This is a genomic window from Algoriphagus sp. (assembly GCF_046296635.1).
GTDB lineage: Bacteria > Bacteroidota > Bacteroidia > Cytophagales > Cyclobacteriaceae > Algoriphagus.
The window spans coordinates 1-56354 of the sequence record NZ_JBKBKZ010000010.1 but is presented as its reverse complement, the minus strand read 5'-3'; the positions used below and the strand labels follow the sequence as shown (position 1 = coordinate 56354).

Here is a 56354-nt window from a genome sequence, read left to right as displayed (position 1 = left end):
CTCTTCGGAATAGGAGTCAGCGATTTTGCCATAGCAGGTGCTTTAATCATTTTTGCTTTAGGGGCGGAGATGATTTTGGGAATTGAACTTTTCAAGCCCGATCCAGAGGCTACTTCCAGCGCCTCTATCGTTCCAATTGCATTTCCGTTGATTGCGGGTGCTGGAACGCTGACCACCATACTAACTTTGAAAGCGGAATTCGAACAGGTCAATATTGCCATCGGAATTTTGCTCAATCTGATTTTTGTTTATGCCGTACTAAAAAGCACCACTTGGCTGGAAAGTAAGCTCGGAAGATCGGGTCTGGACGTTTTAAGAAGGATTTTTGGAATCATTTTGCTTTCAATCGCTGTAAAAATTTTCAAGACAAATGCGTTTCCAATAGAGGCAATCAACTGAACTGATAGATTTAATTAATGAGAAAGATTTTCATTTTAACCCTATTTTTAGCTAACCATACGACTCTTTTAGCTCAAGAATTTCTCTCCTCACTTTTAGATAGAACAGATTTTTGCAATTCAGAATTATCAGAAGAACAAACAGCTCAACTTAAAGATGAACTCTTTGGATTAGAGGATTATTTTATAAAAAAAGGCCTATTAGCAGATAAATCCGGGAGGAGTTATCATGCTGTTTATAAAAAAATAGCAGCTGAAAATAATTTGAATTTCAACCTCGACAGTACGTTTCAAATGTTGAATAGCCTTGATTTTAAGGTTTTATTAACCTGCTATTATAAGGTTCTTTGCAATGGACAGTTAAGTGATTTGAATTTAAATCATTACGTAGCCGGACTTCGAATTTCCGAATATAATGCGGAAGAAATAAGCCCAAGAATTGTTGCCCAAAGGATTCTTGATAATCTAACAATGGACGATTTCGAACTGGATTTTTTCAGAGTTTCGTCACTTGTCACTTTTTATCTTATCGCTAATTCAACCTCCATAATAGATCAGATATTTGATTCTAATGAAGAGACAGATTCCAATTTTGAATACATTAAAGTTCTGTTGGATGAAAAAAGCAGAATTTGCATCGAAAAGAAAATCGTGAGTGTGGATAAGGCTAAAGCAAAAATCAATCAGTTTCTATCTCAAGATCCTAATAATAGAGGAATAGAATTAACCAGCTCTAGGAGTGCGACATACAAATCCTATCTCGAGCTAATGGAGGAGATTAACGCCATCTATAAAGAATTGAATGAGGGATTTAGTCCTATTTCAAAAAAAATCATAATGAAGGTAATGGACTGATAAACGATTTAAAATTGATCCACCGTTAATTTTTCCCGATTTTTACCACATGATTATCATTTTCACAGATGGCGCTGCCAAAGGAAATCCAGGGCCGGGAGGTTATGGAGCAGTCCTGAAATTTGGGCAACACCGAAAGGAACTTTCTGAAGGGTTTCGCCTCACTACCAACAATCGAATGGAATTGCTTGCGGTAATACGAGCCCTTCAAGAATTGAAATCCACTGAATTTCCGGTTCAGATCTACTCAGACAGCAAATATGTTATAGATGCAATTGAAAAAGGTTGGCTCTGGAATTGGCAAAAAAAAGGTTTTAAGGACAAGAAGAACCCTGACCTTTGGCTTCGCTACATTCCCCTCCACTTGAAATACAAGCCAAAGTTTCATTGGGTAAAAGGCCATGCGGGAAATGTAGAAAATGAACGCTGTGATCAATTGGCTGTTGCAGCCGCCGAAGGTTATGGACTGAAAGCTGATACCGGCTACGAGGAGAGTTTAAAGTAAAATGTTTAGCTATTAATTCAATTTGAAACATTAAGAAATTAAGGCCATTAAGATTTTATTACAAAAAGGAGGATGAAGTTTCTGTCACTTAAACTTAATTTCCTTAATGAACTTAATGGTTATATAAAAAATCAGAATTAGATTTCCATTTATGTCACTCGAAGTTTCCCAATTAAGTAAGTTTTATGGAACCCAAAAAGCACTCGACGGAGTAAGCTTTGCGGCTACGCCTGGGCGGATTTTGGGATTTCTTGGGCCAAATGGAGCAGGTAAATCGACCACGATGAAAATCATCACGGGTTATCTTTCCGCTGATGCGGGAGAAGTAAAAGTGCTGGGAGAAAATGCGCTGGAAAACCCCAAGTTGGTTAGTCCCAAAATCGGGTACCTCCCGGAAAATAATCCTCTCTATTTAGATTTGTATGTTCAGGAATTCTTAGAGTTCTCCGCTGGTCTCTATGGAATGAAGGCCGACCACACCAAGGGCCGAGTAGCTGAATTGATTCAGAAAACAGGACTTACTTCTGAGCAACACAAGAAAATCGGCCAGCTTTCAAAAGGCTATCGACAGCGGGTTGGCTTGGCAAGAGCCTTGATTCACGATCCCCAAGTGTTAATTCTGGACGAACCGACCACTGGCCTGGACCCAAATCAACTCGTAGAAATCCGTCAATTGATTCAGGAAGTTGCAGCCAACAAAACAGTAATCCTATCTACTCATATCATGCAGGAAGTAGAAGCGATCTGTCAGGACGTGGTCATCATCAATAAAGGAAAAATCCTCGCTGTGAGTCCACTTTCGGAATTAAAAGTAGGTTCTGGACAAATCGAATTAGTCTTGGAAACTGAAGAAGAACTGGAACTGGCGTGGTTTGAGAAATTGGAAAAAACACGATTTGGGACAAAAGGAAAAAAGCAGTTAGTTGTGGATACAAGCGATCCCATAGAAAGCAGAAAAGTGTTGATGCAGATTATCACCGAGCGAAGTTTGAATTTGAATAGCTTAAATCAAACCAAGAAGAACCTTGAAACGCTCTTCCGAGAAATTACTAATTCCCAATGAAATCGACCATAACTCAAAAGTCACAAGCAGAGAAGATCAGCCGATATGCGAGATTCTCCCGAATCAAGCCTACCTACCGTTCAGGCAAGTACGGGACAGGCTATGTGGCCTTAGGAAAACAGTGGATAATCACATGAATAGTCTCTTTCTTAAAGAAATCAATGCATTCTTTGGTAGCTTGACTGGCTATCTGGTTTTGGCATTGTTTCTTATTGCGCTGGGATTGATCGTTTGGGTTTTTCCCGAGAGTTCGGTTTTGGAATATGGCTTTGCGGATTTGGAAGCGCTGTTTTCTTACACGCCGCTTGTATTTACTTTTTTGGTTCCCGCATTATCCATGCGCCTGATTTCGGAGGAAAGGAAGACGGGCACTTGGGAGCTTTTGCGCACCTCTCCACTTTCTTTAGTTCAGATCATCTTAGCAAAATACTTAGCCTTAGTCGCTTTAGTTTTCTTGGCTGTTTTGCCTACACTTTTGTATGCTTACAGTATTATACAGCTAGGCGACCCTGTCGGAAATCTTGACCTAGCAGGCTTTTTTGGGAGTTGGATAGGGCTGCTGATGATCGGAGCCACTTTTGCCGCGGTTGGACTATTCGCTAGTGCTTTGACTTCTCAGCAGGTGGTAGCGTTTGCGCTAGGCGTTTTTCTATGCTTCGTTTTGTACTTTGGATTTACTGCACTTTCAGAAATGCTTATTGGAGATTTAGCCTACTTCGCAGAGGAATTAAGTCTCAGCTATCATTATATCAGTTTGAGTCGTGGTGTCATTAATAGCGATGATATTTTCTTCCTAATTGGAATGATCTGGGTCTTTTTGGGGGCTTCTGTTTTGGTTTTGAGAAATAAATGAACAGCCGGGGACTCCATACCACCAAACCCTATATTATCCTGTTAGGAGGAATTTTCATATTATTCCTATTGGGGCAATTCCTTCGGTTTCGGATCGATTTAACTGAAGAAAAGCGCTTCTCCGTACATCCTGCCACAAAAGAATTACTGGAAAAACTGGATCGTCCCCTACATGTAGATATTCTCCTCACCGGAAAAAACCTTCCGGGCGGCTTTCGCAGACTTCAGAAGTCAATCGAAGAAACAGTCCGGACTTTCAATGCTTATTCCTCGGAAAATATTACAGTTTCCTACTTCGATCCACTGACGGTAACCGATTCCCTTCAGGAAGAATTCATCTACACTTTAGCTGAATATGGGATCAATCCAACCAATGTTTTTTCAAGTCAAAACTCGGGGCAGCAAACGCAATTGATTTTCCCTGGGATTTTGGTGGCTGATGATGAATACGAAACTGGCGCATTAATCCTCAAAGGAGAGCGAGGAATGTCCCCCGATCAGATTCTGAATACCTCTATAGAAAATCTGGAATTTGAACTCAGCAATGCCATCCGAAAACTGGTCAATCCTGAAAAAGATGCCATTGCCTTAATCATCGGTCATGGTGAGCTTTCCGAAGATGATGGATTTGGCATCGTCGAAGCCCTTGATGGACAATATGAGGTATTTAAAGTTCCTCTCGATCAGGCAAAATCTGTTAACGATCTGGCAAGTTTTGGGACTATTTTTATCATAGGACCAAAGGAATCCTACACGGATAGGGAGCTTTATTTATTGGATCAATACGTCATGCAGGGTGGAAATCTGGTTGTGGCAGCTGAAGGAGTGGATGTTGATTTGGCACAAGCTGGAGGCGAAGGCACATTTTCTTTTCCCCTGGAAAATGAACTGGATCGGCTCCTTTTCAGATATGGTGTTCGAATCAACAAAGATTTAATTCAAGATCTTAATTTAAGCTATATCCCTGTGCTCGGAGGGAATTTTGGAAATCAGGAACAATTGGTTCCCTTGCCTTGGCCATTCTATTTCAATGCAGGACGGGTCACAGCTCATCCGATCACGAAAGCTTTGGATCAAGTAAACTTTCGATTTGCCAGTAGTTTGGATACAGTCAAAGCTGATGGAGTTATCAAAACACCTTTGATTTTTGGATCACAAAATGCAAAAATACTTCCCGCACCATCGCGAGTTGCGTTTTCTGATATGGAGCAGGCTCCAAAAGTCGAAGAATTCACACTTCAAAATCTTCCTTTGGCATACCTACTTGAAGGAAAATTTACCTCGCTATTCAAAAACAGATTTATACCTGAAAGCTTCTCTAAAGCTGATTTTCAAGAAAGTGGAAATGGGAAAGTGGTCGTTTTTGGAGACGAATCAGTCTTCCAAAGTCAGCAAAGCCTCCAAGTAAATCAGCCCTTGGGATTAGGTGAGGATCCTTTTGCTCAAACTACGTATGCAAATAAGCAGTTGCTTCAGAATCTTGTCCAATTCCTTAGCGATCCCGAGGGAATTATTGCCTCCCGGACACGGACACTACAAATTAGACCTTTGAACAAGGTCAAGGTTTCACAACAAAAACCCTTTTGGCAAGGAGTAAATGTGGCCTTACCTGTTCTGATTTTAAGCTTGTTGGGTGGGATTATTCTTTTTATAAGAAAGCGGAAGTACTCCAGAAGCTAATCTGACTTTATTATAAAAAATTGCAGATAAATTTTCGGGATAAGATCATTTCGACCCATCGAATTAGCATTTTATTTATAAATTTACCCCGCTAGATTTAAAAATTATTTTCAGCCCCTCGATAAGAAATCGAGTATGAAGAAGACCCTCACCCTGTGAGTTTAATTCGACCGTGCGAGATTTCACATAGCTTTAAAGAAAAAATTATACCGATATGAAATTTATTGTTTCCTCTTCTGCACTTTTGAAGCAGCTTTCTTCCATCAACGGCGTCGTAACTACCAACCCGGTTGTCCCTATTCTTGAAAATTTTCTTTTTGAGATTAAAGATTCCGAATTGACCATAACTGCTTCCGACTTGCAGACTTCCATGATGACTCAACTTCACGTTGAGGCAAAAGAAGATGGAAATATTGCTGTGCCTGCACGTATCCTGATCGAAACGCTAAAAAACCTTCCGGAGCAACCTGTTACTTTCAGTATTGATCATGATACCTACGCAGTCGAAATCAGCTCAGACAATGGTCGCTACAGATTGGCAGGTGAGAACGCAACGGATTTTCCAAAAATTCCTACCGTAAACAATGCTACCACCGTGGATATGTCCACTGAAGTACTTTCCTCAGCAATTTCAAACACAATTTTCGCAACGAGTTCCGACGAACTTAGACCCGCAATGACGGGTGTATACATCAATTTGAGTGATACCAATACAACTTTTGTAGCAACAGACGGTCACAGATTGATCAGATACAGAAGAGTGGACATTGCTTCACCTAACAGTACTAGCCTGATCATTCCAAGAAAAGCGCTGAACTTACTGAAGACTACACTTCCAAGTGAGAATGTACCTGTCACAGTAGAATTCAACCAATCCAACGCATACTTCAAGTTTAACAATATCAAAATGATCTGCCGTCTGATTGACGAGAGATATCCTGATTACGAAAACGTGATTCCTGTTGACAATCCAAACCGAATGAACATCGATCGTTTGGAGCTTTTGGGTTCATTGCGAAGAATTGCAATTTATGCCAATAAGACTACGCATCAGGTTAGATTGAAATTGACGGGTAGCGAGCTGATGATCTCTGCAGAGGATTTGGATTTCTCCAATGAAGCAAACGAGCGGCTTTCATGCGATCACGACGGGGAGGACATCGAAATCGGGTTCAACGCAAAGTTCCTAGTGGAAATGCTCAATAACCTAAGCTGCAAAGAAGTTAGCTTGAGATTCAGCGCTCCAAACAGAGCTGGATTAATCCTTCCAGCCGAACAAGATGCCAATGAAGACATCCTTATGCTCGTAATGCCTGTGATGCTTAACAACTACGTATAAGTTTAACCACAACCATAAACTAAAGTCCGGGTCTTTGATTCGGACTTTTTTTATTGAGAAAAATTCGGGAAAGAATTATCGAGTGAGAGAATATCTTCTGCTTCTCCCGTAGCAATCAAATTAGCTCAGGAAAATCAGCGAAAGATCAGCGACTTTTTCAGCGTCCAGCAGCAGGAGCATTTTAGGTCATCGAAAAAGCCTGTCAAGATTCAATCCCAACAGGCTTTTCACTTTTAAAGTAAGAAGAATTTCTACTCCCGAATCTCGATCACTTTAAACTCGGTACGTCTGTTCACTTGATGCTCTTCTTCGGTTTTAGCGTCTTTGATGATCAGCTGACTTTCTCCGTATCCTTTGGCCACCAATCGATCGGCAGCAATACCTTTGGACACGATATAATTCACGGCAGACTGCGCTCGTCTTTGAGACAGATCTTGGTTGTATGCATCACTTGATCTGGAATCAGTGTGAGAACTCAATTCGATTCGGATGGAAGGGTTATCAGCTAATATTTTGACCAATTTATCCAATTCGACTGCTGCATCAGGTCTGATTTCAGCTTTATCCAAGTCATAATAGATATTATCCAGAACAATGGATTTCTCCAAAATCAGCTGATCCAATACAATGGTTGTATCAAGGGATACATTGGTCACATCTTGAATCAAAGTGGTAGGATCAGGAGTCTTTCCTTTGGTAGTGTATGGAATTGATTTGGAGAAATAACCGCCTTTGGATGCGATTATCGTGTAATCCGAATCTGGTACCATGGTGAATCTTACCCTTCCATTGGTATTGGAGAAATCTCCTCCCTGCTGCTTATTATCCGATCCGTAAAGCACCACACGAGTTTGGGGCAGGTCTGCCAATGAGCCATCTGCCTTTTCTTCCTTGGTAAAGACGTTTAGCAATACATTGACGATTTTTGGCTTGGGAGTTTTGTCCTCAAAGAAGTAAATATCGTCGTCTCCTACTCCACCTTCACGATTCGAAGAGATAAAGCCAGCTTTCGGATATTCAGTGAAGAAAATCCCGAAATCATCGTCTTTGCTATTGAAGTTTTGACCGAGGTTTCTAACCACCTGTTGACCTGATTCATCCTTTTCAGCTACAAACAAATCCAGTTTTCCATATCCAGGATGCCCATCTGAGGAGAAAAAGAATTTTCCATCAGGAGTCATTCTGGGGAACATTTCATTTCCAGGTGTATTGATTGTCGGGCCAAGATTTACCGGATTGCCAAAGTCAGTATTGGCAAGCCGAGTGGCTTTCCAAATGTCAATTCCACCGTATCCCCCTGGTCTGTTAGAGGCGAAATAAAGTTCAGAACCATCCGGACTAAAAGCCGGAGTTGAATTCCACCAAGTCTCTTCTTCATTTACCGGCATCCAAATGGGCTGAGTAAATCCTGCTCCTCGGAAGTAAGATGCAAACAGAGCTACCTCTGGAAGGTCCTTTGGTGAGGTGGAATTACCTCTTGCATAAATGATCGTATTTCCGTCGGGACTAATTGCGATAGAAGCTTGATTAAGACCTTCTTCATTTTTGAACTCTGGTAGTGCTTGAACTGCTCCAACATCCACTTTTATTCCATCAGCTCTTGCACGAAAAAGCTTTGTATAAGGCGTGCCCGTAGCTGCATATAATCCCGAAGCTTGTCTGCCTGAAGTGAAATAGAGGAATTTTTCACTCAAAACCGGCGAATAATCTGCCCCAGGAGTATTTAATTCGGTATAGTTGAACAGAACATGATTTGGCCAGTAGTCTTCAATTCCCTCTGCGAGTTTAATTGATTCGATTTCCCGCTGATTTCTTGCCAATAACTTTTCGTCAGATGTATAACTTTTAGCTTTTTCAAAGGCTTCTTTGGCTTCCTCATTCTTTTGCTGGGCCTTTAAACTCTGTCCCAGAAAAAAATAACTATTGAAAGTTGGCTCCTCTTCAACCAGTTGTCGATAATAAGGCTCAGACTTTTCAATTCGGTTCGAAAGGCGATAACTCTCAGCTATAACTCGATTCGCTTCAAGATTGGAAGAATCCTGAGCCAAAATCTGAGTGAATGTGCCGATAGCGTATTGGTATTGTCCTGATAGGAACTGATCGTTTCCTTTTTCCTGCAAGCTTTTACAACCTGCGAAAACTAGAAGTGCCAATACATAAATCCATAAAAAATGCTTGTTCATCGAAAGGTGATTGTCGGTCAATGCTGAATATTACTAATTAATTTGGAAAATACTTATTAAGCCAACTATTTCGGACAGGCTGCCAGAGATTTTGAAGGTCGGCTTTGATACGAATACTTGGGTTGATGACTTCAGTATGTAAGTCAATCTCGCCAGAAGACACTCTGGACTTCACCCCAAGAGCAGGAATGACTTTCATTTCTCCGGATGATTTCTTTAGGCTAATTTTCCCTTGATCTGTAAAATTGATATTTAATGCCTTTTCCAGCTCGCGCAAAGTTCGGACAGAACTATCGATCGAACAGCCACTTGCGCCGAGATTACTTTCATCCACTGCCAAAATCAAGATCTGACTTTCTACGATTTCGAAAGATGTTGGCATCAAGTTTCCATGAGTATTCCAGCCTTCGCAAAATGCCTTCATTCGTTCTTGAACGATTTTTTCATCAGTTTCGGATAATTTTTGGTCTGCCTGATACACCCAAACTCGGGAATATTCTGGCATTTGAGCAAAAGGAAGGTACATACGGCTTGTTAATTACACAAATAAAAACCCCTTCTGCATAACGGCAAAAAGGGTTTAATTGATTCAAATTTCCAAATTGATAGTTGAATTTAATTGAATGCTTAATCGGTGGCTCGTGCCTAGCCGTAGTCTAAGCGTCGGTCTCCCAACTTCAAACACAATTACGTACGATTGTACCATTAAGGATATTTAGATGCAAACTATATCCCCATGTCTTTGGCAATCATTTCTGCCAAATCATAGACTTTGACATCTGCTTCGCGATTTTGGTTTTTCACGCCATCAGTCATCATAGTCAAGCAGAATGGACAACCTACAGCTATCATACTCGCACCGGTAGCCAATGCTTCCTCCGTACGCTCGATATTAATGTCTTTTTTACCAGGCTCAGGTTCTTTAAACATCTGCGCACCACCAGCACCACAGCAAAGGCCTTTGGTTTTGCAGCGTTTCATTTCCACCAACTCAACATCCAATGCTTGGATGACCTCTCGAGGAGCTTCATAGACATTATTTGCTCGGCCAAGATAGCAAGAGTCGTGAAAGGTAATTTTTTTTCCTTTGAACTCTCCTCCACCCTTTAAAGCGACCTTTCCTTCATTGATCAATTCCTGAAGAAACTGAGAATGGTGAATTACCTCATAGTTTCCGCCCAAAGCGGGATATTCATTTTTGATGGTATTGAAGCAGTGTGGACAAGCTGTCACAACCTTTTTTACTTCGTAGGCATTCATCACCTGAATATTGGCTACAGCCTGCATTTGGAAAAGGAATTCATTTCCAGCTCGTCTTGCAGGATCTCCTGTACAGGCTTCTTCAGGTCCAAGGACAGCAAAACTGATACCGACTTTATTTAATATTTTCACAAAAGCCTGAGTCACGGTTTTATATCGATCATCAAAAGAACCGGCACAACCCACCCAAAATAGAACTTCTGGTGCCTGACCGTTTGCGGCCATTTCGGCCATAGTTGGGACTTTATATGTAGACATCTTGGGATTTTTGATTTACGAATTACGATTTATGAGGGCTGTATCAGTGTTGAGGTCATTTAACTTTTTGAACCCGACACTTTTTTAATTGCTCCTTCTAAACTTAATTTTAATTACGATTTATTAGCCAAATCACTGAATACTGACCTCTGAAAACTGATCACTGATTATTCTCTTCCTTCACTTTTTCTGACCAATTAAATCGATCTGAAGGGCTGAATTTCCATGGAGAAAAACTAGTTTCCATATTTTGGAACATGGCGTTCCACTGAGCTGGCGTTCCTGATTCTTCCATCGCCACATACCGTCGCAGTTGAAGAATAATGTTCAGCGGATCAATGTTTACAGGACATGCTTGCACACATGCATTACAGCTGGTGCAGGCGTTGATTTCCTCTTTGGTAATGTAGTCCCCTAGAAGAGACTTTCCATCAGCAAAACCGGCTCCTCCGGTGTCAATGCTTTTCCCCACTTCATCGGCCCGATCTCGCACGTCCATCATAATTTTTCGTGGCGAAAGTTTTTTCCCGGTAATATTTGCAGGACATTCAGCCGTACATCGTCCACATTCGGTGCATGAATAGGCATTCAGAACATTAATCCAACTGAGGTCATTGATATCCTTGGCACCAAATCGACCGATCTCTGAAGGAGGCTCCACAGGGTTTTCGACAGGAATTCCCAGCATCATATTCACTTCATTGGTCACTTCAGGCATATTGACCATTTCACCTTTTGGTTTGAGATTGGAATACCAGGTATTTGGGAAAGCAAGGAAAATGTGCAAATGCTTGGAGTAAGTCACATAAATAGCGAAAGCTAAAATGCCAATAATATGAAACCACCACGCAAAGCGCTCAGTAAGGACTAAAGCTCCATCAGACATCCCTTGAAAAATCGGCTGAATCATACTGCTGAAAAACAGCCCCCCTAAAATAGAATAATGCTCATCTCCACGGGAAGCCAAAATTTGATCTGTAGCATTCATAGTCAGTATAGCAAACATCAGGATAATCTCGATTACCAAGATCAAATTGGCGTCCAAGGCAGGCCATCCTTTGAGCTCAGGTTTGGTGAATCGCTCCACCTTCATCACATTCCTTCGGATCAAGAAAGCTACACAAGAAACCAATACGGCGACCGCTAGGAATTCAAACATGTTCATTGCAGCGGTGTACAAGCCCCCTAAAAACGGAGCAAATAGCCGATGTGTCCCTAAAAGTCCGTCAAGAACAAATTCCAAGACTTCCAGGTTAATCACGAGGAAACCTACATAAATTAATAGGTGAAGAAATGCTGGAATTGGCCGGGCAAACATTTTTTGCTGCCCAAAAGCCACAAGAGTCATGGTCTTCCATCTAGCTCCTGACTGGTCGTTTCGGGTCTCAGCTTTTCCCAAAAGAATGTTTCTTCTGAGGAATTTGATTCTTTTACTCAAAATATACCCCGCAGCGCCCAAAATAAGGACAAATACGAGTTGCGGTAAAATGCTCATAGTGATCAGATTAGCTTGTTTTTAGTTAATTTGGGTTTATTTTTTCTTGAAAGCATTTGTATCAACTAGTCAAATTTCTACCTTTGCATCACTTTACGAGTCGGTGATATAGCTCAGTTGGTAGAGCATCGGACTGAAAATCCGTGAGTCGGTGGTTCGAGTCCACTTATCACCACCCTCCCGATCCACATGGATCGGGATTTTTTTTGCCCTTTTCTCAAAACTTCCTCGATATAAAGTCTCCAAAATCATCCATGCAAAATATAAAATAGTCTGCATGCATACTATTTTAGTGAAGAATTTATACTTAATCTAAGCAATTTTTTGAGTTAGATCAGAAGTACCTCATCCAACAAACCACTTCGATTCCGATCAGTTTTAGGCCGTCGCAAATAAATTTCCGATTTTTCTGAAAAGGCCTGTAACATTTCCTCCTCATCTGCATCACCTTCATAAATGAATTCATTTTTCGAGACACACATCTGGCCCTTGAGAGGCAAGCTGTTCCGGATGGTTTTTCTCTGGACCAAAGATCGGGATCTTGCGGAGGATGCCTTGCAAAATGTCTTCGAAAAAACAGTGGAGCGTCAAACGGAACTTCAATCCCATCCAAACTTGACAGGATGGATGGTGAAAAGCTTGAAAAATGAAGTGCTAATGCATCATCGAAAAAATCATCGCTTAGGTGGTTTGGAAGAAATGCAAGAACCGGCCGCGGAGGAGTCGAATTCACTTGAATTTGAAGAATCGCATCGGCTGATTTTCGATTTGGTAAATAAGCTTCCTGAAAAGCAACGTGAAATATTCCATTTGAGAGAGGTGGAAGAATTGAGTTATGAGGAAATTTCCATTCAATTGGAAATCAGTCTGGATCAGGTAAAAGTCAACCTCCACAGGGCAAGAAAAACACTCCGTGAAAAATTAATTAACCAAGGAATCAACAGATGAAGTCAAGAATCGAAGAGTTGTTGGAAAAGTATTGGGAGGCTGAAACTTCCCATAGCGAAGAAAAGGAGCTTCGAAGATTAATTCTGGAAGTTGAGGGATATGAACAGGAAAAAGCACTTTTCGGGGCAATCAGTAAATTCAAAGCCGAAGAGCCGAAGAACTTGAGCGTTCCTAAAACAAAAGCCCGGAAGCTGAACATCACTTGGATCAGTTGGGCGGCTTCTGTAGCGATTCTTTTGGGAAGCTTTTGGGGCTGGAGAGCTCATGAACAGAATCAAGCCGAGCAAAAAGCATATGAAGATGTCATGCAAGCATTTGCAATAATCCAGGATAACCTATCAAAAGGACAGGACCAATTGAGACCGCTTAATGATCTAAAGTATCTAAACACAACAAACCAGCTTTTCCAGCTGGATCAAACTACGACACGATGAAATCGAGCCTGCCTGACGGCAGACAGGCATGACCCAAAGGGACACACAGAGGGATGTTTATAATCCATGCGAAGATTCCACCTGCCTGCCGGCAGGCAGGTGTGACCGATATAAATCAAATTATAAACACATGAAAAAAACATTCTTATTATTCTTATTCATTTCTGGAATCACCAGTTCAGTCTTTTCTCAGGATGACGGCATCCAGAAATTTTTCGGAAAATATATGGAAGACGATCGATTCTCCAGAGTATATATTTCTCCAAAAATGATGCAGATGGCCGGAGGCTTTCTAAAGAGCAGTACCGACAAAGATGTCGAAGCACAGGAATTAGGCACACTGATCTCCAAAGTAAAAGGAATCAGAATTCTGTCATCGGATGCCGTGGAGGGCATGTCTCTATACAAGGAAGCGATGGCCACACTCAATCGAAATAAGTACGAGGAATTAATGGACGTTCAAGAAAAGGGCACAAGTCTGAAATTCATGGTGCGGGAAGAGGGGGGCCTTGTCCGGGAATTAATGATGATTACCGGCGATACCAAGAGTTTCACTCTACTCTCCATGCTTGGAGCCTTCACCTATGAAGATCTGAATATGCTGGCAGACAAAACCAATATTCCAGGAATGGATAAATATGGCAAAGGAAGTAAAGGTCCAAAAGAACCGAAATAAAAAATATTTGAAAACTAAACCACCTATACGATGAAAAAACTCATTCTTACATTCAGCCTTTGCGCACTAGTCTTTACCGTAAATGCTCAAAGCAAAAGCGTTGCTGCACTTAAAGACAAGTACAAATCAAATGACGACTTCTTTCAACTTGAACTTGGAGGTAACTTCATGAACTTTGCCGAAGGCTTCAAGATAGACATCGACAAAAATGACATGGCGACTGTAGCTAAGTCAGTTGAAAAACTCAATTTCTTTTCTCTTCCAAAAGGATCCGAAAGTTACTCCGAATTCAAATCTTTACAGAAAGGACTTGATCGGGAACGATACGAATTACTAATGGAAACCTCAGGAGGTAAAAGTGGGGTCTTAATCTACTCTAAGGGAGCGAGTACTATCTCCGACTTGGTTATTTTGGTAGGGGATCAGAAAGAAGGTGATTTAATAGTTATTGAACTCAAAGGTAAATTCACCCAGGAAGCAATTGCTAAGGTAACTTCAAAAGGAATTTAAGTGTAAATTCAGACTTTCTATTCAATTTTTAGCAGAAAAGCCCGAGGTATTCGGGCTTTTTTGTTTGACTTAGATCAATTTAATAAATTTCCCTTTACTTCTACAATCGATTGCGAAAAGGGAAAATTCAATATTGATGTAGATACATTAATTATACTTTTTTACTTTTAGCAAAATATAATACTGTTCGCATTCAGTTCCTCCTAATAAAACAAGTTTCGCAATCGATAACGGAGATAATTTATATTATTTTCAATATTTCGTTATTTTTGTTACTGAATTCGAAATATTATTATTATTTCATTGAAACATTTGTAATTAATGGCCCGTTAGGTATCTTTGTAATGTAATTCGAATTGCATCGAAGACCCTGTAGCCCAAAATATCCCCCTGATGGAATCTGTCCATGCTGTGGTTACAAAAAATTCTCAACCCTATTTTAACCAGAGTCGACTGAATTCAGTCAAACGAAAATCAATTTAAATCTTAACCTATTAAACCAACTAGTAAAAATGAAAAAATTATTCACAATGCTTTTTGTTGCGGGGATCGCAACTGGAGCGTTCGCCTTTAACTATGAGAAGTCTGTAGAAATCAGACAAACTGAAGCTGCTAAAGTAACAATAGCTGTAAATAATGCTCCTCAGGGAACATTAATTGTAAAAATCACTGATGCTGATGATCGTTTGGTACTTCGTGACAGAATCACCAAAAATGTAGCTTTTACAAAAAGATATGATTTGAATGCACTTCCTGTAGGAAATTATTCAATTGAAGTATCTGATTCAAACGGAACACTTGGAACTGCTACATTTAACACCCAGGTGATTGTTAAACCACTTGTATATTCCAGAGTAACTGCACTGGGCGACAACAAATACAAACTTCTAGTTTCAAACTTGGAAGCAAAAGAAGTAACCGTGCAAATCTATGACGGAATGAAATTGATTCATACGGAATTGATCGACAATCCTCAAGGACTTCACAAAATCTACACAATTCAAAAGCCTGGAACTCCTGAAGGAATTAGCTTCAAAGTTTCTACTTCAAGCGGATTCGAAGCGTACGTTGCAAGCAAATAACTAAACCAACTTAAACCCGAAATATACATTAGCAATTCTATTGCGGCCCGTAATTGCTTCAAAATCAGTTATTACATTGCTGTTTTCGACTTCATTATAGCGGTGCTATGACTCAGTCTCCAAACAGCCAGATTTTATTGAAATTACAAGCCTCATAACGAAACCTAATGCATAATCCGGGTTAAATGCAAAACCCCTGCTGAGACGTCTCGGCAGGGGTTATTTTTTTTTAATTTAGAATATTTCTCTTTTAAGATTCCTCCTGAACACTCTCATTTGCAGTGAAAGGATTGTTCTTTCTCAGCATTCCCTCAGGCAATTCTCCCTCAGTACTTGCCACCACAGTGGTCACAACCACATCACCTGTGACATTGACCACAGTTCGGAACATATCAAGAATACGATCGGGAGCCATAATTAAGGCAATACCTGCGGCAGGAACTCCTATCGACTCCAAAACGACAATTAGCATAATCAAACCTGCACCCGGCACCCCAGCCGAACCAATCGCCGCTAATGTGGAAGTCAATACGATCATTAATTGCTGAGTGAAAGACAAATCCATACCCAAGGCTTGAGCGATAAATACTGCTGCAATACTTTGGTACAAACTGGTCCCGTTCATATTGATCGTAGCGCCAAGAGGTAGAACGAAGCTGGTGATATTCTCAGATACTCCTAATTCCTCTTCGGTAAGTTTCATGGTTACAGGAAGTGTAGCAGAACTGGAGCTCGTTGAGAAAGCTAAGAGTTGTGCCGGTCGGATTGCTTTAAAAAAATCCACATATTTCACTTTTGTGAAAGCCTTTAAGAGTAAAGGATAAACCACCAACATCATGAAGAATAAGCCTCCTAACACAAGTAAACTATATTTCAAGAGTGCTAATAGAAGTGTGACTGCGGACTCAGGGTTATCACCTGCGATCTCCACTATCAGCGAGGCCATCAATGCAAAGACGCCATAAGGCGCAATCAACATGACGTAGTTTACGATTGTGATGATTACTTCATTAAATCCGTCAAAAAATGCAATAACAGGTTGAGCCTTAGACTTGGGGATTTGGAGTAATGCGATTCCAGCGATAATTGCGAAAAAAACGACCTGAAGCATTGCTGCATTATCCGTGGTGGCCTGAAAGAGATTTTGAGGAACCATATCTACAATAGGCTGTAAAGGACTTTGGTCTTTCAATTCAGCTGCTGCTTCCATTTTTTTGCCTGTGTCTCCCTCATACATGTTCATCAAGTTATTGCGAGTTTCAACAGGCAGACCCTCGCCCGGCTCGAATACATTAACCAGCGTCAAACCGACACAGATCGCAATTATCGTAGTGATCAAGAATGTCAGGATCGTTTTCCCCCCTATTCTACTTAACTTGGAAATATCGCCAAGATTGGAAACACCGATAATCAAAGACGCCAAAACCAGCGGCATAGCGATCATTTTCAGACCATTGATGAAAACTGTTCCAACCGGCTTGATGTAGTCCAAGGTGATCCACTTTGGGATTCCAAATTGAATGGAAACCAATCCAAAACCTAAGCCTAAAACCAGACCAATAATGATTTGTGTATGTAGAGGTAATTTTTTCAAGGGAGAGATAAGTTTAAATATCTGCTAGTTTATTGCTTTTTGACAACAAAAGATAATCTGCTATGACCAAAGCAGCCATTGCTTCCACAATCGGAACGGCACGTGGAACAACGCAGGGATCATGTCGTCCTTTTCCACTCACAGTAACCGACTCTCCTGCTTCATTAATAGATTCTTGGTCCTGCATTATTGTAGCCACAGGCTTAAATGCAACCCTGAAATAAATGTCCTCACCATTACTGATTCCCCCTTGGATTCCTCCTGAGTGATTAGTAACTGTATGAACTTGATCTCCTTCTTTGATAAAAGCATCATTATGATGAGAACCTCTCATTTTCACACCTTCAAATCCACTCCCATATTCGAAGCCTTTGACTGCATTGATACTGAGCATTGCTTTTCCGAGTTCGGCATGAAGTCGATCGAAGACGGGTTCACCAAGGCCTGCTGGGGTATTTTTTATAACACAAGTCACCACACCTCCAATAGTATCACGGTCAAGTCGGACAGTGTCAATCAAGGAAATCATCTTTTCGGCAATTTCAGGATCGGGGCAACGGATGATATTTTCCTCTGCCAATTCTAAATCGAACTTTGAATAATCAGGATCCATTGTTAAATCTCCAACCTGGGAAACAAAGGCCTGAATCGTAATTCCTTTGGTGCTTAAAAATTGCTTTGCGATAGCTCCGCCAGCGACTCTTGCAGCAGTCTCGCGAGCACTGGATCGGCCTCCACCTCGGTAATCCCGAAGACCGTATTTTTCAAAATAGGTGTAATCTGCATGTGAAGGGCGAAATTTATCTGCAATATGAGAGTAATCTTTACTTTTCTGATCCGAGTTTTGGATTACAATTCCAATGGGCGTTCCGGTTGTTTTCCCTTCAAAAACCCCAGATAGAATTTCGAATTCATCTTCCTCTTTTCGCTGTGTGGTGATTTTGGATTGACCGGGTTTGCGGCGTTGCATTTCTAGGCGAATCATCTCCTCATCCAATTCCAATCCCGCCGGACAACCCTCCACAATCGCTCCCAAAGCTTTTCCGTGTGATTCACCGAAGGTGGTGATCTTGAAAAGCTTACCAAATGAATTTCCCATTATTTTTTCTTAATTATCAGAACCGCAAGTAGGGCAACAGCTCCCAAGAGAAGCAAGTTAATCACGATCGTAAAGTAGTATTTATATTTCTCGTTTAAAAACTGGTTACTGTCGATTCCAATTCGATCGTAGATCCCTCCCAATCGTTGACCGGAAAGCGCCTGATTTACTTTGCTTTCACCTGATACGACAATTTTTGCCGTAGGCATTAACGTATCGTAAACAGCTCTCACCGGATCGAAGTAAATCCATTGGAAGTGATCGTCCAGCTCGTAATTACCCGCCTCATTGATGGTGATGTAATAATTAAATTCCTTGATGCCCGACACTCGACCATAGCCTCGGTTGATTTGCTGTCTGATATTTGGGTCAAAAGTGTTCAGGTTTGCTCCTGAAATCCGCTTTGGAGGAGAAACGGAATTAATATTTCCAACCCCATTTACTCCAAAATTATACTCAAACCCCTGTCCAGTCTCAACTTCCAAATTGCTGATATTTTCTCGCAACTGGAATACACCCACACTTACTTCATTTTTCAGGGGGTGTGGAGGCAATGGTTTAATGGTCACGGTTTGCGGATTGGAATAAAATGTTTTGAAATCCTCCAAGCGATTTGCTCCAAAGAAAGATGGATTTTTGGCCACTCGATATTTGATCATTTCCCAAGGAACCCGAGGAATTTCTATTTTCCCTTCGGAAAAAGGAAAGAATGAAGCCTCATAGACTTTATACCTGATCCACTTCTTACTGTTGATCGTCACCACCTCTGGCTCAATCGTGGTAATGTTGAAATTTTCCTCCCAAACGCTGTTAGGTTTTAGCTTTTTCAAAATCGCATCCAATTGCCTTCCTGCCTCATAGAACTGAAAAGGGGCTTGGTTTTGCTCAGACATGTAAAATGCTACATAGAGGTTAAACCCTTCCCCTGCGAAAATCTCTTTTTTATCCACTGAAACCGAGAAAAAAGCGTCATCATCCAGTTCAATATATTCGGGTTCTTCTGCAATTCGGCCAAAGAAGTCATTAAATGGATCTGATTGATTTCCACCAAATCCTTGTGCGCTAACGGGATCCGTGACTGTAATTCTTTTACCGGGAGAATCAAAAGACTGACCATTGATCAAAACAGAAAAATCCCCGAGGGTAAATTGTCCTTTTCGAATTGGCTTATAGTATTGAATGATGCTATTGGAGCTGCTCATCTGCCCATTGATGATGTTCATTGAGGAAGATTGAGAAAGTCCCTGCTTTTGGAATCCCGGGATTTCAGGAAGCTGATCGTAGGATTTAATCTTGTCGTTAGACAGGGTGACTTTGATTGTAAAAGTCTCATTGAGCCCAATTTGATCTGCACCCAAATCTATTTGGACTTGCTGTGCATGTGAAAAATTCACGAGCAAAAGAGTCAGATATACGAAAGTGGTGCGAAGAATCGTTTTGAACATGAATGCGAAAATAGGGATTATTCTAAACTTCGAACTTTCAAAAATAACGTAACATCCTTGTAAAAGCCCTCGTATCGTACCTTAAAATGAGTTAATAAACCCAAATGAAGACAGCCATGCTAGAATATGTGAAGACCATTTTGCAAAAAGTCAGCTTCAATGCCTATTTATTTGAGCGAGAATTGAAAAAGGGAATGAAATATTTGATGCCGACTGAGATTGAAGAATTCAGAGATTGGTGTTATGACACTTTTGGATTGAGTCATAAACCTATTCTCAACCGTTATTTTAGACCAGCTTATTAATACTTCACAAAAAAAAGAAAGCCCCGAGGATTTTACGCTTCGGGGCTTTTTGGTTGATTTGGTAGTGGTTGGTTGTTTTTTTTGTTTAATCTTTTGTCATGAAATCTGGATAAGCTCGCATACTGTGCTCATTGATGTCAAGTCCTTCGACTTCTTCTTTTTCATCAACACGTATTCCGATAGTTTTCTTTAGCGTAAAGAAAATAAGCCATGCAGCTGCAAAACAAAATACTCCCGTGGCTCCAATTCCAATCAATTGAGAAATGATCTGACTCATTCCTGCAAGATCTCCAAAAAGACCCACCGCAAGCGTTCCCCAGATCCCCCCAACTAGGTGTACAGATATTGCTCCTACCGGATCATCGATCTTTATTTTGTCAAAAAAGACAACTCCGAAAACAACAATACCCCCTCCTACAAATCCAATAATCACGGAATCAATAACTCCCATCTGATCAGCACCAGCTGTGATTCCCACTAGTCCAGCCAAGATCCCATTGAGAACCATGGTGATGTCGTAGGTTTTAAATTTCAAATAGGAAACAATCAACGCTCCAAATGCACCTGCAGAAGCGGCAAGAGAAGTGGTAACAAAAACCTTGGAAACCAAACCCGGTGAGGCACTCAAAACAGATCCTCCGTTGAATCCAAACCATCCGAACCACAGCAAAAAGACGCCGATGGTTGCCATGGGAATATTGTGTCCAGGAATTGCCTTCATACCCTGTGCTGTGTATTTACCAATTCTCGGGCCCAACAAGTAAGCGCCAACCAAGGCTCCCCATCCACCAACTGAGTGGACAATTGTGGATCCAGCAAAATCATAAAAAGGTGTCTCAAGTGTATTTAGAAATCCTCCTCCCCACTTCCACATACCGACAATTGGATAGATGAAGGCCACATATAAAATAGAGAACGTGATAAATGGGCCTAATTTCACACGTTCTGCCACTGCACCCGAGACGATCGTAGCAGCAGTCGCTGCGAACATTGCCTGGAAGATAAAATCTGTAAAATAGGTATATCCTTCACTGTAATTGCTGGTATCCCAGCCTTCTGGAAGACTCAGTCCTAATCCTCCGAATCCAAAGAAACTTCCGACGAAGTCTTCCCCAGGGTACATCAAATTAAAGCCAACAATTGCATAAGTAAGAATTCCAATTGCTGGGATGATGGTATTTTTAAAGAGAATATTGACAGTATTTTTTGAGCGGGTAAGTCCCGCCTCTAGCGTGGCAAAGCCTAGGTGCATGATGAATACCAAAATGGTGGCAATCATCATCCAAAGATTATTGACCGTGAAAAGGTCTTGAACAGGTTCTTGCATAGGTCTAATAGGTGTGGTGATAAGTAATAGGTTTTTTAAAGAGCAGCTTCTCCAGTATCGCTGTTGCGGATACGATAAGCTTCCTGGACGTCGTAGACGAAAATTTTTCCATCGCCCACTTCCCCGGTTTTACCCTCAGCGAGAATGCAATTGATGACACCGGGGGCCAAATCGTCAGGAACCACTATTTCCAGTTTCGTACGTGGGATATATGTGGGTTCATAAGCCACACCCCGATACATTTCTTGTCGTGCATGCTCAAAACCCATCCCCTTGATCTCATAGAAGGAGAGAAACTTGACTCCAAGCTTTGATACGCAAGCATGGATGTTGTCAAAGCGGGAGGTTCTAATGATCGCTTCTATTTTTTTCATTTTTTTCAACAGGTTTAAGGTATTATTGAAATTATGGCATGAAAGTACTAGAAAAATTAAACTTTTAACCTTTACTGGATATTTTTTCATCCATTTCTGTAAAAAAATGCACCTAAAATCATTATATAAGATATTTCTGAATGCTATTCATTCGTTTTTTTTATAAAAAATTGATTTGGTGGCTTAATAATTAACCGAATATCGAAAAAATCAAGGTTTGGCAGCCGTGGATAAAAACCTAATTTTGTCAGCGTTTTAAAACCTAATTATGACTAACAAACCAACACTTTTGGTGTTGGCTGCCGGAATGGGCAGCCGATACGGCGGAAATAAACAGATTGACGGATTCGGCCCCAGCGGCGAAACCATCCTTGAATACTCGATTTTTGATGCCATCCGCGCAGGATTCGGCAAAGTGGTTTTTATCGTTCGTCAGGAAATCCTTGAGGTAGCCAAAGAAAAATTCCTTCCAAAACTTGAAGGGAAAATTGAAGTGGATTGGGTCATTCAGTCCTTGGATAGCTTTGTCCCAGCAGAATTAAAGCAAGAGGAAAGAGTGAAACCTTATGGTACGGCTCATGCGGTACTTTGCGCCAAGGATGCGATCAATGAACCATTTGCTGTAATCAATGCGGATGATTTTTATGGGAAAGAGGCATTTGAAGTATTGGGTAAATTCCTTTCGACTGAAGTGAGACCCGACCTTCATGCCATGGTGGGCTATGCGATTCAAAACGTACTTTCAGAAAATGGAACTGTCAGCCGCGGAGTCTGCGAAACCAATGCAAAAGGTCAACTTATCGGAATGATCGAGCGCACTTCAATTGCCCGCGAAGGTGATAAAATCGTAAGCAAAGGTGAAAATGAAGTGCTGGAAATCGCCGAAAATACACCTGTCAGCATGAATTTCTGGGGATTTCATCAAGATGTCTTTGCAGACATAGAGAAGATGTGGAATGAATTCTTGCCAGCTAATTTGAATAACCTTAAATCAGAATTCTATATCCCAACTGTAGCAAATAATCTGATCAAAGCTGGTGAAGCAGCTTTTGAAATTTTGCCTGGCGGGAAAGTTTGGTTTGGGGTCACATACACAGAAGACCGACCGGTAGTGATAGAGGCTCTAAAAAAGCTGCACGATGCGGGAGATTATCCTGGGGAATTGTGGGGATAGAAGAATGAATCATTTTTGAAGGTTAAAGCGTTTTATTTGTAGATTCCTTAAAAACGGAAACCATGCATATTGAGACTTCAAAAATATATCTGGTCAAAGCTATCCTGAATAGTAATGATGAGGAATTCATTTCAAGGCTTATCGACTTTGTAAATAAAGAGAATTCTGATTTTTGGCATGAATTGACTCCGGAAGAGAAAGCAGAAATTAAAGAAGGTATCAATCAATTAGACCAAGGAAATAGAAAACCATTCCGGGAAGTATTTGATCGAATAAGTGAATGAAGGTCTTTATATCAGAATTGGCTGAAAAGAGACTTGAAAATTTGGTTGTTTACCTTGAGGAAGAGTGGGGCATCAAGGTTAAAAGTGAGTTTTTAGTAAAACTGGATAGGAAAATCAGTCAAATATCACTTTATCCTGAAAGCTGTCCAAAATCGGCTGAACTTGGAGGCATTTATAGATGCATGGTCTCCAAGCAAACAATTTTTTATTATTGAGTAGATTTTCAAAAAGAAGAAATTGAAATTATCACTTTTTTCGATGTGAGGCAGGATCCTGATAAGTTGAAAAAACTTCTGGAATAGTATCCTAAAGAAATAAACAACCCATTCTTCCCCCCAAACTTGAAAATCTGAATTCTCTAAACCTACAGTAGCCAACAACTTGATCCAAGAAGGAAAAGCAGCTTTTGAAATCTTGGAAGGCGGAAAAGTCTGGTTTGGGGTGACGTATACCGAAGATCGGCCTGTGGTGATCGAAGCTTTGAAAAAGTTGCATGAGGCAGGAGATTATCCTGCCGATTTGTGGAAATAAAGAAAGAGGCCGAAACCGCTTTTTTTTTTAAAAAACCTATGAAAAATACCCAGTACTGGGTATTTTTCATAGGTTTTTTACTCTTTAAATTTACCTAAACTTTAAACTATTTAATCATGAAGAAAAATTCAAACATTTTGAAAGTAGCCCTATTCATCAGCTTGACCTGGGGGGGGGCTTAGTTGTACAACTAATCTAAAAAGTCAATTTTATGGCGAACCTGGTGGAAATCATGGTTATTCTTCAAACGGATCATTCTGGCAGTTTAATTTGAAAAAGATTGATAAAGGATATTAAGATGAGAAAGGTAACAAACTATTGTTTATGGCTAATTTTCTTAGGCCTAAGCTTGCCTGTAATTGCACAATCTAATCTTTCAATTGAACTTAGAACTGGTGCAAATTTTACCAATTTTACCTATCAGGGTAATTTTCCTGATTTAAAAATTGAAACTGTTGATAACAGATTCTATGGGATTTCTTTAATGAAAAATTCAACCAGCAAACTATCATTTGGAGTGGATTTGAGTTATCACAGATTTGACATCAATACCAGATATATTCCGTTAGATCCTGAAAGTAACTCAGGAGGGGTAAGATCTAACTATTGGAGCTTAGGCCCTAAAATTTCCTATGACGTACAATTCCTACCGAAGTTTGGCTTAAATCTTGGAACTTCCTTTTTATTTAGTTTAACAAATAATGAGGAATATACCTATCAAGGAGGTGAGCTTCAAATTGTCAGGCTTGGAAATGGTGAACCAAGGGTACCTGTAAAATTGGGCGGGAACAGATTCATAGAAGAGTTCACTTTTGTCTTGAGGCCTGAATTAAGTTTATTTTACCAGTTATCAAATAAATCTAGAATCAGTATTACTTCACAGTGGGGTTTGGATCTACGAGAACCCTCCATTGTGATCGATTTAAATCGAATTGAGTTTGAAAATCAAACCTACCAAAACAAATATTTCTTCAGTGGGAATTATTTCTCAGCACTCTTAGGATATCGATATTCGTTTTAATCACTAAATTAATAGCTGGACATTTGTTCAGCTGTTTTATTCAAATACTTGACTTATGACAAGTTTGGCCTTTTTTTAAAATTTTATTGCGGATGCAGCTAAAAGCAATAAAAAACAATAATGAGTATGAAGATGCTCTAGAGCGAGCTTATGACCTTATGCAATTGGATCTAGTTCCGGAATCAAAAGAATCAGATGAACTGGAAGTGCTGTCGATCCTAATAAAAGAATATGAAAAAGAACATTTTCCCATCAATCTTCCTTTATAAAATGGTTACCTGCCATTTTAAGAACCGAATAATCCAATGGAAAATCCTAAAATAGAATTTATCAAGGAACAAAATAAGCTAACAAGAGAACACACTTTAAGCCTTTTGCAAGATATACCGTTCAACTTTTGGTACGAAACCCCCAACGTGTTTGAGACAAATGTAGCTTGGCTGACAGGACATTTAATTGTAAGTCAATATTTTCACTCAATTGCAGTAATCACAGGTCCAAATGTGGAAATATTTAAGGAAATACCTTTATCGGACTATTTTCCTATTTATTCAATGATGACGAAATCAACATCAAATGAATTGAAGCCTGAACCAAGTATTTTATTAGCTGAACTTGAAATCATCAACACTTACGCAAATAGAGAATTAAATAAATTAACAGATACGAATTTGGAGGAACCTCTTGAACCAACGAAGATGGCGCATCCAATTGCAAAGACGAAATATGAAGCTTTAACATGGTCTTTTAGACACGAGATGTGGCACCTTGGTCAAATATCAACTTTGAGAAGAATAATTGGACTTCCTACACAGTGGAATAAATACGGCAGGACAGATCAAAACAAAGATTAAGAAGAGGCTCTAAATCTCAGTCCCTCTTCGGTCTTCTGTCTACGGTCTTCCAGCGGTTTTTCAAGAGATTATCCACTTAGGACCAGACTGAATACTCATATTTCACTTTTTCACTTCCCCTCTTTCCACTTCGAAAAAGAAAACCTCAGCATCCAACTTGCCTAAAATCCCCTTAGATCTTTCCGGTCTGGCATCTGTGAGGAAAATCTGCCCAAAAGTTCTTTTGGAAATCAATTCCATCAGTTTGGCAATTCGTTCATCGTCCAACTTGTCGAAAATATCATCGAGTAAGAGAAGCGGTTTTTCACCTTTCGCTTCTTCAAAAATCTGAAATTGCGCCAGCTTCAGCGCAATTATAAATGACTTCTGTTGCCCTTGGCTGCCTATCTTTCGGATGGAGTGCTCACCGATCAGGAAATCATAGTCATCCTTGTGTATGCCGGCATTGCTGTTTTTGGTGGCCAAATCCTTTTGCCGAAGGCTCTGAAAATAAGCCGGAAAATCCGGTCTCAGTGCTTCTGTCTCATAATTGACCGACACGACTTCCTGACCGCTGGATATTTCCGAATAATGATCCTGAAGCATCAGAGCCATTTGTTGAAGCAGTTCTGCTCTTCTTTTTGCCAAAATCATACTCAAGCGAATCAACTCTTGGTCATAACTACTGAGCAAAGTCAAATCCCTTCGCCCTGTTTCAGCAAATTGCTTCAATAAAGCATTCCGCTGCTTAAGAAAATGATGGTATCGGATCAATTGATCCAAGTAAGGATGATCGAGTTGAGAGATCAATCCGTCAAAAAACTTCCGACGACCTTCACTTCCACTCTTGATCAATTCAGTGTCATCCGGGGCGATCAAAACAAGCGGAATCATTCCAACATGCTCACTGGTTTTGTCCAGTGCTTTTCCGTTTTGATAGATCAGTTTTTTCTTCCCCGACTCAAAAGTACAACGCACCTCGAGTGGTTTTTCTTCAATTTGAAAATTTCCCTTGATCGCAAAAAAGTCCTGTCCATGTGAGATGTTAAGCGAGTCACTACTTTGCACCGCACTCTTGGTCAGTGATAAATAATGGATACTATCAAGGATATTGGTCTTGCCGCTCCCATTCAAACCCATAATACAATTCAGCTCTGAGCTAAACTTCAGAGTCGTTTTGAGGTGATTTTTAAACTGGATTAAATCGATGGACTCCAGATGCATGCGGGAGGGAATTATTTGAGTGGCTGCCTGATTTTTAGGTCGGGATTGCTATATTTGAGGCCTAAATTAGCATATTTTGATCAGTACGATATGGCAAAGAAAACTGCAGCGACCAAGTCCAAAGTAAAATATTCAAAGGAAACCTACACTTTCTGGTACGAGAGTATGCTCTTAATGAGGAGGTTTGAGGAGAAAGCAGGACAACTTTATGGTCAACAAAAAATCCGTGGCTTCTGTCACCTTTATATCGGACAGGAGGCCTGCGCTTCTGGTTCGATCAGTGCATTGACCAAAGATGATAAGTGGATCACCGCCTACAGATGCCACGCGCATCCGCTTGGATTGGGTACTGATCCAGGTGCTGTAATGGCGGAATTGTTTGGAAAAGCTACCGGTACAACCAAAGGAAAAGGCGGCTCGATGCACATTTTTGACAAAAAGCGAAATTTTGCGGGTGGTCACGGGATCGTAGGAGCTCAGGTTCCAATGGGTTTGGGTCTCGGTTTTGCTGAGAAATACATGGGTACAAAAAACCTAGCCATTTGCTACATGGGCGATGGTGCAGTTCGTCAAGGCGCTGTTCATGAAGCTTTTAACCTTGCGATGCTATATAAGACTCCAGTGATTTTTGTAATTGAAAATAACGGATATGCCATGGGCACTTCTGTAGCGCGTACCTCCAATGTCGTAGAACTGTACAAAATCGGTGAAGCATACGACATGCCTTCTTTCCCTGTGGACGGAATGAATGTAGAAGCAATCCACGAGGCAGTCTCTGAAGCTGCTGAGCGTGCTCGAAGAGGCGATGGACCGACATTATTAGAGATGAGAACTTATCGATACAAAGGTCACTCCATGTCAGATCCTCAAAAATACCGCACCAAGGAAGAGGTTGAAGAATACAAACAGCGCGACCCAATCGAGCAGGTTTTGGCTACAATCAGAGAAAACAAAATTCTTTCTGAAGAAGAAATCGAAGCAATAATCAAGAAAGTGAAAAAACAAGTGGATGATGCTGTGAAGTTTGCTGAAGAATCCCCACTGCCTGATGGACAGGATGCCTTCAAGGATGTCTATGTTCAGGAAGATTATCCTTTTGTAATGGAGTAAACCACGTCCAAATGCATTGAAAGCCATGAAGTCTTTCCAGATTCATGGCTTTTTTGTTTGGGCTTGTGTATTTGATAAAAACCGTATATTTGCGACCGAAATTTGAGTAACATGGCAACAAAACAATCTAAAAAAGCATCCCAAAACGAGGTCCTTGAAAACCCGGAAGTGCTCGCAGAGCGAATCGGAAGAGGAGAAGCTTTTTTAAAGAAAAACAGTAAAATTTTCGGTGGAGTGATAGCCGCGGCTATTGTTCTAATTGGAGGAATTCTTTTCTTCCAGATCAACAACCAAAATAAAAACGAAAAAGCCCAAGCTGAAATGTTCCAGGCAGTTTACTTCTTTGAACAAGACAGTGTCGAATTCGCCATAAATGGGGATGGAATCAATAAGGGTTTCCTTAGAATCGTAGAAGATTATCCAAGAACAGATGCTGCAAACCTTGCGCATTTCTATTTGGGGTCCATTTATCTTTCTCAGAAAAATTTTCAGGATGCATTGAATCATTTGGAAGATTTTTCTTCTGATGACTATTTGGTTCAGTCCAAAGCCTATTCCTTAATTGGGGATGCTAATCTTGAATTGGGCAAACTCGACGCAGCAATATCAAATTATACCAAGGCCGCTCGTACTAATACAAATAAATTCACGACTCCAAAATATTTGGCTAAACTGGCTGTAGCACAAGAGGAAGCTGGTAAAATTGCTGATGCGATAGCCACTTATTCAGAAATCGAGGATAAATACTACGAGTCATTCGAATTTACCGCAGCTCGAAAACACAAAGCACGCTTGGAAGGCCTTGCCGCTAAGTAATGCTGGTGTGTACCGCATAAATTAGAAGAGTAAGGCCACGGGTCTTACTCTTTTTTTATTTCAAAAATCTCCAAATCAAACATTCATGGCCACTGCACTCAAAAGCCTAAGTGAGCATAGCTCCAAAAATATTCAGGATATCAGTACAAAGAAATTTGTCATCATCGTCTCCGAATGGAATGAGGAAGTGACTGAGGCACTTTATTCAGGCGCATATCAGACTCTGCTCCAACACGGAGCGAGCAAAGAGAACATCATCCGTAAAAATGTCCCCGGTTCCTTTGAACTTACGCTTGGTGCGCAGTGGTGCGCACAGGATGAAAGCATTGATGCAGTTCTCTGCTTGGGATGTGTAATTCAAGGAGAAACCCGCCATTTTGACTTCATCTGCGATGCTGTAGCACACGGAATTACTAATGTTGCCTTGAAGTATAACAAGCCGGTGATTTTTGGGGTTTTGACCCCAAATACACAAAAGCAGGCGATGGATCGCGCAGGTGGAAAGCATGGCAACAAAGGTGACGAGGCTGCGATCACTGCAATCAAAATGCTTGGATTTTGAAAGTATCAAGTATCAAGTAGTTAGTATCAAGTCAAAGAGACAAGAAACAAGATTGCTTTGTCAATTGATTTTAGTGACCAAATCTATATTCAAACCTATTAATAAAACTATGAAATCGAGTATGACCCAAAGCGACAACAGAGGAATGATCATCTGTCATGCGAAGATTCCATATGGCCTTAAAGAAAAATTATAATCATATGAAAATCATGAAATTCGGGGGTACCTCTGTGGGTCGTCCCGAGCGAATGCATCAGGTGAAAGACTTGATAACCAAAGGTGATGAATCTACGATTGTGGTGCTCTCTGCGCTTTCCGGTACGACCAATGCACTGGTGGGTATAGGCGATGCCTTAGCCTCAGGTGACAAATCCCTGGCTAAAGAGCGCATTGATGCACTTCATTTGCACTACTTGGAGTTTTATCCAGCATTATTGAAAAAGGCTCCAACCCAAGCAAAAGCCGAAGCTATCATCCATGAGCATTTTGAATTTTTGAATATCCTTTTGAAAATATCCTTTAATGAAGCGATCAACCGAGACATCTTAGCTCAGGGAGAATTACTTTCCACAAAGTTGTTTGCAACACTTTTGGAAGAATTGGAGGTTCCTGCGGTATTCTTAGTGGCTTTGGACTTTATGAGTATCGATGAGAATTCCGAACCAGAATTGGGAAAAATCTCTGAAAAGCTCAGTGCGATTCTTTCTCAATATCCTGAAGGAAGGCTTTTCATCACACAAGGCTACATCTGCAAAAACCACAAAAACGAAGTGGATAACCTAAAGCGCGGAGGAAGTGATTACACAGCATCTTTGATTGCTGCTGCAATTAAGGCTTCGGTTTGCGAGATCTGGACAGACATCGACGGCATGCACAATAATGATCCAAGGATAGTCGATCGAACTCGTCCTATTGCAGAGCTGTCATTTGATGAAGCAGCGGAGTTAGCTTATTTCGGTGCAAAAATCCTTCATCCAGCCTCCATTTGGCCGGCACAACTCTATAACGTGCCAGTAAGATTGCTAAATACGATGGAGCCATCAGCTCACGGCACATTGATCAAAGAAACTGTGGATACGATTGGTGTAAAAGCCATCGCTGCAAAAGATGGAATCACTGCCATCAAGATCAAATCCAGTCGAATGCTTTTGGCTTATGGTTTTTTGAGAAGGATTTTTGAAGTTTTTGAAAAGTACAAGACCCCAATCGACATGATTACTACATCCGAAGTGGCGGTTTCGGTGACCATAGACGATTTAAGCCATTTGGAACAGATTATTGCTGAACTTCAAGCTTTTGGAACGGTGGAAGTGGACCGAAATCAAGCGATAATCTGTATCGTGGGAAATATGGTTTCAGAGACCAAAGGAGCGATCACGGCAGTGATGGACTCATTGGTAGATATTCCGGTGAGGATGGTCTCCTATGGTGGCAGCCGTCATAATGTTTCCATTCTGGTGGATGCACAGTATAAAGTTCCAGCGTTAAAAAGCTTGAATGAGGGGGTTTTTAGCTGGTAATTTCTTTGCCACAGTTGCACGGATGATTATCTGGGCATTTGTGGCTTTTAATATTTGCACACGAATCAAAAAGCTTCTTAAAAGAGTTTAAGTATATTAATGGTATGAAAACGCTCAAAATCAAACTTCCTAATACCTTCGAATTTGATGATAAGGAGGCCTTAATGGCAATTGCGGCTCGTTTATTTCAGAAAGGAAAGCTTTCCCTTGGTCAAGGTGCCGAGTTAGTAGGAGTGTCGAAAGCAGTCTTCATGGAAAATTTAGGTGATTTTGGTGTTTCTCTTTTTAATTATTCTGAATCAGATCTAGAAAGTGATGTAGAAAATGCAAAAAACTATCATCTCTGACACCAGCTGTTTAATTCTTTTGCAGAAAATTGGTGAATTGGATTTGCTTCAAAAGCTTTTCCAAACCGTTTTTATAACCCCGGAAATTGCAAATGAATTCGATCAGCCATTACCAAAGTGGCTTATTATAGAATCTCCGGAGAATAAGACTTATCAACGGATTTTAGAGGCCTCTTTGGATGAAGGTGAATCAAGCGCCATTGCCTTAGGTCTGGAAAAGACTGATCCACTTTTGATTATTGATGACCTAAAGGGTAGAAAATTTGCTCAAAAACTCGGTCTAAAGATCACGGGTACTCTGGGCCTTCTAATAATTGCAAAAAGGCAAAATTTGATTTCCTCTGTAAAGCCCTCATTAGAAAAAGTGAAAAAAACTGATTTTAGATTCTCCAAAAATCTTGAGAAAACATTGCTTAGACTATCAGGAGAAGAATGAACTTGGAAAGTTTCTAAAACCAGCTTGTAAAATTTATGAAAGACCAAAAACCCGGATTTCTTCAACGTCTTCAGACCAAGTGGAAACTAGAAAGCCTCTTTCAGGTCGTGATGGTCTTAGTGGTTTTTGCCCTTACCGGATTTACCATTTTGTTTATCAAAAATCCAATCCTGAACTTCTTCGGAGTAGAACGTGGCGGTGGTCAGGGATTTTTAAATACCGTTTTGTACCTATTGTTGGTTTTGCCGCTTTACCAGATTTTCCTGCTGATTTATGGTTTTATTTTCGGCCAGTATAAATTCTTCTGGGAAAAAGAAAAACAGATCTTTAGGCGAATTGGAAATCTTTTCTCTAAAAAACAAAAAAGCTAATTGGATTGGTTGAATCGATCAATTTACGATTTCAGATTTACGAATTACGACATCAAACCAAACTCCTAGCATCTCTACAAGATTAGCCTTTGAAGATAGAGATTGAGGAACTTAAGACCTCGTAAATCAAAAATCATAATTCGTAAATCAGCTAATTCGGCTCCAATTCACTGCCGTAGTCTTCTGCTGCTTTACCTGTCTTAAAATCGGTGAATTCTGAGGCTGGGTCAATTCAGGATCATTGCTCAAAAGCTGCTGTGCTGCATCTCTTGCCAAGGTCAGCAAAGGAGCATCCTTGCTTAAGTCCGCAATCAACAAATCAGTGATTCCGCTCTGCTGAGTTCCCATCAGATCTCCCGGTCCACGCAATCTCAAATCGACATCAGCGATTTCAAAACCGTCGTTTGTTCGCACCATCGTTTCCAGCCGCACCCTTGAATCTCTCGAGAGTTCGTACTTACTCATCAAGACGCAATAGCTTTGCTCAGCACCTCGACCGACTCTGCCTCTGAGCTGATGCAACTGAGAAAGCCCAAAACGTTCTGCATTTTCAATAATCATCACCGAGGCATTTGGCACATTGACACCCACTTCGATCACCGTGGTCGCCACCATGATTTTCGTCTCTCCTTTGATGAAGCGCTGCATTTCATAGTCCTTGGCATCGGATTTCATCCCACCGTGGACGATGCTGAGTGGATATTGAGGAAATGCTCTGGAAATGCTCTCAAACCCATCCATCAGGTTTTTCAGATCCATTTTTTCAGATTCCTCGATCAGGGGATAGACAATGTAAACTTGTCGTCCTTTTTTTACTTCTTCATTGATAAAACCGAAGACCTTCAGTCTATCTTTATCGTATCGGTGGACCGTTTGTATCGGTTTCCGGCCCGCAGGAAGTTCATCGATCACTGACACATCCAAATCTCCATAAAGCGTCATCGCAAGTGTCCTTGGAATAGGTGTAGCGGTCATGACCAAGACGTGCGGGATGTATTCTTCATTTTTCGCCCAAAGCTTCGCCCGCTGCGCCACACCAAATCGATGTTGCTCATCCACGATGGCCAAACCTAGATTCTTGAATTGAACAATATCCTCTAAGAGGGCATGCGTGCCGATCAGGATTTTCAATTCACCATTCAGGAGGTTTTCATGAATCACTTTTCGCGCTGACTTCTTTACCGAACCGGTCAGAAGTGCAATTTTAAGCCCCATCATGTCGGCGTATTCCTTCAATCCTTCATAGTGCTGATTGGCCAAAATCTCAGTAGGTGCCATCAGACAAGTTTGGGCTCCAGAACCAATAGCTATTAGGGTGCAAATAAATGCTACCATGGTTTTTCCACTTCCAACATCCCCTTGGATCAAGCGATTCATTTGCTTGCCGGACTTCATATCAGAGAAAGATTCCCGAATCACGCGCTTTTGGGCATTGGTGAGCTCGAAGGGAATGTGATTTTTATAAAAATCCGTCAGCAATTCGGTATTGGAAAGAACTTGTCCTCGGGACTTTTCAGTTCGGGTGACTTTCAGCATCAATAGGCGAAGCTGCAGGTAGAAAAACTCTTCAAACTTCAGTCGCTTTCTTGCGCGCTGAAGCAGCTCCGGTGCTGTCGGAAAGTGAATTTGTCGGATTGATTCCTGTTTGCCAATAAGTTGATATTGCTCCAGAATTTCGGGTGAAAGGGTCTCAGGAATATGCGGATAAACGGCAGGGACGAGGACTTCCAGAATCTTTGAGATTCCTCGCGAATCCAAGAACTTGTTTCTGAGTTTTTCAGTCGTCGAATAAACCGGTTGGAAATTATTCCGCTTTTCATTGGCTGAGGTGACAGGTTCCATTTCGGGATGCGCCATGCTCCAAGTCCGACCAAATTGCGCAGGCTTTCCCAAGAAAATATAGGCCGCACCAGCCAAGAGTTTTCGCTGAACCCACTGAATTCCCTTAAACCAGGTCATTTCCATTTGCCCGGTATCGTCAAACACATGAGCAACTAGCCTTCTTTTTCCTCCTGTTCCGACCAGTTCGACTTTCTTGATTCGTGCGATTACCTGTACATTTTCCAACTCATCATTGAGCTCACGGATCTTAAAAAACTTCGTCCTATCCTCATAACGAAATGGATAATGCTGGAGCATTTCCCCGTAAGTAAAAATATTCAGCTCCTTATTAAGCAATTCGGCCTTTTGAGGGCCGACGCCTTTGAGGTATTCAATTCGGGTATCAAAAATTCCTGTCAATTGAGCTGGCTTTTGGGAAAAAGCAAATTAAGACTGCAAGTGTTCAAAACCCAAGGATTTGATGTCAATTGTCGGAAATCAAAAATTCAATCCAGTTACTTCTGACCAGATCTTTTTTATAAACTCACTGTTTTCCTGTTGACTTTTAAGAAAAAGCATTTGGTTTTTGGCTCGGTCAAAGTTCTGCTCCGGATAAGTTACTTTATAATATATGTTGCCTTGTAAGTGGTCTGTAAAGAATCGTAAGCCCATGATGAGGGTCATTATCTCTCCACCTAAAAGCAGTGATTTTGCTTCCTCTGTTGAAGAAAAATCTTTAACTCCCTCCCAATATCCCTTCAGAAGTTCTTCAAAAATCTCCGAAATCAATTGAATAGCATCCCATTGGGTCGAAGTTTCGGGAACGCTGCACGCCACGGTCCTTACCAAATCGCCAAAGTCATACATCAAGTATCCGCCCATCAGGGTGTCCAAATCAATCATGGCCTCCACTTTTTCCAAATTTTGCGAGAAGATCAAGTTGTTGATTTTCGTGTCGTTGTGTGTGGTTCGGAGTGGCAAATGATCCACTTGATCAAGATACCATACCACCAAATGCTGCTGGCTAAGATAGAAGTCCAGAATATCGATCTCTTCAGGGTTGAGCTTAGTTTTTTTCTTGGATACGGAGATGAGTTTATCGAAGCGAAGGTCAAGGCGATGAAAATTTGGTATCGTCTCTTGCATCAAAGTACCACTAATATCTTTGGCCCATTTTGCAAATTCTCCGTACGAATGTGCTGCACAATAGGCTTGATCTGGATTATTGATCTGCTGGAGGGTTTTTCCTTTTACAAAATCAAAAAGTCGATACTTCTTCCCATCAATAGCTGTCAATCCTTCACCTGATATATTTAGGATGGGTAATGGTAAAAGAAATGGCAGTTTCTGGTTTTTCGAATGTTTGCTTAGCAAAGAGAGATTGTGATCAATCCGTTCTGGAAAATTAAAAACTGACTCATTGAATCCTTGGAGGACCCATTGTTGTGTTTTGCCTTTAATCAAAAGCGTCTGATGAATTAGTCCTTCCCCCAGAGCTGAAACTTGGAGTTGTTGATTTCCCAGGATAGGATATGAATGGATTATAGGAAGAATCAAAGCTGAATTCATGGTGCGAAAATAGGGAAGAAAAGAAATTTAGGGGAATTTGATTTTAGCAAAAGTAAACCAATGCAAGAAGAACCCATGGCACACTCATTTTTCTAAAAAAATTAAAAAAGGTTTTTATCATTCAGAAAATATTTTTGTTAATTGGACGCCAAATTAAACCCAGACCTTATGAATGTAACCGCCTTGGATTGGGGCATCATCGCTGCCTTCTTCATAATTTCGCTTGCAATAGGGATTTTCACTGCAAAATCAGCCGGAAGCTCAGCAAAAGAATTTTTCCTTTCCGGCAGAAATATGCCTTGGTGGCTCTTGGGAGTATCCATGGTAGCAACAACTTTCTCTGCAGATACACCAAACTTGGTGACTGATATTGTCCGAAAAAATGGGGTAGCAGGCAACTGGGCATGGTGGGCGTTTTTGCTTACTGGGATGCTGACAGTTTTTGTCTATGCTAAACTTTGGAGAAGATCAGAGGCGACGACAGATTTGGAGTTTTACGAAATGCGCTATTCTGGCAAAGGAGCAGCATTTTTGAGAGCCTTTCGAGCACTATATCTTGGTATATTCTTTAACGTGGTCATTATGGCTACCGTATCACTTGCTGCAATTAAAATCGGTGGTGTCATGCTGGGACTTTCACCTATTCAGACGCTCTTAATTGCATCCATTGTGACTGTGGTCTATAGTTCACTCGGTGGCTTAAAAGGTGTTTTGTTGACTGACTTTTTCCAGTTCTTTATCGCCATGGCTGGTTCTTTCGGGGCGGCGTATTTTATTCTTGACTTACCGGAAATCGGCTCATTAAATAATCTTTTAGCACACGAAGTGGTGGCTACCAAGCTCAACTTCCTTCCCGACTTCAGTGATCCCAATATCTACATTCCCTTGTTTATTATGCCGATAGCAATCCAATGGTGGGCCACCTGGTATCCCGGTGCTGAGCCGGGAGGCGGGGGATATATTGCACAGCGTATGCTTTCAGCAAAAGATGAGAAAAATGCTATGGGGGCTACCTTGTTTTTTAATATTGCTCACTATGCGTTGAGACCTTGGCCATGGATTTTGATTGCCCTTGCATCCATTGTTATTTATCCAAATATCTCTGACTTGCAGGTGGCTTTCCCTGATATTCCTGTGGATAAGCTAGGTGATGATTTGGCCTATCCTGCTATGCTGACTTTCCTTCCTACAGGTTTGATTGGTATCGTTCTGGCGTCATTGATTGCGGCGGTCATGTCCACTCTTTCGACCCATTTGAATTGGGGTTCAAGCTATATTGTAAATGATTTTTACCTGAGATTCTTAAAACCTGAAGCCTCTGACAAGGAGCTTGTTGCTGTTGGCAGAGTTTCCACAGTTGTTTTGATGGTGCTCTCAGCGACATTGGCCTTAGCAATGTCTTCGGCTTTGGATGCCTTCAATATTTTGCTTCAGATCGGTGCAGGTACAGGTCTGATTTTTATTCTTCGCTGGTTTTGGTGGAGAATTAATGCGTATACCGAAATTTCTGCGATGGCGATTTCATTTGTCGTAGCAATCTTTTTCGAAGTGATCAATCCAAAAGTAAATTGGATCTTGATCCCTGAAAATCAGGCTTACTTAAAGTTGGTTTATTCGGTTTCAATTACCACAGTTGGCTGGCTATTGGTAACATTTCTGACCCAACCTGAGAAGGATGAGATCCTACTTTCTTTCTATAGAAAAGTAACACCAGCGGCCTACGGGTGGAAAAAAGTGCTGGATCGGTATCCAGCCGAAAAACAAGAGCAAGGTCAACTACCGAAAGAGATTGGACTGATGGTCACCGGTACAATTATGGTTTATGCCGCTCTTTTCTCCACTGGATTCTTTATTTATGGAAATATAGTTCCGGGATTTATTGCAGCAGTAATTGCTCTTACCGGAGGTTTTATAATTATCAGTTCTTGGAAAAACTTGAAGTAAAAAAAGTTATTGAGTTATTGAGTTATTGAGTTTTAACCAAAAACCCGCTTCAACTGGATTGAGGCAGGTTTTTCATTTTTTATTCTACAAATTACTCTGAGGGAATTTCCATGAATCAATCGATAAACTTTATAGAATTCATTAAGTGAGTCATATCGATTTTGATGTATTCGATCACTGGAGCTAAGGAGTCATTTTTCACTGCTGTATTGAAATACAAAGCTCCTCTAAGGAAATGATCTGTGGAATCAGTTACGAAGAATTGAAACTGAGTAGGCACTTCACCTGAAAGCTCTGCAACTACAGCAGTATAGCCATTTGGTGTGATAAGGACTCCTTCCTCGATCCCATAAGCTTTGATTTGATGCTTAGCTGTAAGTTTGAATGCATCATTTGAAAGGTTTTCAAATTTTGTGTTCTTTCCGTCGATCTTTTTATAGGTTAAATGGACCTTGGCTCCGAAGTCTTTGTAATTGAGATTTATCCAAGCCGTCTCTTTAAGATTAAACGAATCGGGTTCAACTTGACTTGCCTTGGAAAAATCCAACTCGTAGGGATATTCACCTGACAGCTTTTGATAAGAATGATTGGGTAAGTCTATTTTGTTGTAACCGGGAGGCCGGGGAAGCCAAGTCTTTTCGCAAGACGTTATTCCAATAAGGATCAATGAAAAGACAAAAAACTTCTTCATAGATCAAAATTAGACTTTCCATTTGAATTGAATCGGGAATAGTTGAACTTTAACATTCCACCAAATTTATTTACCTATGAACAAGACAGTTAGATCAACTTTCGTCGCGCTTTTTTCTGCGACTTTGATGCTTTTCGGAGCTATGACTCAGGCTCAAACGACCAAAGAAGAATTTCTGGCCAAGTGGGAAAACAGCAAGAAATTCACGCTGGACGTTTTGGCAAAAATGCCAGATTCTGGTATGGATTACAAAACGGATGCGGGTGCGATGTCCTTCAAAGAACAGATTCATCATATCGGAACTGCGATTGTCGGAATTTCAAAAGGATTCCTAAAAGGAGGAGATAATGCTCCCAGTTTAAATGTTGCCACCGCCGATAGAGCCGTCCTTGCGGCATTCATTGTTGAGGCATACGACTATGGCGCAGCGAGTGTCAAGGCACTTAGCGATGCCGATGCAGCCGAAAAAATCGAAGTCTTCGGCAATACGGTTAGCCGTCGTCAAGTAGAGGCGCTATTGATTGATCATAGTACGCATCACAGAGGTGCAGCGATTGCCTACCTCAGAGCAAATGGAGTAGAGCCACCAGCTTTTGTAGGCTTCTGACTTTTGGTTTTTTCTATTACCTAAGAGGCTGTCTCATAAGTACTGAATGTCACATTGAGCGAAGTCGAAATGTAGTCCAACTCCCTAGGAATGGCCTTCGTACTGCCCAACTCTCGTTGGTCAGGTGCTCAGGCTGACACCGAAACACTTTATGAGACGGCCTATTATTTTTTTAATCAACTCAAAAAGTATAAGATTTGTGAATCGAATCACAAATTATATATGATTTTTGTGAATCAATTCACAAAAATCATAGTATTTTTGTGAATTGTATACTATCATGAATTCAAATACAATAATTCGGCGAGTTTATAGCAAAATCCAAGAGCGTCTTTTTCGTGGAAAAGCAATGCTGATTTTGGGCCCAAGGCAGGTTGGGAAAAGCACGCTTTGTGATTATGTGCTTAATAAGACTGGACAACCATTTTTTTATCTAAATGGAGATGATGCAGATGTACGATCCGAACTGAGCGAAACAAGTGCAACCCGATTACGAGCAATAATTGGATCACATAAACTGGTCTTTATCGATGAAGCTCAACGAATACCGAACGTCGGTCTTACTCTGAAGATCTTTGTGGATCGGCTTAAGGACGTGCAAGTAATAGCGACGGGGTCTTCGGCTTTTGACTTGGCCAATCTTTCCAATGAACCCTTGACTGGCAGAAAGTATGAGTTTTTTCTTTTCCCGCTCAGTTTTGGGGAGCTGGTCGATCATCATGGATTGCTTGAAGAAAAACGACTGATTGAGCATCGCTTGATTTTCGGGAGCTATCCAGAGATCATTACTCGCCAAGGAGAAGAGGAAGAATTGCTGAAACTCGTCTCAGGCAGCTATTTATACAAAGATCTCCTAATGCTAGAGCAAATCAAAAAGCCTGTTCTGCTAGAAAAACTTCTTAAGGCATTGGCACTTCAATTGGGAAATGAGGTAAACTATCATGAACTGGGGCAAATAGTTGGAGCCGACAAAAACACGGTAGAAAAGTATCTTGATTTGTTAGAAAAGGCCTTCGTGATCTTTATAGTCCCTGCTTTCAATCGCAACTTGAGGAATGAATTAAAAAAAGGGAAAAAGATCTATTTCTTCGATTGTGGAATCAGAAATGCAATTCTCGGAAATTTTAATCCACTAATAAACCGTACTGACGTGGGAGCGCTTTGGGAAAATTATTTTTTGGTGGAGCGAATGAAGTACCAAGCTTATCAAGGAGTAGATGCTAAGTTTTACTTTTGGCGAACCACGGCACAACAGGAGATTGACTTTGTGGAAGAATCAGGAGGAAAGTTAACTGCATTCGAATGCAAGTGGAGCTCAAAAGCTAAAGTCAAATTTCCCTTGCCATTTACCGAAGCTTACCCTGAAGCCAAATTGATTATTGCTAACGCCAATAATTTTGAGAAAAGTCTAGGCATTGATTAAAGATTTGGAAAAGGGCAAAATTAATAACATGTATGTACGCTACTTTGCCAGTAAATTAAAATTATTAATGGAATTTGGCTCAAATTCTAATATTCAGGCCCACTTCCGTCTTCGGTCTCCGGTCTTTCAGTCCCTAACCTGAGGGAAATTCGCCTACTGGCAGAAAAGCGTATATTCATAATTAATTATCAGCTTATTCCAGTTGCATAAGGTTTTCTTAATTACCCTTATTTGAGGCCAGTCTCTGTACAAATCACTATGGGCTGGCGGGATTTTTTTTACTTTTACTATGGACTATTAAACCAAACCTTCTTTTTTAAGCTTTTAAACCCTATCCTTGGGTTGGAAGGAATTTATTAGCAGAAGTCCAATTTCATTACCTAAAAAAATTTAAAAGAAAATATATATGGACGAGAAAAATTATCAAATCAATATTGATCCGGATTGGGTCAAGAAATATCTGAGTAAAATCATTATTGGAATTTTAGTCCTTGTGGCGATCTTTTCCAGTGTCCGGACTGTAGGTCCTGAAGAGGAGGGAGTGGTAATCCAGCTAGGAGAATATAACCGGACGGTGCTGCCGGGCCTGAATTTTATTATTCCCTTTGGAATTGAGACCATGCATAAAATCCCAGTTCAACGGCAACTGAAACAGGAATTTGGATTTAGAACCACCCAGGCGGGACAGCGTAGTGAGTATACTGTGGGTGAGTTTGGCGACGAAAGTATGATGCTCACAGGTGACCTGAATCTTACCAACGTAGAATGGGTGGTGCAGTATAGAATCACCAACTCATACAATTACTTATTCAAAGTTAGAAATGCTGAAAAGACGCTGAGAGACATGTCAGAGTCTGTCATGCGAAAGGTGGTAGGTGATCGCACCGTCAATGAAGTACTCACTGTAGGAAGACAGGAAGTTGCATCCAGTGTGGAAGTTCGGCTGCAAGAGATGTGTGACGAATACGAAAATGGAATCCGTATCGACCAAGTGGTCCTCCAGGATGTCAATCCTCCTGAGTCGGTGAAGCCTTCCTTCAACGCGGTGAACCAGGCCCAACAAGAGCGTGAAACCTTGATCAATCAAGCCGAAGCAGAATACAACCGCGTTATCCCAAGAGCGCGAGGAGAAGCTGAGGAGACGATTCAACTAGCGGAGGCTTTTGCTTTGAACCGAGTCAATCGTGCCAAGGGTGAAGCGGAGCGATTCAACGCCTTATACGAATCCTATGTCAAGGCTCCTGAGGTAACCAAACAACGGATTTATTTGGAAACGATGGAAAAAATCCTGCCTAAAATAGGTAACAAAATCATCGTAGATGAAAAAGGTAACAATGTCTTGCCACTATTAAATATTGACAAAGTAAAAACTCCAGTCCAATGAGAAAGCGAAAAATAGGATATACAGTAATTGGAGTCATTCTGACCCTTTTGGTATTCAACAGTTACTTCATTCTGGATGAAACTGAGCAGGCCATTGTCACGCAGTTTGGCAAGCCGGTAGGTGAACCGAGAACCTCACCTGGCATCAATTTCAAGACGCCCTTTTTACACAAAGTTCAGTTTTTTGATAAGCGATACTTGGAGTGGGATGGGGACAAAAACCAAGTACCAACAAAAGACAAGAAATTCATCTTTGTAGATACTTATGCCAGATGGGAAATCACGAACCCGCTTCAGTTCTTTATCCGACTAAGGGATGAGCGCTCTGCCCAATCCAGACTGGATGATATTTTGGACGGTGAAACCAGAAATGCCATCGCTAGTCATGATCTCTTGGAGATCGTTCGATCTTCCAATCGAGATCCTGAGATTACAGAGGACTTTATGGAAGAGATCGAAGTATTGCAGGGTATTTTTGTGGGTCGAGACAAGATCGAAAAAATAGTTCTGGAAAAAGCCAATGAACGCACCACTGATCTAGGCGTAAGAATTCTGGACTTTAGATTCAAGCGTATGAACTATGTGGACGAGGTTAGAGATCGAGTATACGACAGAATGATCTCTGAACGAAATAGAATTGCAGATCAATTTAGATCCGAAGGTCAAGGCCAAGCGCGGGTAATTGAAGGGAATAAGGAGCGGGATTTGGCAAAAATTCAATCCGAGGCTTTCAGAGAAGCGGAAGAAATAAAAGGACGTGCAGACGCTGAGGCCACAGATATTTATGCTTCAGCATATAATAAAAACAGAACTTCGATCGACCTATACAAATTTCTTAGAACGATGGAAAGCTTCGAGAAATCGATGGATGAAAACACGAGCATTGTACTTTCTACAGACTCTGAATTTTTCAAATACTTGAGGAAATTGAATTGAAGTAAACGGATATTCGACATTCTGCCTCCTGAAGCATATTTTCTTGAAATCCAGCTGGAAGACTCCACCACTGCGGACTGGCGAAGACGGGAGACAGAATGGCATGATGAAATTCCATTTTCAACTTCCAAGAAGGATAATTTTGAGGAAAGTCATGGGTGAAGATATAGGATCTATACCCATGACTTTTCCAATTATCAAGAATATCTCCCCACTTCAAAGCCTTGTATTTCCATAGAAGTCATCTTTTGCTGATGAAGCTCAGCGAGAATCTTCCCAGTGGCTGGCGCTAAAGAAATTCCCATCATCGAGTGCCCGCTGCCTACCAAAACATTGGAATAATCAGGAGCAAAACCGATATAAGGCAGTCCATCAGGGGAGCAAGGACGAAGACCTTTCCAAATCTGATCTTTTTCGGGAAACTTGGCTTCAAAATCCGGGTAATAGCGGTTGATGGATTCAAAAATTCCTTTCACCCGATTCATGTTTATAGATTGATTTGTGCCGGCGATTTCCATTGTTCCGCCAAATCGAATCGTTTCACCGTACGGGCTGACTGCAACTTTTTGCTCTGTAAGAATAGTGGCCTGTGTGATTTCAGGCTGATTTTCTTGAATAAAAGAATATCCTTTTCCCCCCATCATCGGAAGAGAAAAATCCAGCATTCGAGCCAATTCCCCAGACCAAGATCCTCCACAAAGCAATACCTTATTTACCTCAATTTTCCCTTGATCGGTTATGACAGCTTCGACTTTTGAACCTGATTTCTCAAATCCTAGTACTTGAGTCTTAGTGAGGAATTTCGCTCCCTTTTCCTCCAGATAAATTTTCAAAAAACTAAAAAGAGCTCCCGGATCCAAATGGGCATCTCCAGGAAAAAGCACTGCGCCGCGGGCTTTGAGTTCCAAATTTGGTTCTACTTTTCGGATGTCATCCGGGGTAAGTATTTCGGCTTCCAAACTATGCTTTCTAGCCAAATGTGCAAATTCAATCTCCTCTTTTTCCATGGCTTCAGTTTGGTAGGCCATCATCAGACCTTTTTCAACCAATGCTATCGCAGAATCGGGGTGCTCACTGCGAAACTCCTGATACAATGCTTTGCTCATCAGACTAAGATTTTTCAGGAATGGAATAGCCTTTTTCACCTGTGTCTCATTGGCTGCTTTGAAGAATAGCATACACCATTTAGCCAATTTGAAATCAAGGCGAGGATGAATGTAAAAAGGACTTTTGGAAGAAAACATCCAAGAAATACCTTTGGTAATCATACCCGGTGCAGCAAGAGGAATGATATGACTTGGGACGATCATGCCGGCATTGCCTGTGGAGCAATTATCCTTCAGATCAGTCCGATCTATGATTGTGACTTCGATTCCTTCTTTTTGAAGAAAATACGCTGTGAAAAGTCCGACGATCCCGCCGCCGATAATGAGTGTTGGCTTCATTTGAAGTATCAAGTAGTTAGTATCAAGACTCAAGACAATGGGTCGCCGAAAGTCTTGATACTTATGTCTTATATCTAGCGTCTTTTTATATCACTTGAAATCCATGGACATACGGGTCGTCGTCATCCAAGATGATGGTATTGTATCCATATACTTTTGCCCAGCCTTCGATACTTGGAATAATGGCTGGTTTGCCGTCGATTTCTGTTACTGCCTCGATCCGTCCAATGAATTTGGAGCCAATAAAGCTTTCGTGGATAAACTCATCTCCCTGTTTTAAACAGCCTTTTGCATACCACTGTGCCATTCTTGCCGAGGTGCCGGTTCCGCAAGGAGAGCGATCAATGGCCTTATCTCCATAGAAGACTGCATTTCTTGCAGTACTCGTGGGATCTAATGGTTTTCCAGTCCAAAGCACATGCGAAAGCCCTCGAATTTGATCATGCTCAGGATGAACAAATTCGTATCGCTCGTTCATTTTTTGTCGGAGATTTCGAGCCATAGAGATTAGCTGTTCCGCTCTGTAATGCTCAAGTCCTTTGAAATTTTCCTGTGGATCAACGATGCAATAAAAGTTGCCGCCATAGGCTACATCAACTGTCAGTTTACCGAGTTCTTCAGTTTCGATTTCCAGATTTTCGGCAGCCAAAAAGCTTTTCACATTAGTCAACTTTACAGATTTGACTTTTTTACCTTCTTGCTTGTATTCGACTAAGACCAAGCCTGCAGGCGCCTCCATTCTGAGGAAACCGGGAGTTTTAGGATGGATCAGACCTTCCTCGATGGCAATAGTAATCGTACCGATTGTGCCATGACCACACATCGGCAAGCAACCTGAAGTCTCGATGAATAATACCGCAAAATCATTTTCTGGATCATGGGGTGGAAAAAGCATCGAGCCCGACATCATATCATGACCGCGAGGTTCAAACATTAAACCTGTCCTGATCCAATCTAGATTATCAAGAAAATATTGGCGTTTTTCCAGCATATTATTTCCTTTCAGAAAAGGAACTCCACCGGAAACTACCCGAACAGGATTGCCGCAAGTGTGGGCGTCTATGCAGGAGAATGTGTGTCTAGAGGTCATGTAAGAATTGTAAAATTCTAAGATTGAAAGATTGGAAAATTATTATCCCACATTTCTAAAAAGTACTGCAAAATCATAATTAAGGGCAATATCTACTCAATAGCTCGTAAATCGTATTTCGTAAATCGTACTTTATTTTTCCCATTTTCCATTCACCAATCTCCAAATCCCCAATGGATTTCCATCCCGTAGTGCATCAGGAAGTAAATCTTGTGGCATGTCCTGGAAAGCTATGGGACGAACAAAGCGCTTGATAGCATGAGCTCCAACTGAGGTGCTTCTAGAGTCTGTTGTCGACGGGTAAGGACCACCGTGCTGCATGGCAAAACCTACTTCTACTCCAGTTGGAACTCCTTTGAATAGTAGTCTGCCACATTTTTCTTCCAGAAGATTGATCAGAAATAGCTGGTTTTTCAGTTCATCTGCTTCTGCCCAAATGGTAATTGTCAACTGTCCATGAAGTTTTTTGGCGATTTCTAAAAGTTCATCTTCACTTTTATAAACCACCATCATGGCAAAAGCTCCAAATACCTCTTTTTGAAAAACTGAATCACCCAACCAATCTTTCGCCTTTATTTCTGCCAACGCAGTGCTTCCATTGATCAAATGTTTTGGATCGGCAACTTTCACCCAACGAAGTTCTTCGCGAGATTGTAAATATTGGATAGAATCATAATAGGCTTGCGCAATACCAGGATGGAGCATGGGAGCTGAGGCGATGTCATTCAGCTCAGCAGCGATGGCATTTTCAAATGCTTTTGCCTGATCTTTTGGCACAAAGATCAACCCCGGATTAGTGCAAAACTGACCGACACCCAATGTCAATGAACCTACAAAAGCTTTTGCTAGGGGAATCAACTCATTTTCCAGTTTTTTGGAGAAAGTGAAAATCGGGTTTACCGAACCCATCTCCGCATAGACAGGAATTGGCTCTTCACGTTGATTTGCCAAATCAAACAATGCCTTGCCTCCAGTATGTGACCCTGTAAAGGCAACAGCTTTTGTAATTGGATGCTTGACCAAGGCTTGCCCTTCAGGTATCCCACCTTCCACATGGGTAAAAAGTGCGGAGGGTAAACCTGATTTTAATATGGCGTCGTGAATGCAGTCAGCTACCTTTTTTGAAGTTTCAGGATGAGCGGGATGTGCTTTGTAGATCACCGGACAGCCTGAAGCCAAAGCTGAAATAGTATCACCGCCCGCTGTGGAAAATGCCAAAGGAAAATTACTCGCTCCAAAAACCACCACCGGACCTAAAGGTGTCAGGTATCTCCTAATATCAGCTTTTGGAAGCGGAAGTCGATCGGGAACTGCTGGATCAATGGTAGCCTCGACCCAAGATCCTTCCTTCAATAGATTGGCAAAAAGCCGGATTTGACCCGTTGTCCGACCTAGTTCTCCGTTGATTCTGCCTTCTGGCAAGTTAGATTCCTTTGATGCTAAGGGTACGATTTCGGATCGGTTGGACTCCAGAATTTCCGCTAAGGTTTCTAAAAAGACAGCCTTTTCCTTCCCTGGTACATTTTTGTAAAAAAGAAAAGCTTCTTGAGCAGCTTCGAAAATTGAGTCGTAGGTCATAGTAATTTGAAGATTGGAAAATTGAAATATTAAAACGAAATGGGAGACCGCGACGAAAGAGACTTCGGTCTCCTGTCTTACAGCTTCTATCTTTTCCCTACAATTTCGGCCTTTTTGCCAAGCCTTCCCTAATAATTTCCTCAATTCTTTCTCTTTCCTCTCCGATCAAAGTCAATCTCGGTGCACGAACATGCTCTGAACCGATTCCGCAATGCTGCTCAGCGAGCTTGATGTATTGGACGAGTTTTGGGTGAATATCGAGCTCCAGCAAGGGTAAAAACCAACGATAAATTTCTCGGGCTTTTTCATTTTCCCCTGCTTGAATAAGGTTGAAAATAGTCACTGTTTCCTTTGGAAAAGCACATACTAAACCTGCCACCCAACCCACAGCTCCCATCAACAATTCTTCCATCGCCAAAGTATCCACTCCACAAAGTATCTTAAATCGATCACCAAATCGGTTGATCATGCGAGTTACATTAGATATATCTCGGGTTGATTCTTTTACAGCTTGGATATTTGGACATTCAGCCAATTCCGTAAACATGTCCAAAGTCACCAAAGTCTTATAATCCACTGGATTATTGTAGATCATCATAGGAAGCTTTGTCGAATTAGCAACGGTTTTGAAATAAGTGACAACTTCCCGAGCGTCAGCCCCATAGCGCATTGGAGGCAGGATCATCAATCCAGAAGCACCAAGTTCCTCAGCTTTTTTCGCCCAGAAAAGTGCGTCTTGTGTAGCACCTTCAGCAATATTGAGTATGACAGGAACTTTGCCTTTGATGTATTTGACAGTTTCAGCAGTGAGTGTGATCTTTTCTTCTTGAGATAAAACCGAGCTTTCCCCTAAGGTCCCTCCGAGAATAATACCATGAACTCCGCTCTCCAGCTGGAAGTCCAAGTTTTTGAAAAATAAGTCCATGTCCAGACTTCCGTCTGTGTGAAATTTAGTCGTGACCGCTGGGAATACGCCTTTCCAATTCATAGTTTATTTGATTTTTAGAACGCTATATAGGTTGCTGTTTATTCTTCAAATTATTGAATAAAGGTATGTAGGTTCAGCATCGGAATCTTTCACAGGATTAATCCTTTCCAATACTATATTGATCAATTTGGGATAAATGAACTTTGATTTATCTCAATTTGATACCATTTTTAACAATGGCTAAAGTTATTTCTTTCAAGGTCCCTAAGTCCCCAAAGGAATTTATTCGATTTCAGGAAGATCGTGCAGGTTACTTTTATGACAGACTGCATCAGCACCCACTTCTGCAATTGACCGTGATATTAGAAGGGAAAGGTCAATTTCTTAGTGGCGATTATGTGGGCAGGTTTCAGGCAGGAGATGTGTTCTTCTTGGGTGAGAATGCACCGCATGTATTTCGGAGTGATCCTGAATTTTTCGATTCCTCTACAACTCTTTGGTCAATTGGACATACGATTTTCTTTGATTTTGAAGCTTTGGGAAAAGCCATCGAAGAGGTAGATGAATTCCAGTCCCTTAAAAAATTTCGTGATTTTGAAGGGCTATGTTTTCAACTTATAGGTAATTCTACAGACTTGGTAAAAGCTACTGTAGCCCAATTTGCCCAAAGTGAAGGACTGGAAAGACTCCAAGTTGCCATTCACCTCTTGTCCATTTTGAATCAGGTTGAATCGGAACTCATCCAACTTAATGGCTCAATTGTAATGCACGGTCTCACTGAGAAGGACGGCAGCCGGATGAATCGAGTGATGCAATTTTTACTGGATAACCGCCTCCAAAAAGTCACATTGGATGAGGCAGCATCGACAGCCAACTTATCTAAAGAAGCATTTTGCAGATATTTCAAACTTAGGACGCGGAAGACCTTTTCCCAATATGTCAATCAACTTCGGATCAATGAAGCACAGAAATTACTCCAGGAAACTGATATGGGAATTTCTGAAATAGCATTTCATGTGGGCTATGAAAACCTATCCTACTTCAACCGAATTTTCAAAAGTATAGTAGGAATTCCCCCAGGAAAATTTAGAAAAATAACAATTCTTTATGTATGAAAATATAAAATTAGGCCCCTTTATGGGGAATATTTTACCTTTTTGACCTATCTAATTCTTATTTCAGTTTCCTTATGCTAAGTCATAGCAGTTCAAAATTGTTGTACCCAATCAAAGAGAAGGCGTTCTTCACAACTTTTCATCCCCTTTTGAGATATGGGCACTGGCTTTGGTTATGAATAATGAAATAAATTAAATCATGAAAAAATTTTACATTACCGCTTTAGCCTTAGTACTAAGCGTATCAGCTTTCGCTCAAACTCAACGCAGCTTGGAAGACATCAACCAATCTAATTCTTGGTTGAAAATTGGTGCCTTGATTGGTGCTCCTACAGGAGCAGTAGCAGATTATTCTACGTTCGTTGCAGGATTGGATCTCTCCGCTCAGTTTTTGAGAACAAATAGCTTCGGCGTTGGTATCGCCACGGGATACTCCAAGTATTTCAAAAAAACAGAGGCACAATCTTTTCAAGGAATGAATGATGGCTTTGGTGCAATTCCATTAGGTCTTTTGTTAAGATTTTATCCTGCTCAGGAGGGTCTTTTTGTAGGAACTGATCTTGGATATACATTCATCTCTGGAGTCACTTCACAAAATAAAGGTGGAGCCTATATCCGTCCTATGTTAGGATATCACAATTACGATTGGAATGTATTTGCTTACTACAATCACATTTTCAGACCTGAAACGACTATCGATGTTCAGAGTATTGGTCTTGGAATCACTCGAAACCTTAGGTTTAATTAATACCTATTTAGAAATAAAATCGACCATCATCAGAGCTACACCCTTTGGGATGACTAACTATAATGCAAGATTCTCCCGATCCGCCGCGGCGGACCGGGACTGGTTACCTGCCGACAGTCAGGTCTGACAACTCAAAACAAATTATAAACACATGAAATCGAGCATGACGAAAACGTCACACACAGGGATGATTATCCACCATGCGAAGATTCCATATGGCCGATAAAATCAAATTATAAACACATGAAAAGAAATTCAATCTCAGCATTTCTAGCTGTAGTTCTGTTCTTCGGACTTTCAGTGGTCCATAAGGCAGTTGGTCAAGACAAAGGTCTTGATATCGACATCAACCTAGGTCGGAATGATGCATGGTACCAACAAACTTGGCTGCTAGTAGCAGCCGGGGCTGCAGTATTTATCCTTATACTGGTCGCGATTCTGAAGAATAACGGCAAAAAAATAGGTTAAAAATAAGGGCCAGATCTAGCGATCTGGCTTTTTACTTTTAAACTGTTTCCTACTGAAATCTTAGATTCAAGTTCGCCTGCACAGCAGTGAACTTCTTTTTCACCTAATCTTATATGTAATCGAGCATGACCCAAAGCGACACACAGAGGAATGATTATCTGTCATGCGAAGATTCCACCTGCCTGCCGGCAGGCAGGTGTGGCCTTTGAAAATCAAATTATAAACACATGAAATTTTGGAATTGATCTTTGAAATTTGATCTTTGAAAACATAGTTTTCATTTGTGTCATATTTACTCGATTCCCATGAAGATACTTATTATCATAATTTTGATTGCTCATTCATTCCAAGCATTCGCTCAGCAATCACTTCCTATCACTATTAAGGAAAACTTTTTCAACAATTACACTTATTCCATGAACAAGGAGAAAATCAGATGGAATCAAGTAAAAAGTTCTTTGGAGGAATATCCGGAGACTATGAAGAAATTCCTTGTTGGCCGCCAAAATATTACTATCGGGAGTGGCATGAGAGTAGCTACTGCCATCTTACTGACCTCTGGACTGGTTTATTTCATTGCAGACGATTATTCAATAAGATCTAGAAATTACTTTCTAGGTGCAAGTACAGCAGGAACGGTTTTAGGTATAATTGGACCGGGGATAAAAGAGGAAGGTAAGCGGAATATTTCTGATGCGATTCAAGAATACAATTATCAAATTCTAAGGAATCCTGGAATACCGATTAATCAGAAATCTTTGGAAGCTAGGAATCCGTATTCAGTGAAGTGGATCTTTAATTTTTGAATTATGCGAAAAATCACACTCTTTTTAGTAGTAATTCTACTTAGTCTTCCCGCATTGAATGCGCAGGAGAATCCATTTTTGAGAGTTGAAATGAAGCGAAATATTTTAGGTCAAAAAATCGAAGTACTGGATGGACCAAAATCTTTGAGAAAGGAAGAAGTTACTATGCTGTTGTCGACCGATCCTGATGCATTATTCCTTTATGAAAAAGCCCGACGTAAACAAAACATTACTACCATGCTGAGTGCCCTTGAAGTTGGGCTTTTCATTGGCTCAGCCTATTTTATCTTTGCACCACAGCCGCAGTCTTCGAAAATCAGTAATTTATTTTGGCCAATAAGTATTGGTTCAATTGTGGCTTCCATAGCTTCTGGAGCATTTAGAAGAGAAGCTGGAAATCTAACAAGAGAAGCTATAGATGTTTACAATTTTGGCAATCAGGCTGGTGCCCCGGTTTATTTTCAAGAAAACAACAGAATTGATCAGACAATTTTTAGTTTTAGAATACCGATTCGTTAGAGGATATTTGAAAAAATGGCTTCTACCCTGTTTGGGACAATGTCTTAATTTAAATCCTCAACGAACCATCATAATCCAACCATTAGGATCCACTACCGGAGGTGTAGTGCTAATTACCTCAATAGCTTTTGAACCGAGATTTAGTCGTTGAATTCCATCAGAAGTCATGACTTCCACTGGCATTTGGAAATCAATATCCTGCAGCGAAATCGCAAATCCTGTTTTCCCCCGCTTACTCACTTTTAGCTTGGGAAGATCTGTGGAATAGAGGTAAAGCTTAAAAAATCCCTGCAGATCCTTACCGGAATAGGCTTGGACAAAGTCGGTAAAAGCCTTGGTGTTCACTCGGTTTTGATAAGTGAATCGCTCATCGGAAGCAAAGGCTAGGATCATGGGAAAAAAGACTTCATCGCCCAATACTCCACGCAGGGAATGGATTACCATAGCTCCTTTTGTATAAATTTCGGGATGATAGGCTTGTTCTTCGGTAGAGTTAATTGGACTAACTATTGGTCGAGCATGAGGGATATTTTTTGATTCAGATTTCACTTTTGCAAAATATGCCTCAGGTCCACCATGCTCCAAATAAAAAAGCCAATCCCCATAAGCCGTCAAACCTTCATGAATCCACATATCTGCCCAATCCCCCACTGAGATCTTATTGCCAAACCATTCATGACCCAATTCATGGTGCAGCAGCCAATCATAGTTGACTTTACCCATTTTTATGAATTGGAAATTATTTCCATAAGCATTGATCGTCTGGTGCTCCATACCCAAATACGGAGTCTCCACTACAGCGATTTTATCCCCAGGAAATGGAAATGCCCCGAAGTACTTTTCTTGGGTCTCCGTGCTGATTTTCAATACTTCCAGTAATGCTTTGGCCTTATTTCGATTTTCCTGAAGAACCCAGACATGCATAGGAACGATCTCTCCTGATGAGGATTTGAAATCCATTTTTTCTTCATGAAAAATCCCGAGAGTGAAGTTGATGTTGTAGACATTGATAGGATAGGAAGTAGACCATTCGTAGGTCACTTTGTCACCCTTTTCAATGGTTCGAATCAGCCGACCATTGGAAGCTATAAAGTAAGGCGCAGGCACGGTAATGATCACATCGACACCTTCGCTGGGTTCACTGGAAGGATGATCCAAAGCAGGCATAAATATTTGTGAACCTTCACCCTGGGAGGATAAGCCCATCCAGTGATTTCCCAATTGATCTTTTTCCCAAGTAAAACCTCCCGTCCATGGCGGATTCTGTGCGATTGGAGTTTTCCCTCCATAAAAAACTTGCACCTGATCACAGGTACAGTCAATTGGAATTATATCCAGAATATCATTTTGATGAAAGAAACTTACCTCTTTTCCATCCATGATTACCATTTCCACCACATACTCATTGATCAGGTTGAGTCTGATCGTATCCAGTTTTTCTTCGGCAGAAAAAGTAATTGTATTTGAACCCTTTAAGGATTCATTTTCAGGGAAAAGCTCCAATTTCAAGCGATAGTGTCTAATCTCAAACTTTTGCTGAAGTGGATCAATTGGCCCTCCCCAATCCCAGTTTTGGGAAAAGGCAAAATGGTTGACCGAAACTAAAAAAAGTATCAATGCGAATTTTTTCATCAAAGGGAAGGCTATTGCCTTAGATTAAGCGGAACAGGATTTCTTTCAATGGGACTCCATAATCTTCGGAGTACTTCTCGGAAACTTTGCAGAAGCCAATGTTTTCATACAAATGAACAGCCGAATCCAATCCTGTGGTGGTATAAAGATATGCTCCCGAATAACCCTTTTCGTGATAAAAATCCATCCATTCTCTGATCAATTTTCGGCCTAGGCCCATACCACGGTAATTTTTCTCCAAAAGGAAATAGCGAAGCTGTGCTTGATTATCAGGTCTGTGCATTAGAAGCAGGAACCCAACCATTCTTCCCTGATCTTCCAATACCCATACTTTATCCTTTATTGGATCATATTGTTTGTAAAACTCAAGCAGGCTTTCCATCACGTAAGCTTCAAAACCCAGCCCAAACCCATGCTCTTCATGATAGATTTTACCATGAAGGGCGGCGATTTGACCCAAATCTCCGGACAAAAGCTCATTTCTAATGATGATATCTGACATACTATATAAAAAAAGAAAAGCCGCTCTGGATTAGGCAGCTTATAGGATTAATCTTCTGTATAGTTAAAGGAATCAATTTGCTCCTTGACCCAGTCTTCATATTTCCCTTTACGATAATCGGTCCACTCTGCCTTGTATTTGGAACCGTCAATCAGGAATTTGAAACCCGTCGATGCTTTAGGCTTGCTTAGCGCATTGACCAGGTCTTCCGCTAGGTTTCGTTCTTTTACCTTTCGGTCAATGAAATCCTGCATCATTTGATGCTCCTGGGCCGGTTCCATTTTGGTGAATTCAGCAAAATTATCAGGATTTTCATCGATTTCATCCAGGACATCTTCTTCAGCTTCTGTTAAATCGTAGTTGAAATAATCTTCGTCGTCTGGCATTTGGTGAACCTTCTTCTTGTCGATTTGATAGAAGCAGATCATTCCTTTAAGTAACTGGGTAGCAATTTGGTCTACCTCTTTTTCATTCAGCGAAAGCATGTATGGGGTTCAAGATTTTTACAAAAATAATGAAAGTTGAATTTCAACAATTTGTTTGAATGTTAGCAATCTCAAGGCCAAAAAATAGGCTTATTTTTTGAGATTGATGATTTTTTCCAAAACTTCGGTATCCAGCTCATGTCCACCATCGAAGGATATCCTTTTCACTGATATACCAAGACTTAAAATCAGGGCCTCCTGTTTTTGAATGCTTTCAGGATTGATCAGGTCATCTTTTTCTCCCAACACCAAAATTAGCTCCGTTTCTGCAAACGCTTCATCTGCGGCTTCCAAATTCAAATCAAGTGCAAATCCTCCCGACCAAAGGACCAACGTATCAATTTTCCCATCCCAAACACTCGCCCAGCGTGTTGCGGTTGCAGCACCTTGGGAAAATCCCAGAACTCTGATCACTGGCTTTTCTTGATATTTTTCAAAAAAAGAATCGATTAGCTTATTCAGTAGCCTATGGTTATTTTCAATGGCAGTCTCTCGTTCATGCTTGGTCATCCAGTTGGCACCCACTCTACCTTGAAATCCCTCCAGATAATTATAATTGGTGCCTTCCGGAGCAATAAACAACCTTTCTGGGGAAAAAAATTTCTTGAATTTTCGGACGAAAAACTCTGCTAATTGACCGTAGCCATGCACCACTAACCAGATTTCCTTTTCCTGAAAAGTGGGAACCTGTGAAAGAAAATAATGGGATTCATACTCGAATCGGATGGAGTGCTTCACTTCCTAACTATTGAGATCGTCAAATTTAATGGGCAAAAGCGCCGAGATTCCTTTGATCCGAAGCACATTACCATTGGCGCAGAGGATCAACATGGTAATCGGCTTTTGGTAGCGATTTTCAGTTTCATTGATGGCTTGACGACACATGCCGCAGGGAGAAACTCCAGCCCAAGTCTCCTCTCCTGCCCGCTGAGCAACAATTGCGAGCATCACTGGGGCAGAATTTGGAAAATTTGCCCCTGCGTAACCCAAGAGAATTCGCTCGGCGCAGGTCCCGACAGGATAGCTGACATTTTCCTGATTGGATGATTGGAGCACTTCGCCGTTTTCCAGCAAAACAGCGGCTCCCACATTGAAGTGGGAATAAGGTGCATAAGCCAACTTTGAAATCGCCTGAGCTCGGGACAGTAACGCTTGCTCAATATGGTCCAATTCAGTTGGACTTAATTCCTCCATAGTGGAATTCAGTTCTATTTTTTTCAATCTAAAAACAGTTTAGGAAAAACCTTACGATCAAAGTAAGGAATAGTTCCCTAATTCCTGATAATTGCTCTTTTTCAAGTGAAAAATATTCTCAATTTAGCTCAATAAAATCTCGTGTATGCAAACGATAGTAATCCTGGGTGCAGGCAAGTCTTCCACTTATTTGATTGATTTTTTGGCGGATAGCTGTACTGAAAATGAACGAAATCTGATATTAGCTGATCTTGACTTGGAAGCAGCGAAAGCAAAGCTTAAAAATCGAGCAGGCACACAAGCTGAGGAATTGGATTCTCAAGATGTGGAAAAGAGGAAAAAACTGATTTCAAGAGCTGACGTGGTGATTTCGATGCTACCGGCATTTATGCATCCCTTGATTGCAATGGATTGCCTTGAGCTAGGAAAGCATTTTTTTACTGCATCCTATGAATCTGATGATCTACGAAAGTTGAAGTCTGAGATTGAATCAAAGGGACTTCTTTTCTTAAATGAATGTGGCCTGGATCCCGGAATCGATCACATGTCAGCAATGAAAATCATCCAGGAGGCCAAGGAGAAAGGTGAGGAGGTTTTGTCCTTCAAATCTTTCGCCGGAGGACTTTTAGCTCCTGAGAGTGAAGACAATCCTTGGAAATACAAGTTCACCTGGAATCCCAGAAATGTGGTATTGGCAGGTCAGGGAACTTCTCGCTACATCGAAAAAGGAGATCTGAAATATGTGCCTTATCATCAATTATTCAAGCGCATGGAGACGATCAGTTTTCCGGGATTGGGGGATTTTGACGGGTACCCAAACAGGGATTCGCTGAGCTATCGCCAAGTGTATGGACTTTCAACTATTCCAACCATGCTTAGGGGAACTTTGCGTCGGGCTGGCTTTTGCAAGGCTTGGGATGTATTTGTTCAACTTGGAATGACAGACGACTCTTTCCAAATGGAAATGCCGGAAAACACTACCCTCAGACAGTTTTTGAATGCTTTTCTTCCTTTCCAAGCTGAATTGAGCGTAGAGGAAAAGTTGGCTGATGTCATTCCGGATATGGATTTCCCGACTTTTGAAAAGATCCAATGGCTTGGCTTTTTTGAGAATAGACTTTTGCCTAAAACTAAAGGATCGCCTGCCCATCTTTTGCAGGCAATTTTGGAAAAGGACTGGCAACTCCAACCTGCCGATCGAGATATGATCGTGATGCAGCACTTGTTTGAAATTCAAACTGAGAACGGGGTGAAAAAAGTGAATTCAAGTTTAGTGAGTTTTGGCCAGGATTCCGTCTATACCGCCATGGCAAAAACGGTAGGCTTACCGCTTGCGATTGCCGTTGATCTTTTTTTGAAGGGAAAAATCAAACTAACTGGACTTCATGTCCCTGTTTTGCCAGAAATCTATGAGCCAATTTTGGCAGAGTTGGAAGAGGTGGGAATTCATTTTGAAGAAAAAATTCAAACTGGATAAAATTTTAATCTGTATATCCGCTTCTTTGCCAGTAAATCAAAATGGCCTCGACTTCGCTCGGCCTCCGGATTCTGGTTGTTTA

At 41.0% G+C, this 56354-nt stretch carries 60 protein-coding genes, 1 tRNA gene and 1 pseudogene (1 of these 62 running past the window's edge); 40 read left to right on the top strand and 22 right to left on the bottom strand.

Annotated elements, in window-relative coordinates:
- The 8 genes from ACK4HU_RS09380 to dnaN form a co-directional block, all read left to right on the top strand.
- Window positions 1–399, top strand: partial view of a MarC family protein gene (locus ACK4HU_RS09380; protein ID WP_409805958.1) — the 3' portion only. It extends 186 nt beyond the left edge of the window; 399 of the gene's 585 nt are visible here — the last part of the coding sequence; its start codon lies beyond the left edge, outside the window; the stop codon is at window positions 397–399.
- A gap of 17 nt (window positions 400–416) precedes the next feature.
- On the top strand, window positions 417–1253 hold the full coding sequence (locus tag ACK4HU_RS09375; RefSeq protein WP_409805956.1) for a hypothetical protein: 837 nt from the start codon (window positions 417–419) through the stop codon (window positions 1251–1253).
- Between the two features lie 49 nt (window positions 1254–1302).
- Window positions 1303–1758: a ribonuclease HI gene (gene rnhA, locus ACK4HU_RS09370; RefSeq protein WP_409805953.1), complete on the top strand. Its 456-nt coding sequence runs from the start codon at window positions 1303–1305 to the stop codon at window positions 1756–1758.
- Between the two features lie 151 nt (window positions 1759–1909).
- Window positions 1910–2821 carry a gliding motility-associated ABC transporter ATP-binding subunit GldA gene (gene gldA / locus ACK4HU_RS09365; RefSeq protein WP_409805951.1) on the top strand — a complete coding sequence of 304 codons (912 nt, stop codon included), beginning with the start codon at window positions 1910–1912 and terminating at the stop codon, window positions 2819–2821.
- On the top strand, window positions 2818–2958 hold the full coding sequence (locus ACK4HU_RS09360; protein WP_409805948.1) for a hypothetical protein: 141 nt from the start codon (window positions 2818–2820) through the stop codon (window positions 2956–2958). Before gldA ends, ACK4HU_RS09360 begins: the two co-directional genes overlap by 4 nt.
- The gene (gene gldF, locus ACK4HU_RS09355; RefSeq protein WP_409805945.1) at window positions 2955–3674 is read left to right on the top strand and encodes a gliding motility-associated ABC transporter permease subunit GldF; all 720 of its coding nucleotides are present in this window, start codon (window positions 2955–2957) and stop codon (window positions 3672–3674) included. Before ACK4HU_RS09360 ends, gldF begins: the two co-directional genes overlap by 4 nt.
- Window positions 3671–5353 carry a gliding motility-associated ABC transporter substrate-binding protein GldG gene (gene gldG, locus ACK4HU_RS09350; RefSeq protein WP_409805943.1) on the top strand — a complete coding sequence of 561 codons (1683 nt, stop codon included), beginning with the start codon at window positions 3671–3673 and terminating at the stop codon, window positions 5351–5353. The genes gldF and gldG overlap by 4 nt, the downstream gene beginning before the upstream one ends.
- A 214-nt stretch (window positions 5354–5567) precedes the next feature.
- On the top strand, window positions 5568–6692 hold the full coding sequence (gene dnaN / locus ACK4HU_RS09345) for a DNA polymerase III subunit beta (protein WP_409805940.1): 1125 nt from the start codon (window positions 5568–5570) through the stop codon (window positions 6690–6692).
- A 251-nt stretch (window positions 6693–6943) separates the two neighbouring features.
- Here dnaN and ACK4HU_RS09340 read toward each other — a convergent pair whose 3' ends face one another.
- The 4 genes from ACK4HU_RS09340 to ACK4HU_RS09325 form a co-directional block, all read right to left on the bottom strand.
- A complete protein-coding gene (locus ACK4HU_RS09340; protein WP_409805937.1) occupies window positions 6944–8875 on the bottom strand; it encodes an OmpA family protein in 1932 nt (643 codons plus the stop codon).
- Window positions 8876–8912: 37 nt separating this feature from the next.
- Window positions 8913–9401 carry a hypothetical protein gene (locus ACK4HU_RS09335; RefSeq protein WP_409805934.1) on the bottom strand — a complete coding sequence of 163 codons (489 nt, stop codon included), beginning with the start codon at window positions 9399–9401 and terminating at the stop codon, window positions 8913–8915.
- Window positions 9402–9601: 200 nt separating this feature from the next.
- A complete protein-coding gene (locus tag ACK4HU_RS09330; protein WP_409805931.1) occupies window positions 9602–10393 on the bottom strand; it encodes a (Fe-S)-binding protein in 792 nt (263 codons plus the stop codon).
- 160 nt (window positions 10394–10553) lie between these two features.
- On the bottom strand, window positions 10554–11888 hold the full coding sequence (locus ACK4HU_RS09325) for a 4Fe-4S dicluster domain-containing protein (protein WP_409805928.1): 1335 nt from the start codon (window positions 11886–11888) through the stop codon (window positions 10554–10556).
- Between the two features lie 102 nt (window positions 11889–11990).
- Between ACK4HU_RS09325 and ACK4HU_RS09320 the strand changes: the two genes are divergently transcribed.
- The 6 genes from ACK4HU_RS09320 to ACK4HU_RS09295 all read left to right on the top strand — a co-directional run bounded on the left by ACK4HU_RS09320 (window position 11991) and on the right by ACK4HU_RS09295 (window position 15538).
- Window positions 11991–12063: transfer RNA gene (locus ACK4HU_RS09320), tRNA-Phe, on the top strand.
- A gap of 281 nt (window positions 12064–12344) precedes the next feature.
- Window positions 12345–12836 (top strand): RNA polymerase sigma factor, encoded by a 492-nt coding sequence (locus tag ACK4HU_RS09315; protein ID WP_409805926.1) that lies wholly within the window; start codon window positions 12345–12347, stop codon window positions 12834–12836.
- On the top strand, window positions 12833–13270 hold the full coding sequence (locus ACK4HU_RS09310) for a hypothetical protein (protein WP_409805924.1): 438 nt from the start codon (window positions 12833–12835) through the stop codon (window positions 13268–13270). The genes ACK4HU_RS09315 and ACK4HU_RS09310 overlap by 4 nt, the downstream gene beginning before the upstream one ends.
- A gap of 130 nt (window positions 13271–13400) precedes the next feature.
- Window positions 13401–13946 (top strand): DUF4252 domain-containing protein, encoded by a 546-nt coding sequence (locus ACK4HU_RS09305; protein ID WP_409805921.1) that lies wholly within the window; start codon window positions 13401–13403, stop codon window positions 13944–13946.
- Window positions 13947–13976: 30 nt separating this feature from the next.
- Complete coding sequence (locus ACK4HU_RS09300) at window positions 13977–14456, top strand: DUF4252 domain-containing protein (RefSeq protein WP_409805918.1); 480 nt, start codon at window positions 13977–13979, stop codon at window positions 14454–14456.
- Window positions 14457–14968: 512 nt separating this feature from the next.
- Complete coding sequence (locus ACK4HU_RS09295; protein ID WP_409805915.1) at window positions 14969–15538, top strand: hypothetical protein; 570 nt, start codon at window positions 14969–14971, stop codon at window positions 15536–15538.
- A gap of 250 nt (window positions 15539–15788) precedes the next feature.
- Here the strand turns inward: ACK4HU_RS09295 and ACK4HU_RS09290 are convergent, their stop codons facing one another.
- From ACK4HU_RS09290 to ACK4HU_RS09280, 3 genes are read right to left on the bottom strand one after another with little or no spacing between them, the layout of a single operon-like run.
- Entirely contained in the window at window positions 15789–17132 is a 1344-nt protein-coding gene (locus ACK4HU_RS09290) for a dicarboxylate/amino acid:cation symporter (protein WP_409805914.1), read from the bottom strand.
- Window positions 17133–17145: 13 nt separating this feature from the next.
- A complete protein-coding gene (gene aroC, locus ACK4HU_RS09285) occupies window positions 17146–18231 on the bottom strand; it encodes a chorismate synthase (protein WP_409805912.1) in 1086 nt (361 codons plus the stop codon).
- On the bottom strand, window positions 18231–19676 hold the full coding sequence (locus ACK4HU_RS09280) for a BatD family protein (RefSeq protein WP_409805909.1): 1446 nt from the start codon (window positions 19674–19676) through the stop codon (window positions 18231–18233). Before ACK4HU_RS09280 ends, aroC begins: the two co-directional genes overlap by 1 nt.
- 116 nt (window positions 19677–19792) lie before the next feature.
- On the opposite strand from ACK4HU_RS09280, the gene ACK4HU_RS09275 reads away from it, so the two are divergent.
- Complete coding sequence (locus tag ACK4HU_RS09275; RefSeq protein WP_409806200.1) at window positions 19793–19981, top strand: hypothetical protein; 189 nt, start codon at window positions 19793–19795, stop codon at window positions 19979–19981.
- Between the two features lie 85 nt (window positions 19982–20066).
- Here the strand turns inward: ACK4HU_RS09275 and ACK4HU_RS09270 are convergent, their stop codons facing one another.
- Together ACK4HU_RS09270 and ACK4HU_RS09265 are read right to left on the bottom strand one after the other, a co-directional pair.
- Complete coding sequence (locus ACK4HU_RS09270; protein WP_409805907.1) at window positions 20067–21308, bottom strand: ammonium transporter; 1242 nt, start codon at window positions 21306–21308, stop codon at window positions 20067–20069.
- A gap of 35 nt (window positions 21309–21343) precedes the next feature.
- Complete coding sequence (locus ACK4HU_RS09265) at window positions 21344–21682, bottom strand: P-II family nitrogen regulator (RefSeq protein ID WP_409805904.1); 339 nt, start codon at window positions 21680–21682, stop codon at window positions 21344–21346.
- Between the two features lie 268 nt (window positions 21683–21950).
- Here ACK4HU_RS09265 and ACK4HU_RS09260 point away from each other — a divergent pair, with 268 nt between their 5' ends.
- The 7 genes and pseudogenes from ACK4HU_RS09260 (at window position 21951) to ACK4HU_RS09230 (ending at window position 25546) form a co-directional block, all read left to right on the top strand.
- Window positions 21951–22856, top strand: coding sequence for an NDP-sugar synthase (locus tag ACK4HU_RS09260; RefSeq protein WP_409805902.1), 906 nt, complete (start codon window positions 21951–21953; stop codon window positions 22854–22856).
- 62 nt (window positions 22857–22918) lie between these two features.
- Window positions 22919–23140, top strand: coding sequence for a hypothetical protein (locus tag ACK4HU_RS09255; protein WP_409805899.1), 222 nt, complete (start codon window positions 22919–22921; stop codon window positions 23138–23140).
- Window positions 23137–23355 (top strand): type II toxin-antitoxin system RelE/ParE family toxin, encoded by a 219-nt coding sequence (locus ACK4HU_RS09250; protein WP_409805896.1) that lies wholly within the window; start codon window positions 23137–23139, stop codon window positions 23353–23355. The genes ACK4HU_RS09255 and ACK4HU_RS09250 overlap by 4 nt, the downstream gene beginning before the upstream one ends.
- Before the next feature lie 130 nt (window positions 23356–23485).
- Window positions 23486–23671: pseudogene (locus tag ACK4HU_RS09245) on the top strand (nucleotidyltransferase); the annotation flags it as partial.
- A gap of 484 nt (window positions 23672–24155) precedes the next feature.
- Entirely contained in the window at window positions 24156–24692 is a 537-nt protein-coding gene (locus ACK4HU_RS09240) for a hypothetical protein (RefSeq protein ID WP_409805893.1), read from the top strand.
- Between the two features lie 92 nt (window positions 24693–24784).
- Window positions 24785–24961 carry a hypothetical protein gene (locus ACK4HU_RS09235; protein WP_409805890.1) on the top strand — a complete coding sequence of 59 codons (177 nt, stop codon included), beginning with the start codon at window positions 24785–24787 and terminating at the stop codon, window positions 24959–24961.
- A gap of 36 nt (window positions 24962–24997) precedes the next feature.
- Window positions 24998–25546, top strand: coding sequence for a DinB family protein (locus ACK4HU_RS09230; RefSeq protein WP_409805888.1), 549 nt, complete (start codon window positions 24998–25000; stop codon window positions 25544–25546).
- A 102-nt stretch (window positions 25547–25648) separates the two neighbouring features.
- On the opposite strand, the gene recF is transcribed toward ACK4HU_RS09230, so the two are convergent.
- The gene (gene recF / locus ACK4HU_RS09225; protein WP_409805885.1) at window positions 25649–26749 is read right to left on the bottom strand and encodes a DNA replication/repair protein RecF; all 1101 of its coding nucleotides are present in this window, start codon (window positions 26747–26749) and stop codon (window positions 25649–25651) included.
- A gap of 90 nt (window positions 26750–26839) precedes the next feature.
- Here recF and pdhA point away from each other — a divergent pair, with 90 nt between their 5' ends.
- From pdhA to ACK4HU_RS09190, 7 genes are all read left to right on the top strand, one after another.
- On the top strand, window positions 26840–27859 hold the full coding sequence (gene pdhA / locus ACK4HU_RS09220; RefSeq protein WP_409805882.1) for a pyruvate dehydrogenase (acetyl-transferring) E1 component subunit alpha: 1020 nt from the start codon (window positions 26840–26842) through the stop codon (window positions 27857–27859).
- A 111-nt stretch (window positions 27860–27970) separates the two neighbouring features.
- Window positions 27971–28675, top strand: coding sequence for a tetratricopeptide repeat protein (locus tag ACK4HU_RS09215; RefSeq protein WP_409805879.1), 705 nt, complete (start codon window positions 27971–27973; stop codon window positions 28673–28675).
- Window positions 28676–28760: 85 nt separating this feature from the next.
- Window positions 28761–29237 (top strand): 6,7-dimethyl-8-ribityllumazine synthase, encoded by a 477-nt coding sequence (ribH, locus tag ACK4HU_RS09210; RefSeq protein WP_409805875.1) that lies wholly within the window; start codon window positions 28761–28763, stop codon window positions 29235–29237.
- A 200-nt stretch (window positions 29238–29437) separates the two neighbouring features.
- Window positions 29438–30757: an aspartate kinase gene (locus tag ACK4HU_RS09205; protein ID WP_409805873.1), complete on the top strand. Its 1320-nt coding sequence runs from the start codon at window positions 29438–29440 to the stop codon at window positions 30755–30757.
- A 104-nt stretch (window positions 30758–30861) separates the two neighbouring features.
- Window positions 30862–31104 (top strand): UPF0175 family protein, encoded by a 243-nt coding sequence (locus tag ACK4HU_RS09200; protein ID WP_409805870.1) that lies wholly within the window; start codon window positions 30862–30864, stop codon window positions 31102–31104.
- Entirely contained in the window at window positions 31082–31540 is a 459-nt protein-coding gene (locus tag ACK4HU_RS09195; protein WP_409805868.1) for a DUF3368 domain-containing protein, read from the top strand. Before ACK4HU_RS09200 ends, ACK4HU_RS09195 begins: the two co-directional genes overlap by 23 nt.
- A gap of 35 nt (window positions 31541–31575) precedes the next feature.
- Window positions 31576–31911, top strand: coding sequence for a DUF6787 family protein (locus tag ACK4HU_RS09190; protein WP_409805865.1), 336 nt, complete (start codon window positions 31576–31578; stop codon window positions 31909–31911).
- Window positions 31912–32058: 147 nt separating this feature from the next.
- Here the strand turns inward: ACK4HU_RS09190 and recG are convergent, their stop codons facing one another.
- Both recG and ACK4HU_RS09180 read right to left on the bottom strand, forming a co-directional pair.
- Window positions 32059–34152, bottom strand: a complete 2094-nt coding sequence (recG, locus tag ACK4HU_RS09185) for an ATP-dependent DNA helicase RecG (protein WP_409805862.1) — start codon at window positions 34150–34152, stop codon at window positions 32059–32061.
- Window positions 34153–34230: 78 nt separating this feature from the next.
- Window positions 34231–35301, bottom strand: coding sequence for a phosphotransferase enzyme family protein (locus tag ACK4HU_RS09180; protein WP_409805859.1), 1071 nt, complete (start codon window positions 35299–35301; stop codon window positions 34231–34233).
- 168 nt (window positions 35302–35469) lie between these two features.
- Here ACK4HU_RS09180 and ACK4HU_RS09175 point away from each other — a divergent pair, with 168 nt between their 5' ends.
- Window positions 35470–37245, top strand: coding sequence for a sodium:solute symporter family protein (locus ACK4HU_RS09175; RefSeq protein ID WP_409805857.1), 1776 nt, complete (start codon window positions 35470–35472; stop codon window positions 37243–37245).
- A gap of 115 nt (window positions 37246–37360) precedes the next feature.
- Here ACK4HU_RS09175 and gldD read toward each other — a convergent pair whose 3' ends face one another.
- Window positions 37361–37936, bottom strand: coding sequence for a gliding motility lipoprotein GldD (gene gldD, locus ACK4HU_RS09170; RefSeq protein WP_409805854.1), 576 nt, complete (start codon window positions 37934–37936; stop codon window positions 37361–37363).
- Window positions 37937–38012: 76 nt separating this feature from the next.
- Between gldD and ACK4HU_RS09165 the strand changes: the two genes are divergently transcribed.
- From ACK4HU_RS09165 to hflC, 4 genes are all read left to right on the top strand, one after another.
- Window positions 38013–38543 carry a DinB family protein gene (locus tag ACK4HU_RS09165; RefSeq protein WP_409805851.1) on the top strand — a complete coding sequence of 177 codons (531 nt, stop codon included), beginning with the start codon at window positions 38013–38015 and terminating at the stop codon, window positions 38541–38543.
- 280 nt (window positions 38544–38823) lie between these two features.
- Window positions 38824–39966, top strand: a complete 1143-nt coding sequence (locus ACK4HU_RS09160) for an ATP-binding protein (RefSeq protein WP_409805848.1) — start codon at window positions 38824–38826, stop codon at window positions 39964–39966.
- A gap of 406 nt (window positions 39967–40372) precedes the next feature.
- A complete protein-coding gene (gene hflK, locus ACK4HU_RS09155; protein WP_409805845.1) occupies window positions 40373–41350 on the top strand; it encodes an FtsH protease activity modulator HflK in 978 nt (325 codons plus the stop codon).
- Window positions 41347–42285 (top strand): protease modulator HflC, encoded by a 939-nt coding sequence (hflC, locus tag ACK4HU_RS09150; RefSeq protein WP_409805842.1) that lies wholly within the window; start codon window positions 41347–41349, stop codon window positions 42283–42285. Before hflK ends, hflC begins: the two co-directional genes overlap by 4 nt.
- A gap of 197 nt (window positions 42286–42482) precedes the next feature.
- On the opposite strand, the gene ACK4HU_RS09145 is transcribed toward hflC, so the two are convergent.
- The 4 genes from ACK4HU_RS09145 to ACK4HU_RS09130 all read right to left on the bottom strand — a co-directional run bounded on the left by ACK4HU_RS09145 (window position 42483) and on the right by ACK4HU_RS09130 (window position 47386).
- Window positions 42483–43730 (bottom strand): NAD(P)/FAD-dependent oxidoreductase, encoded by a 1248-nt coding sequence (locus ACK4HU_RS09145; RefSeq protein WP_409805839.1) that lies wholly within the window; start codon window positions 43728–43730, stop codon window positions 42483–42485.
- 85 nt (window positions 43731–43815) lie between these two features.
- On the bottom strand, window positions 43816–44820 hold the full coding sequence (locus ACK4HU_RS09140; RefSeq protein WP_409805837.1) for a 4-hydroxyproline epimerase: 1005 nt from the start codon (window positions 44818–44820) through the stop codon (window positions 43816–43818).
- A 132-nt stretch (window positions 44821–44952) separates the two neighbouring features.
- The gene (locus tag ACK4HU_RS09135) at window positions 44953–46398 is read right to left on the bottom strand and encodes an aldehyde dehydrogenase (NADP(+)) (protein WP_409805834.1); all 1446 of its coding nucleotides are present in this window, start codon (window positions 46396–46398) and stop codon (window positions 44953–44955) included.
- A gap of 97 nt (window positions 46399–46495) precedes the next feature.
- Window positions 46496–47386 (bottom strand): dihydrodipicolinate synthase family protein, encoded by an 891-nt coding sequence (locus ACK4HU_RS09130; protein WP_409805833.1) that lies wholly within the window; start codon window positions 47384–47386, stop codon window positions 46496–46498.
- Between the two features lie 176 nt (window positions 47387–47562).
- On the opposite strand from ACK4HU_RS09130, the gene ACK4HU_RS09125 reads away from it, so the two are divergent.
- From ACK4HU_RS09125 to ACK4HU_RS09105, 5 genes are all read left to right on the top strand, one after another.
- Window positions 47563–48441 (top strand): AraC family transcriptional regulator, encoded by an 879-nt coding sequence (locus ACK4HU_RS09125; protein WP_409805830.1) that lies wholly within the window; start codon window positions 47563–47565, stop codon window positions 48439–48441.
- A 199-nt stretch (window positions 48442–48640) separates the two neighbouring features.
- Window positions 48641–49189 (top strand): hypothetical protein, encoded by a 549-nt coding sequence (locus ACK4HU_RS09120; protein WP_409805827.1) that lies wholly within the window; start codon window positions 48641–48643, stop codon window positions 49187–49189.
- 243 nt (window positions 49190–49432) lie between these two features.
- Entirely contained in the window at window positions 49433–49657 is a 225-nt protein-coding gene (locus ACK4HU_RS09115; RefSeq protein ID WP_409805825.1) for a hypothetical protein, read from the top strand.
- A 305-nt stretch (window positions 49658–49962) separates the two neighbouring features.
- Window positions 49963–50463: a hypothetical protein gene (locus ACK4HU_RS09110; RefSeq protein WP_409805821.1), complete on the top strand. Its 501-nt coding sequence runs from the start codon at window positions 49963–49965 to the stop codon at window positions 50461–50463.
- Window positions 50464–50466: 3 nt separating this feature from the next.
- A complete protein-coding gene (locus ACK4HU_RS09105; RefSeq protein WP_409805819.1) occupies window positions 50467–50982 on the top strand; it encodes a hypothetical protein in 516 nt (171 codons plus the stop codon).
- Window positions 50983–51039: 57 nt separating this feature from the next.
- Here the strand turns inward: ACK4HU_RS09105 and ACK4HU_RS09100 are convergent, their stop codons facing one another.
- The 5 genes from ACK4HU_RS09100 to ACK4HU_RS09080 all read right to left on the bottom strand — a co-directional run bounded on the left by ACK4HU_RS09100 (window position 51040) and on the right by ACK4HU_RS09080 (window position 54822).
- The gene (locus tag ACK4HU_RS09100; RefSeq protein WP_409805817.1) at window positions 51040–52614 is read right to left on the bottom strand and encodes a M1 family metallopeptidase; all 1575 of its coding nucleotides are present in this window, start codon (window positions 52612–52614) and stop codon (window positions 51040–51042) included.
- A 19-nt stretch (window positions 52615–52633) separates the two neighbouring features.
- Window positions 52634–53116, bottom strand: coding sequence for a GNAT family N-acetyltransferase (locus ACK4HU_RS09095; RefSeq protein ID WP_409805815.1), 483 nt, complete (start codon window positions 53114–53116; stop codon window positions 52634–52636).
- A 47-nt stretch (window positions 53117–53163) separates the two neighbouring features.
- Complete coding sequence (locus tag ACK4HU_RS09090; RefSeq protein ID WP_409805813.1) at window positions 53164–53601, bottom strand: UPF0158 family protein; 438 nt, start codon at window positions 53599–53601, stop codon at window positions 53164–53166.
- Window positions 53602–53691: 90 nt separating this feature from the next.
- Window positions 53692–54339, bottom strand: a complete 648-nt coding sequence (locus tag ACK4HU_RS09085; protein ID WP_409805810.1) for an alpha/beta hydrolase — start codon at window positions 54337–54339, stop codon at window positions 53692–53694.
- 3 nt (window positions 54340–54342) lie between these two features.
- A complete protein-coding gene (locus ACK4HU_RS09080; protein WP_409805807.1) occupies window positions 54343–54822 on the bottom strand; it encodes a cytidine deaminase in 480 nt (159 codons plus the stop codon).
- Between the two features lie 118 nt (window positions 54823–54940).
- On the opposite strand from ACK4HU_RS09080, the gene ACK4HU_RS09075 reads away from it, so the two are divergent.
- Window positions 54941–56272: a saccharopine dehydrogenase C-terminal domain-containing protein gene (locus tag ACK4HU_RS09075; RefSeq protein ID WP_409805804.1), complete on the top strand. Its 1332-nt coding sequence runs from the start codon at window positions 54941–54943 to the stop codon at window positions 56270–56272.
- Window positions 56273–56354: the final 82 nt, after the last annotated feature.

Coding starts and splice junctions, on each gene's coding strand:
- ACK4HU_RS09375 (WP_409805956.1), top strand. CDS start 417: ATGAGAAAGATTTTCATTTTAACCCTATTTTTAGCTAACCATACGACT.
- rnhA (WP_409805953.1), top strand. CDS start 1,303: ATGATTATCATTTTCACAGATGGCGCTGCCAAAGGAAATCCAGGGCCG.
- gldA (WP_409805951.1), top strand. CDS start 1,910: ATGTCACTCGAAGTTTCCCAATTAAGTAAGTTTTATGGAACCCAAAAA.
- ACK4HU_RS09360 (WP_409805948.1), top strand. CDS start 2,818: ATGAAATCGACCATAACTCAAAAGTCACAAGCAGAGAAGATCAGCCGA.
- gldF (WP_409805945.1), top strand. CDS start 2,955: ATGAATAGTCTCTTTCTTAAAGAAATCAATGCATTCTTTGGTAGCTTG.
- gldG (WP_409805943.1), top strand. CDS start 3,671: ATGAACAGCCGGGGACTCCATACCACCAAACCCTATATTATCCTGTTA.
- dnaN (WP_409805940.1), top strand. CDS start 5,568: ATGAAATTTATTGTTTCCTCTTCTGCACTTTTGAAGCAGCTTTCTTCC.
- ACK4HU_RS09340 (WP_409805937.1), bottom strand. CDS start 8,875: ATGAACAAGCATTTTTTATGGATTTATGTATTGGCACTTCTAGTTTTC.
- ACK4HU_RS09335 (WP_409805934.1), bottom strand. CDS start 9,401: ATGTACCTTCCTTTTGCTCAAATGCCAGAATATTCCCGAGTTTGGGTG.
- ACK4HU_RS09330 (WP_409805931.1), bottom strand. CDS start 10,393: ATGTCTACATATAAAGTCCCAACTATGGCCGAAATGGCCGCAAACGGT.
- ACK4HU_RS09325 (WP_409805928.1), bottom strand. CDS start 11,888: ATGAGCATTTTACCGCAACTCGTATTTGTCCTTATTTTGGGCGCTGCG.
- ACK4HU_RS09315 (WP_409805926.1), top strand. CDS start 12,345: ATGAATTCATTTTTCGAGACACACATCTGGCCCTTGAGAGGCAAGCTG.
- ACK4HU_RS09310 (WP_409805924.1), top strand. CDS start 12,833: ATGAAGTCAAGAATCGAAGAGTTGTTGGAAAAGTATTGGGAGGCTGAA.
- ACK4HU_RS09305 (WP_409805921.1), top strand. CDS start 13,401: ATGAAAAAAACATTCTTATTATTCTTATTCATTTCTGGAATCACCAGT.
- ACK4HU_RS09300 (WP_409805918.1), top strand. CDS start 13,977: ATGAAAAAACTCATTCTTACATTCAGCCTTTGCGCACTAGTCTTTACC.
- ACK4HU_RS09295 (WP_409805915.1), top strand. CDS start 14,969: ATGAAAAAATTATTCACAATGCTTTTTGTTGCGGGGATCGCAACTGGA.
- aroC (WP_409805912.1), bottom strand. CDS start 18,231: ATGGGAAATTCATTTGGTAAGCTTTTCAAGATCACCACCTTCGGTGAA.
- ACK4HU_RS09280 (WP_409805909.1), bottom strand. CDS start 19,676: ATGTTCAAAACGATTCTTCGCACCACTTTCGTATATCTGACTCTTTTG.
- ACK4HU_RS09275 (WP_409806200.1), top strand. CDS start 19,793: ATGCTAGAATATGTGAAGACCATTTTGCAAAAAGTCAGCTTCAATGCC.
- ACK4HU_RS09270 (WP_409805907.1), bottom strand. CDS start 21,308: ATGCAAGAACCTGTTCAAGACCTTTTCACGGTCAATAATCTTTGGATG.
- ACK4HU_RS09265 (WP_409805904.1), bottom strand. CDS start 21,682: ATGAAAAAAATAGAAGCGATCATTAGAACCTCCCGCTTTGACAACATC.
- ACK4HU_RS09260 (WP_409805902.1), top strand. CDS start 21,951: ATGACTAACAAACCAACACTTTTGGTGTTGGCTGCCGGAATGGGCAGC.
- ACK4HU_RS09255 (WP_409805899.1), top strand. CDS start 22,919: ATGCATATTGAGACTTCAAAAATATATCTGGTCAAAGCTATCCTGAAT.
- ACK4HU_RS09250 (WP_409805896.1), top strand. CDS start 23,137: ATGAAGGTCTTTATATCAGAATTGGCTGAAAAGAGACTTGAAAATTTG.
- ACK4HU_RS09240 (WP_409805893.1), top strand. CDS start 24,156: ATGAAAAATTCAACCAGCAAACTATCATTTGGAGTGGATTTGAGTTAT.
- ACK4HU_RS09235 (WP_409805890.1), top strand. CDS start 24,785: ATGCAGCTAAAAGCAATAAAAAACAATAATGAGTATGAAGATGCTCTA.
- ACK4HU_RS09230 (WP_409805888.1), top strand. CDS start 24,998: ATGGAAAATCCTAAAATAGAATTTATCAAGGAACAAAATAAGCTAACA.
- recF (WP_409805885.1), bottom strand. CDS start 26,749: ATGCATCTGGAGTCCATCGATTTAATCCAGTTTAAAAATCACCTCAAA.
- pdhA (WP_409805882.1), top strand. CDS start 26,840: ATGGCAAAGAAAACTGCAGCGACCAAGTCCAAAGTAAAATATTCAAAG.
- ACK4HU_RS09215 (WP_409805879.1), top strand. CDS start 27,971: ATGGCAACAAAACAATCTAAAAAAGCATCCCAAAACGAGGTCCTTGAA.
- ribH (WP_409805875.1), top strand. CDS start 28,761: ATGGCCACTGCACTCAAAAGCCTAAGTGAGCATAGCTCCAAAAATATT.
- ACK4HU_RS09205 (WP_409805873.1), top strand. CDS start 29,438: ATGAAAATCATGAAATTCGGGGGTACCTCTGTGGGTCGTCCCGAGCGA.
- ACK4HU_RS09200 (WP_409805870.1), top strand. CDS start 30,862: ATGAAAACGCTCAAAATCAAACTTCCTAATACCTTCGAATTTGATGAT.
- ACK4HU_RS09195 (WP_409805868.1), top strand. CDS start 31,082: ATGCAAAAAACTATCATCTCTGACACCAGCTGTTTAATTCTTTTGCAG.
- ACK4HU_RS09190 (WP_409805865.1), top strand. CDS start 31,576: ATGAAAGACCAAAAACCCGGATTTCTTCAACGTCTTCAGACCAAGTGG.
- ACK4HU_RS09180 (WP_409805859.1), bottom strand. CDS start 35,301: ATGAATTCAGCTTTGATTCTTCCTATAATCCATTCATATCCTATCCTG.
- ACK4HU_RS09175 (WP_409805857.1), top strand. CDS start 35,470: ATGAATGTAACCGCCTTGGATTGGGGCATCATCGCTGCCTTCTTCATA.
- gldD (WP_409805854.1), bottom strand. CDS start 37,936: ATGAAGAAGTTTTTTGTCTTTTCATTGATCCTTATTGGAATAACGTCT.
- ACK4HU_RS09165 (WP_409805851.1), top strand. CDS start 38,013: ATGAACAAGACAGTTAGATCAACTTTCGTCGCGCTTTTTTCTGCGACT.
- ACK4HU_RS09160 (WP_409805848.1), top strand. CDS start 38,824: ATGAATTCAAATACAATAATTCGGCGAGTTTATAGCAAAATCCAAGAG.
- hflK (WP_409805845.1), top strand. CDS start 40,373: ATGGACGAGAAAAATTATCAAATCAATATTGATCCGGATTGGGTCAAG.
- hflC (WP_409805842.1), top strand. CDS start 41,347: ATGAGAAAGCGAAAAATAGGATATACAGTAATTGGAGTCATTCTGACC.
- ACK4HU_RS09145 (WP_409805839.1), bottom strand. CDS start 43,730: ATGAAGCCAACACTCATTATCGGCGGCGGGATCGTCGGACTTTTCACA.
- ACK4HU_RS09140 (WP_409805837.1), bottom strand. CDS start 44,820: ATGACCTCTAGACACACATTCTCCTGCATAGACGCCCACACTTGCGGC.
- ACK4HU_RS09135 (WP_409805834.1), bottom strand. CDS start 46,398: ATGACCTACGACTCAATTTTCGAAGCTGCTCAAGAAGCTTTTCTTTTT.
- ACK4HU_RS09130 (WP_409805833.1), bottom strand. CDS start 47,386: ATGAATTGGAAAGGCGTATTCCCAGCGGTCACGACTAAATTTCACACA.
- ACK4HU_RS09125 (WP_409805830.1), top strand. CDS start 47,563: ATGGCTAAAGTTATTTCTTTCAAGGTCCCTAAGTCCCCAAAGGAATTT.
- ACK4HU_RS09120 (WP_409805827.1), top strand. CDS start 48,641: ATGAAAAAATTTTACATTACCGCTTTAGCCTTAGTACTAAGCGTATCA.
- ACK4HU_RS09115 (WP_409805825.1), top strand. CDS start 49,433: ATGAAAAGAAATTCAATCTCAGCATTTCTAGCTGTAGTTCTGTTCTTC.
- ACK4HU_RS09110 (WP_409805821.1), top strand. CDS start 49,963: ATGAAGATACTTATTATCATAATTTTGATTGCTCATTCATTCCAAGCA.
- ACK4HU_RS09105 (WP_409805819.1), top strand. CDS start 50,467: ATGCGAAAAATCACACTCTTTTTAGTAGTAATTCTACTTAGTCTTCCC.
- ACK4HU_RS09100 (WP_409805817.1), bottom strand. CDS start 52,614: ATGAAAAAATTCGCATTGATACTTTTTTTAGTTTCGGTCAACCATTTT.
- ACK4HU_RS09095 (WP_409805815.1), bottom strand. CDS start 53,116: ATGTCAGATATCATCATTAGAAATGAGCTTTTGTCCGGAGATTTGGGT.
- ACK4HU_RS09090 (WP_409805813.1), bottom strand. CDS start 53,601: ATGCTTTCGCTGAATGAAAAAGAGGTAGACCAAATTGCTACCCAGTTA.
- ACK4HU_RS09075 (WP_409805804.1), top strand. CDS start 54,941: ATGCAAACGATAGTAATCCTGGGTGCAGGCAAGTCTTCCACTTATTTG.